Origin of the sequence: Serratia sp. CY27727 (genome assembly GCF_052169275.1) — a bacterium.
Classification (GTDB): Bacteria; Pseudomonadota; Gammaproteobacteria; order Enterobacterales; family Enterobacteriaceae; genus Serratia; species Serratia sarumanii.
Genome location: NZ_JBJNLB010000008.1, coordinates 1 through 55,133, shown reverse-complemented (window position 1 = coordinate 55,133; position 55,133 = coordinate 1). Strand labels below are relative to the sequence as shown.

The window sequence follows — 55,133 nt, the reverse complement described above, 5'->3', positions numbered from 1 at the left end:
CGCGCTGGCGGATCTGTTCGCCACGCTGCCGAGCGCCGAGCACCCGGTAGTGCAGGACGGCGAGACCACGCTCCTGCACTTCAATGCGCCGGCGGAACGTTTTCTGCTGGTGACCCGCCCCGCCGTGGCCGAACAGCTGATCGGCAAACTGCATGACCAGGCGGAACTGAACGACAGCAGCCAGTGGCTGGCGCTGGAGATCGAGGCCGGTTATCCGGTTATCGACGCCGCCAACAGCGCGCAGCTGATCCCGCAGGCCACCAACCTGCAGGCGCTGGAAGGCATCAGCTTCAGTAAAGGCTGCTATACCGGTCAGGAGATGGTGGCGCGCGCCAAATTCCGCGGCGCCAACAAGCGTGCGCTCTACTGGCTGGAAGGTAAGGCGGCCCGCGCCCCGCAGGCGGCGGAAGATTTGGAGCTGCAGTTGGGTGAAAACTGGCGCCGCACCGGCACCGTGCTGGCGTCGAGCCAACTGGCCGACGGCAGGCTGTGGGTGCAGGTGGTGATGAACAACGATTTGGACGCCGACAGCAAGCTGCGGGTGCGCGAGGATGCCGCCAGCCAGCTGGCGATCAAACCGCTACCGTATTCGCTGGCCGAAGAGAAATAATCCGTCGGCCGTAGGCGCCCAGCCTGCGGCCGTCTTCGTTACTCGTCCAACTCCCCGTCGCGCTGCACCAGATAAATCAGCACCAGAATGATGGTGACGAAGAAGCGAAACGCATCGGGCACGCCGTTCCACTGTTTCGACATCCACATGCCAAACCACTCGCCCCCAATCGACATAAAGCCGACCTGCCAGGTGAGGAAGCCCAGCGTCAGCCCCACTACCGCCAGCTTTTTCCTGCCGTTGAAAGCTTTAGCGGGCAGTTTCAGGCCGCACAGCAAGCGCAGGCCGCCGATCCAGCACAGCAGCGCGGTCAGGCTCTCCAGCGCAATGATGAAGATATAGCCGGCGTGATGCAGCCACGGCGTTTGTATCGAACGGTAGCCGATGGTGGCGTCGGGGAAAATGGTGTCCATCATAAAGACGTGGCGCACGAAGGCGAAGTTGGAGCCGTAATCGGTGATATTGCCGAAGGCCACCAGCGAAGCGAACAAAGCGATAGCGCAGACCAGCAGCGCTTTGGATAAGCGAACGATCATCGTGATGAGTCCTGAACAAAGTTTAGAGAAAGAGTATGCGGGCTCAGAAATGAAAGAACGGGCTTGCTGGATACCCGAAAGAAGCAAGCGCCTCTTTTTTAAAACAAAAGAGGCGCCCGTTCAATACGCATTCAGACGTAGCGATAACGTTTAGACGTAGAGGTAGATCGCCATGAAATGGCAGGCGCTGCCGCCGAGCACGAAGGCGTGCCAGATGGCGTGGCCAAAGCGAATGCGCTTGGAGGCGTAGAAAATCACGCCGAGGGTATAGACCACCCCGCCAATCGCCAGCAGCGTGACGCCGCCGGCCTCCAGCCGAGTAACCAGCTGATAAATCACGATCAGCGACAGCCAGCCCATCGTCAGGTAGGTTACCAGCGACAGGGCTTCAAAACGGTGAGCGAAGGCCAGCTTGAACAGCACCCCCAGCAGCGCCAATCCCCAGATTACCGCCATCAGGCCCTTCGCCAGTGGCGAATCCAGCCCCACCAGCAGAAACGGGGTGTAAGTCCCGGCAATCAGGAGATAAATGGCGCAGTGGTCAAATTTTTTCAGCCAATGCTTGGCCTTCTGATGCGGGATCGCATGGTACAGCGTGGAAGCGAGAAACAGCAGGATCATGCTGCCGCCGTACAGGCTGTAACTGGTGATGGCCGTCGCATCGGCGCCGGTATTCACCGCCTGCACCAGCAGCAACACCAGGCCGACGATACCGAACACCAGCCCGATGCCGTGGCTGATGCTGTTGGCGATCTCTTCCGCCCACGGATAAGCCGCAGCGACAATCTTATTGCTCCCGGCTTTCACTACGTCCGTTTTCCCCATAACGCGCAACCCCTCAAAATGCCCTGCTTTGTGCGAAATTAACGCAAAGCAGCTTAACTGAGAATAATTCCAGTGTACACGTGTACGCTAAAATAAAAATGTGAACGCGTGTAACCATCGAAATCGCCCGCCCGGTGGTCTACAATCGTCAGGCTTCAACCCACCCACCTTGAGGTTTACACCATGTCATCCGCTGTACCCGCGTTAGATTTCGGCACAATGACCCAGGTCATCCAGTTCCTGATGGAAATCGATAAGTTGAAAGGCGTGCAACGCCGCACCAAAGTGCTGGGCACCCAGCGCCAGGAAAACTCCGCCGAACACAGTTGGCACTTCGCCATCGCCGCCATGAGCCTGGCGCCCTACGCCGGTGCTGACGTAGACATTCAGCGCGTGATCCAGATGGCACTGCTGCATGACATTGTGGAAATCGACGCCGGCGACGTGCTGGTCTACGATCTGGCGGCCCGCGCGGCGATCCACGATCAGGAAGTGGCGGCGGCGCGCCGCCTGTTCGGCATGTTGCCGGAGGCTCAGCGCGAGTATTTCACCGCTTTATGGCAAGAATATGAAGATGGCGAAAGCGCCGATGCACGCTTCGCCTTGCTGCTGGATCGCACCATGCCGATGCTGATGAACCTGCACAATGAAGGCCAGAGCTGGGTGGAAAACGGCATCAGCCTGGAGCAGGTGCTGGCGCGCAATGCATCGATCGCCGACGTGCACCCCGAGCTGTGGCACCACATGGAGCAACACCTGCGGGATGCGCAGCGCAAAGGCTGGTTGAAGTAAGTGAACCGGGCTGCCGCCTCTTCGCCGCAGCCCGTCAACGTCAAGCGAACGCCCGCTGGCGTTCCAACGCCTCCTCATAGCTCGGCATCGATCCCGCCGCCCCGGCGCGCTCCACGCAGACCGCCGCGTAAGCGGCGGCGAAGCGCACCGCATCGGCTAACGGCACCTGATTCGCCAGCTGCGCCGCCAGGGCGCCGTTAAACGCATCGCCCGCGCCGGTGGTGTCTTTCGGCTGCGCCGGAAACGCCGGGATCAGCTCGCTGTTTTCCCCGTCCGAGAACAACGCCCCCTGCGTGCCCAAGGTCACGATCAGTAAGCGAATGCCTTTGGCATGCAGCACCTGCGCCGCCTGGCGCGCCGAAGCCACATCCCGCACCGGCACGCCGGTCAGCAACGTACACTCGGTGGCGTTGGGCGTCAGCATATCGACCTGTGCCAGCAGGCTGTCCGGCACCGGCTGAAACGGCGCCGGGTTGAGAATGATGAACGTCTGCGCCTCGCGGGCGATGGCGATCACCTGCTCAATCGCCGGCAGATTGTTCTCCAGCTGGGTCAACAGAATATCCGCCGCCGCGATCGCCGGCCGGCACTGGCGCACCTCATCTTCGCTGACCGTCAGGTTGGCGCCAGGATCGACGGCGATCATGTTCTCCGCCTCCTCGCCGGCAACATAGATAAGCGCATTGCCGGTCGGGCAATCGCCGGTCGAGAACAGCGTCACCGCATCGAAACCGGCGGCGGCGAGATGGCGCCGGGCGAAGGTGCCGAAGTCGTCGCGCCCCACCTTGCCGATATAATGCACCCGCGCCCCGGCGCGCAGCGCGGCGGTGGCCTGGTTGGCCCCCTTACCGCCCGCCCCCATCATGCTGTTGCGGGCGATCAGCGATTCGCCGGGCTGCGGAAAGCGCGCCATGCCGGCGACGATATCCAGGTTGAACGAACCGAACACGCAGACTTTGCCTTTCATTGCGGGTACTCCCTGCTCAATTGGAGGTAGCGCCGGGCGGCCAGGCAGGCGCCTTTGCTGCCGGTTTCATCGGTCAGGCGGCTGACGGAGATCGCCAGCCCCTGCGCCGGCTGCGGCCCGCGCAGATGGCGGCGGATCTCGTGCTCCAGCTGCGCCAACGGGAAACCGCTCATGGCGATCACGCCGCCGCCCAGCATCAGTCGCTCTGGATCGAGCACGTTCATTTCGATGGCGATGGTCTGCGCCAATCGTTCGACGAAGCGCCGCAGATCCGGATGATCGCCGTGGCGTTCGAACAGCCGTTCGAACGGCGTTTGCGCCGCGTTGGCGCGCGCCCAGCCGGTCAGCCAGTGGCCGGAGGTCAGGCTCTCGACGCAGCCCCGTTTACCGCACGGGCACTCGCCCTGATGGCCCGGCCAGGGAATGTGCCCCAGCTCGCCGGCGGCGCCGTGCGCCCCGTGGTAAAAATCGCCGTTCAGCCACAGGCTGTTGCCCATGCCGGTGCCCAAATACAGCCCCACCGCCACCTGCGGCAGCGCCGGCAGCTGCTGCAAGTCCCACCACAGCAGGTGATTGACGTCTTTATCCATCCGCACCGGCAGCGCCAGCAAATCGGCCAACAGCGCCGCCACCGGCTGGGCATCCAGCGCCGGAATGAACGGCAGCGACAGCACCCGCGAGCGATCGCGGCTGAGGATCCCCGGCAGCCCAAGCATCACCTGCGCCACCTGCCGATCCTGGCAATGCCCGGCGATCAGGCGGCCCAACGCCACCAGCGGATCGGCCTGCCGTGCCCAATCGGCGGTCGCTATCTTGCGGTACCCGCTGAACTCGCCGTCATCATCCATCAACAGCAGGCGGGTGTTGGTGCCGCCGACGTCTACGCCAAGAAAATGCCGCATCATGTCCCCCGCCTCAGGCCGCCTGCCGCATCTGATCCAGCATTTTTTCCCATGCCGTCTCCAGATCCGGATCGAGGTTGAACAGCCCGGAGCTGCCGACGATCAACACTTCCGCGCCGGCGCCCATCAGATCGCGGTAGGTGCGCTGATTGCAGGATCCGTCGATCTCGATCAGATAGCTCAGGTTTTGCTGGCGTTTCAGATCGCGCAACTGGCGGATCTTTTCCAGCATTTCGGGAATGAACGGCTGCCCGGCATAGCCCGGATCGACGGTCATCACCGTAACCTTGTCCAGCAGATGAAGGTAGTGGCGGATAAACTCCACCGGCGTAGCCGGGTTCAGCACCACCCCCACTTTTTTGCCCAGCGCGCGGATCTGGTTGATCACCCGGAACGCGTCGCGGTTGATGGTTTCGGCGTGCGGGCAGATAAAGTCCGCGCCGGCGCGGGCGATCGGGTCGATAAAATCGGTCGGGTTCTCCACCATCAGATGCACGTCCAGCAGCAACGAGGTGTGCGGGCGGATCTGTTCGATAAAGAACGGCGACAGCGTGATGTTTTTAACGTAGTGCCCGTCCATGATGTCGATATGCAGCATATCGGCGCGGCGGTTCAGCACCGCCAATTGCTGCCGGATATCCATCAGGTTCATGCACATCAGTGAAGGTGAAATCTGGTATTTCATTAGCGTTATCCTGCGCAAAAGGGAAAAAGGATCAGTGGCCCGCCGCGGCTCTGGCCTGGGCCGCGCTGCGGCGCATCGCCCGCCGCTGCCGATAGCGATGGCGGAAAAATTTCAGCGCCAGCACCGCAATCAGCACCGCGCCCCACATCGCGAGACTGAAGTGCGGGCTGACGTTCATCAGGTTCAAACCGGTGGCGATCACCTGCAGCACGATCAGCGCCAGCACCACGCCGCTGACCCGACCAAAACCGCCGAACGGATCGGTGCCGCCCAGAATGATCGCCAGCACCGTCAGCAGCAGATAAGAGTCGCCGTAGCCCATGCGCGCCGAGTTGAAGCGCGCCATCATCACCAGCCCGGCAATGACGCACAGCAGGCTGGAGAGGGTGTAAATGGCGATCAGCACCCGATGGGTATTCACGCCGCTGAAGTGGGTGGCGTTGATGTTGCTGCCGCTCATGTAGATGCATTTGCCGAGCCGGGTTTTCTGCAAGAACAGCGCCAGCAGCACGGCGACCGCCAGAAAGATCCACAGCGGCACCGGCACGCCCAGCACGCGCTCGGCGCCGATAAACCGCACGATCTCCGGCATGCCGCTCAGGGCCGCGCCGCGCGTCAGGTAGATGCCGATGCCGTTGACCGTAGTCATGGTCGCCAGCGTCACCAGAATCGGATGGGCGCCGACGTAGGCTACCAGCGCGCCGGTCGCCGCGCCGATCGTCACGGCCAGCAGCATCGCCGCCGCCAGCGCCAACACCAGCCACAGCGCCTGCAATCCCAATCCGGCGTCCGGCGGCAGATAGCTGATGAACAGCCAGGCCATCAGCAGGCTGGTCAGGTTGGCGCTGGCGATAATGCACAGGTTCAGGCCGCCGCTGAGGATCGGGATGAACATCGCCAGGGTCAGCAGGCCCAGCTCCGGCAGCTGGAACGCCACGCTGGTGAAGGTGGCGCCGCTGAAGAAGCGCCCCGGCATCAGCAGGCTGAAGGCCAGCACCACCGCCAGCAGCAGCGCCAACAGGCCGACGGCGGTGCCGTCCGGACGAAATTTCAGGTAGTTGCCCATCAGGCGCTCCTCAGGCGAAACCGACGTCGGTTTCTTTGCGTTTCTTGTAGTGAGTGACGGTGATCGCCGCGACGATCACCAGGCCGATCACCACGTTCATGAAGTAGCTGGACACGCCGATCAGGTTGAGGCCGTTTTTCAGCACGCCGATCAGGAATACGCCCATCAGCGTGCCGATCACGCTGCCCTTGCCGCCGTTCAAACTGGCGCCGCCCAGCACCGCCGCCGCCAGTACGTCGAGCTCACCGCCCACCAGCGCATTGGGCACCACTTCGCCCATGCGGTACACCTGCACCAGGCCGCCGATCGCCGCCATCACGCCCAGATAGCCATAGGCGAACAGGTGCAGCAGGCCGACGCGGATGCCGATGCGCCGCGCCGATTCCGCATCGCCGCCGACGGCAAACAGCTGGCGCCCGAGGTGCGTCTTGTTCAGCAGCAGCCAGGTCAGCAGCGCCACCGCCAGCATCACCAGCGTCGGCAAACCGAGCTGATAGCTCTGTTCACCCAACTGGAACGGCAGCACGCTGCGCGGCAGCGTCCACCAGTCCGGCAGCGCGTACAGACTGCGGCCGTTGGTCAGCCACATCAGCATGCCGAACAGCAACGCCTGCATGCTGATGGTGACGATGATCGAGACGATGCGCAGGCAGTAGATCAGCAGCGCGTTGACCATGCCCAGCGCGGCGCCGATCGCCAACGCCAGCAGAATGCTGCCCATCGGGCTGGCCAGGCCGTAATGGGTCGCCAGCGTGGCGATCAGGTACTGCACCACCGAGGCCACCGCAGCGAAGGAGATATCGATGCCGCCGGTCACCAGCACCACGAACAGACCGAGGGCGAAGATGCCGCTCACCGCATAGCTTTCGCAGAGATCGAGCAGGTTTTGCACCGTTAAAAACTGCTCGCTGAGCAGCGAAAAGACGATGACCGTCAGCAGCAGTACCCAGGCCAGGTAGCCTTCGTTGCCGCGCGGTTTCAGGCTGAATCTACGCATTGACCGCCTCCGCCAGCTGTTGCTGACTCACCTGCCCCGGCAGGTACTCACCGATCACGCTGCCGCCGCTGAAGTGCAGCACCCGATCGCAGTTGTAATACACCTCCGGCACTTCGTCGGAGATCAGCAAAATGGCGATCCCCTCCTGCGCCAGCAGATGGATCAGTTGGTAGATGCTGGCCTTGGCGCCGACGTCGACGCCGACGGTCGGCGAGTCGAGGATCAGGATCCGCGGTTGGGTCAGTACCCACTTGGCCAACACGATCTTTTGCTGATTGCCGCCGGACAGCGTCGAAACCGCCTGCTCCGGATCCGCCACCCGCACGCCGAGTTTGGCGATCCACTCCGTGACGATGCGATTCTTGCGGTAGTCGTCAATCAGGCGAAAACGCCCGCGCAGCTTATCGAGAATGGTCAGCACCGCGTTGTCCGCCACCGACTGTTGCTGCACCAGGCCGAGCGTCAGGCGATCCTCCGAGACGTAGCCGATGCCGGCCTTGATCGCGTCCTCATGGCCGCGAAAGCGCACCGGTTTGCTGTCGAGGTAGAGCTTGCCGCTGTCCGGCCGAGTCATGCCGAACAGGCTCAGCGCCAGCTCGGTGCGCCCGGAGCCGAGCAGCCCGCATAGACCGAGCACCTCGCCCTGATGCAGCCGGAAGCTCACGTCCTGGTATTGCCCGGCGCGGCTGAGGCGATCCGCCTCCAGCAGCACCCGATCCTTATTCATGCTGGGTGACTTCAGGCGATAGTCCAGCTTCAGACCGGTCATCAGCTCGGTCAGACGATCGCCGGTGATCTCCGCCGCCGGCCAGGTGCCGATCTTGTTGCCGTCGCGGATCACCGTGACGCGATCCGAAATCTCCAGCACCTCGTCCAGCCGGTGGCTGACGAACACCACGCAGATGCCTTTCGCTTTCAGGTAATCCACCGTGCGCAGCAGCTGATTGACCTCGGTGCGGGTCAGCGAGGCGGTCGGTTCATCCATGATCACCAGCCGCGCCTCCGCCACCAGCGCGCGGCAGATCGCCACCTGCTGGCGCTGGGCGATCGGCAGCTCCGCCACCCGTTTGTCGAGATCCAGATGGAAACTCAGCTCCTGTAGCAGGCGCTCGGCGGTGCGCCGCAGCCGTGCCGGGCGGTACCATCCCAGCAACCCATGCAGGTTGTGCTCGAAGGCGATGTTTTCCGCCACCGTCAGGTTGGGAAACAGCGACAGATCCTGGTAGATCACCTGAATGCCGAAGGCGTGCGCCTGATCCGGCGACAACCGACCGAAGGTTTGCCCGTCGATGGTGATGCGGCTGCCGTCGTCCGGTTGATACACGCCGACGATCGCCTTGATCAACGTACTCTTGCCGCAGCCGTTGGTGCCGGCCAGGCAGTGCACTTCCCCCGGCATCAGCGCCAGCGAGATAGCGTTCAGCGCACGCTGCCCGCCAAAGGTCATCGACAGCTGTTGCAGCGCGATCAGCGGCGCGCCCTGGGTTGCCGTATTGCCGGAAATCGCCATGATTACAGCCCCATCTTCACCAGCTTCGGCAGGTTTTGCTTATCCAGGCTTTCGCTGGCGTTGCCGAGAATGGTGTGCTGCTGTGCATCCACCTGCACCTTGCCCATGCCTTCGATGGTCATGCCGTCGGTGATCTTTTCTCCCTTGTGCATCATGTCGGCGATGCGCACGAACACTTCGCCCGCCACCATCGGGTTCCAGATGTAACCGCCCTTGATGGCGCCGCGATTGACCAGCGAAGCGCCCTGGCCCGGGCTGAACGGCCCGATGACGCAGATATCGTTGCTTTTGCCGCGGTTGAGCACCGCGCGCCCGGCGCCGATCGGCCCCTGCGATCCGAACGCCAGCACGCCTTTCAGATCGGGATATTTGGCCATCAAATCGTTGGTGGTGCGCACGCTGTCATCCAGCGATTCCCCCACGCCGAACTTGTCGCCCACCAGCTGCATGTTCGGGTAGTGCTGCTTCTGGTAGTTGATGGCCGAGTCCGACCAGGTGATATGCAGCGGCACCGTCAGGCTGCCGACGTACACCGCGTACTTGCCCTGCTCTTTCATGCAGGTGGCCAACGCTTTCATGTGGTTGACCCCGTGCTGCGAGGCGTCCACCAGCTCAAAGTCCCAGTCGGCGTACTTCTGGCCGGGGGATTCGTGCACGATCACCTTGATGCCCGCCTCCTGCGCGCGCTTGAGCACCGGCTCCAGCACCCGGGCGTCGTTCGGCACCACGCCGATGATGGCCACCTTCTGCGCGATCAGATCTTCGATGGCGCGCACCTGCAGCGCCGGATCCGCCGCCGTCGGCCCGACCATCCAGGCGTCGATGCCGCGTTTGGCGCCTTCGCTTTTGATGCCGGCCTCCATGGCGTTGAACCACGGAATGCCGCCGATCTTCACCACCACGCCCATTTTCAGCTTGTCCGCCGCCTGCGCGGATAGCGACAGCAGCAGCGAGGCAAACAGACCGACCAGTACGGATTTTTTCATTGTTCTCTCTCCACAAGTGTTGGCTGTAAATAAGGGGGTTTCGTTGTTGTTATCGCGCCGCCCTTTTCGCGGCGGGTGAAACTTCAATCACGTCGACGTTGTTCCAGGCCAGTTCCTGACGAAATTCGTCGTCACTGAGCCGATCGGTGATTAAGGTATCTATCTCCCGGTAGTGGCAGATGCGCGCGAACGAGCGGCGGCCGAACTTGTTGCTGTCCACCAGCAGGAACTTGCGTTCCGACGCCAGCAGCATCTGCTGCTTCAGCCGCGCATGGTGCTCGTTACTTTCGCGGATGCCGCCGTCCTGGCAGATGCCGTGACAGGAGAAAAACAGCTTGTTGATCACGAACTCTTTCAGCATCTGCTCCGCCAGCACGCCGATAAAATCCTCATACTTGGCGGAATACTCGCCCCCCAGTCCGATGGTGCGCACGTTGGCCTTGCAGGCCAGCGTCTGGATGATGTGCAGCGAGTTGGTCAACACCACCAGCGAGATATCCGGCAGTTGGCGCGCCAAAAACCAGCTGGTGGAGCTGCTGTCCAGCAGCAGGCAATCCCCCGGCGCGATAAACTCCAGCGCGCGTTTGGCGATGCGCGTTTTCTGCTCCGGCGCCTCGTTGCTGCGCTGGCGGAAAGATTCCCCCTGGTCTATCTCGGCGGGCACATAGGTTTTCTCCACCGCCGGCGGCTCGACGAAGACCGCGCCGCCGTGGCTGCGCAGCAGCAGGCCGCGCCGTTCCAGCAAGGCCAGATCACGCCGCGCCGTCTCGATAGAGATGTGGCACAGCTGCGCCACCTCCTGCACCATCACGCGGCCGCGCTGGCTCAAGACTTCGGTGATAAAGCGATGACGTTCTACAGGCAGCATGTTTCTTTTCTCCTCCAGGACGATGATTACGATATCGATTTGCCGCGCCGCGTTTTGCGCGCAGACGCAAAGCGCATCGCCCCGCGATCGGTCAACGATAGCGGTGTGATAGTTGTCAAAAAAATCGGGAGGAAAATGAAATGAATAATTATGAAAGTGTGGAGTAACAGGCAGTTATGATGCGCGTGCGTCTTAGGCAGACAGGAGAGAAACGGTAAACGGTCACAATTCCACGTTCCGCAATATGACCATTAATGACCGTTTTTGTGGTTTTGACCGAACGCCGGGCCTAAAGTAGCCCGGCATTCTATTTACAGCGGCTTATGCGCCGTTTCCCGCGCCGCCCATACCGCCCAAAGCGTGATAAGCAGAGCCAACGCGACATAGGCGGAAATCGCCAGCGTGCTGTCGTAAGATTTAAACAACGAAGTGATGATCAGCGGGGCAAAGCCGCCACCGATAATCCCCGCCAAGGTATAGGCTAACGACGATCCGGCATAACGCACCCGTGTCGGGAACTGTTCCGTGATGAATGCCGCCTGTGGCCCATACATCGCCGCATGGATCAACAGCCCGATCACCACTGCCATGCAGATCAACACCGGTTGACTGCTGTCGAGCAGGACAAAGAATGCAAACGCCCACGCGATCGCCGCCAATGCACCGCCGATATACACCGGACGACGGCCGAAGCGATCCGACAATGCGCCAAACAGCGGTACCGCGACGGCGTTACCTATCGCCCCCAGCATGGTGGCGCCCAGCGCCAGCGGGCGCGGCAGATTCAGCACGGTGGTGACGTAGGTCAACGTGAACACGACCACCAACGCATAGAGCACGTCAGAGCCGATACGCGATCCGCCGGCGATCAGCAGTGGGCGCATGTGCTGCGTGAAGACTTCGCGGATCGGCGACTGCGTAACATCTTTCGATGCCTCCAGTTGCAAAAATGCCGGCGTCTCACCCACTCCCCGACGCAGCCACAAACCGAAGATGACCAGCACCAGGCTCAGCAGGAACGGGATCCGCCAGCCCCATTGCTGGAAATCGTCCGCCGACATCGCCAACGTCACCAGCGTAATCAGGCCGGTGCCGATCAGCGAACCGCAGGACGGCCCTACCTGAGCAAAGGACGCGTTGCGCCCGCGCTGATGCGGCTTACCGTGTTCCATCGACAACAGCACCGCCCCCGCCCATTCTCCGCCCAGCGCAATGCCCTGAATAAAGCGCAGCGTCACCAGCAGCAACGGGCTCCAAATCCCCCAGCTGGCATAGCCGGGCAACAATCCCATCAGCGCCGTGGTCACGCCCATGATCACCAGCGTGGTGACCAGTACAAAGCGCCGCCCCAACACATCGCCAAGGTGGCCGAACACGATGCCACCGATCGGCCGGGAAACATAACCCACCGCGTAAGTGGAGAACGCCAGAATCGTGCCCACCAGCGGATCGAACGATGGGAAGAATACATGGTTGAAAATCAACGCGGCCATGATGTTGTAGACGGTGAAATCGTACCATTCCAACGCCGTGCCGATCGAGCTGGCCGCCGCCAGCTTGCCGGTATTGGGCGGTGCGGCGGCACTTTCCGCGGCCGGCGCGGCAGCCTGTGCCGTTTCAGTGGTGTATGCGTTCATGATGTCAGCTCCTGTGCGGTCAGTTGCCAGCCAAGGGCATAGTGCCAGGCATCGGCGGCGGGCATGTTCAGCGCTTCAGCGGTCTGCTCGCTTAAACGCAGGCCGGCTTCGGCGTCGCTGCTTTCGATCAATAGCATCGGCAGCATTCGGCGGTTTTCTCGCGATTCTTTCGGCAGCGGGGAACTGAGTTCGGCATCCGGCGTTAACAGGCTGCTGCGCACAAAGCCAGGCTGTTCAGCCAGCCGCGCGCCCAGTTGCAAGATGCGGGCATGCAGCGCTTCCGATGCCGCCGACGGCAGCACGAAGATACAGAGATGACTGCCGCACCCTTGGCCGGTGACCGCCTCCACCGCACACACCCGGCGCATTGGATCACGCATTTTCTCCAGGCTGGCCACCGACCAAGGCGTTTGGTGTTGAAACGCGGCGCGATAGGCTTCGGAGGTAAAACTGGCCAACGATTCGGTTTTATACAGCCCCAAATATTGACGCCCGCCCTGCAATGCCCGATAGCGTGTGCCGGATAAAAAGCCGGGCACCCGCACCCGCTCCTCCACGTGTTCGCGGTCATACCAGCGATTGAAATCCGCATCATCCTGCGTGGCGACATCCGTCGCGACAAACAGCATTCCGTTCGGGGAATCGTTCATGGATATTCTCCTGGTCATCTCAAAAGGCAGGCCTGCGCCCACCGGAAAATCACGCCTCGGCAAGACGGCGTTCGATCGCCAGCGCCCATCCCAGCAGCGCCTCATCACACATCGGCAAGCCCGCCAGCATCAGGCCGATCGGCGCGGCGCCCGGCCGCTGGCAGGGCAAGGACAGCGCACAGCCGTCGAGGAAATTGACGATCGCGGGATTGCGCAGCATCAGTCCGTTGCAACGGAAGTAGGCATCATCCGCCGCCAGCTCGCCGATAGTTGGCGCAATCATCGGCACGGTCGGCATCAGCAGAGCGTCAAACCTCTGCAGCTCCGCCGTAATCCGCCGCTGCCAGTCGGCGCGTTGCCGCTGCAACAGCTGCAGATCGGCGTCGCCCAAGGATGCACCGCGGCGAATGCGCGACAGCACCCGCGGGTCATAGCCCTCGGCCCGTTCAGCGATCAACACTTGATGCCAGCGCCAGGACTCCAGGGCGGTGAAACCACCGTTGGCATTGAACGCGGCCAGTTCGGCGAACGCCGTAGCGGGAATGAATTCAATCTGCGCCCCCGCCTGAGACAGGCATTGCAGGCTGCGCTGGAATGCCTCGGCAACCGCCGGCTGCAGTTCATCCAGCACCACCGTTTGCGGCACGGCAAAATGCGCCTGCGCCAAGCTTTTTTGCGGCACCCGCAGCGGGCTGTCGGCAATCAGTGCGTCCAGCGCAATACAGCTGCCGACGTCATGAGCGATCACGCCGATCGAATCCAGCGAAGGCGACAGCGGCAATAAGCCAGCGTCATTGATGCGCCGTGCAGTGGGTTTATACCCGGTCAACCCGCACAGCGCGGCGGGAATGCGTACCGACCCGCCGGTATCGCTGCCAATCGCGCCCAGGCACATGCCGTCGGCCACCGCCACCGCCGCACCGGAAGAGGAGCCGCCGGGAATGCGTGCCGCCTGGCGCTCCCAGGGGTTGGCCGGCGTCCCGTAATGCGGGTTGATGCCCAGCCCGGAATAGGCGAATTCCGTCATCGTCGTTTTGCCCACCACCACCGCGCCGGCTTGCAACAGCCGTTCCACTACCGCAGCGTGCTTTTCCGCGGGCGGCGCGTCGGCTAACACGCGCGAGCCCGCCGTGGTCACCTCACCGGCCACATCAAACAGATCCTTGATTGAGACAGGCACGCCATCCAGCGCCGACAGCGGCGAGCCGGCGGCGCGCCGCCGATCGGAGGCCTGCGCTTGCCGTTGCGCCCACTCGGCGTAGGTTCGCGTAAACGCGCGCGCGCCCTCCCCCCGCTCATCGGCGATCTGCGCCAAAGCGGCGGCGGTCAGCTGCGCTGCGGTGAACTCCCCGCTAGCCAGGCCGGCGCTGGCCTGCATCAACGTCAGCTTTTTCATCACGCCACCACCGGCAGTTCAATGCTGCGATAACCGTGACTGATGGTGCGCCCAAGCACATCGTCCACCAGTTCCATGCGAAACTCGCCGGCCGGTCGAATGCCGCCGATCGCCGCCACCGTGCCGCAAGTCATCGCCAACCCGTTGGGCGTTTGCGGTTGCGCCAGCCCGCACTCCGGCGGCTGCATACCGGTGAAGTAACGCTCCAGCAAATCACCGGGCGTACGCAGTGCGGCAAGGCTGCCCTGTTGATACAATCGCCATTCGCCCTCTTCCTTGATCCACGAACGCAAGATCAAACTGTCCCAATGTTCCAGCACCTCCTGCAGCGGCCAGGCGGCTCGCGCCACCGGTTTAACGCAAATCTGTTTCGACAGCGCCACGCTGTGCGCTTCGAGTTGACGATCGGTGTGATCGGACGCCAATGACACGAACAGTTCGCCGCGATGGGCAAAAATCAGCGGCTCCGCTTCGCCGGACGTCGCGTTGCCAATGACTTCAATGGTCTCTTGCTGGCTCAACTGATTGGCGGCAACGCGGTAAAACAGGGGGATTGCACTGGGCTGGGGCACGCCCAGCTCGGCCAATTCACGAATATGGTGCAAGATCGCTTCGCGATCGCGCCCGGTCCAACCGGCGATCACCAGATGATCAATCTCAACATTCAACGTCGCCGCGCCGCGGGATTCAGGTAAAGTGAAGGTCAGTCTCATGGCAGTTTCGTCCCTCTTGTTAAAACACTGTGAAATTTCACTATATCTTTAGTTACCAAATAAGCGATTTTCATGCCATGTTTTTGTGTACTATGTCTAAAAACTTTCTTCTTGCAGGAGCAAAACGTGAAGACTGTTGACGCAGAAAGCCCGCAGCGCCCGATGACGGAAGAAGCCGGCGTCTCACTGAACGAGCTGGCCTACCGGCGCTTCAAACAGGCGCTGGTCACACTCAGCTACAAGCCGGGCGAATATCTCAATACCGCGCAGGTGATGAACGATCTGGATATGGGCAGAACGCCGATAAATCAGGCAATCCACCGCTTGGCCAACGAGGGGTTACTGCAGGTCATCCCGCGCAAAGGCGTGATGGTTTCACCGTTGTCGATGGACGATGCGTTGGAATTGATCGAAGTAAGGCTGGCTAACGAGATGCTGTGCATGCAGCTGGCGAGCCAGAGGATTACCGAGAGGCAAATCGCGACGCTGACCGAACTCAATCGGCAAATCGAAGCCGCGAGCCAGGAGCGAGATAGAGTGCGAATGATGACACTCGATCATGAGTTTCACCAGGAGCTGGCGCAGATCGCCGGCAATAACATGCTGGCGGATATCCTGAGTGTGCTGCACGCCAGGGCGCAGCGTTTTTGGGCCAGCACCCTGTCGCGGGAAGGGCATATGCGCGAAGTGATCGACGAACACCGGGCAATTATCGCCGCGCTGGCCGCACAAGACAGCGCCGCCGCCGCCGAGGCCGCGCAGGCGCATATCCTGTCATTCCGCAGCGCGCTGCTGCACGACGGGTAACCCCGTGGCGCAGGATATTACCGGGAATAGTTATGATGACCCTGTTCTGCCGATGAGCAGGAGATAAACGGTAAACGGTCACATTTCACGCTCCGCGGAATGACCGTTTTATAGTTTTGACCGAGCTCCGTCGAGAGGTGGCCGACGTTGGTAGGCGTTGCCTTAAAAAACAGCAAAAAAAATCCGGTGAGAATCTCACCGGACCGTTAGCCACCTGACACAAATTATTCCTCGTGCTCATGCTCTTTCAACATCGCCTCACGCAGCACAGCGTTCAGGCGTTTCTGATAGCCCTTGCCTGGCCGCTGAAGCCAGGCCAACACATCCGCATCGATTCGGATGGTTTTCGATACTTTCATCGGTTTATAAAAACGCCCCTGAACCGCAGCCTGCCACTTCTCCTCACCCAGGGCCGGGGCATCGGTATAATCGATATCCTCATCCGGCAGCGCGCTCAGTGAAGCAATTTGCGCTTTCTGCTCCTCCGTCAACGGAGGGAGTACGCTATGCGCCAGATTTTTGGCTGAATTTTTGCGCTTCATATCTTCCCCTCTCTTTGGCATCGGCCTTGCGTGCTGAAATGATACGCACGATCTCTACTGTATCGCCTTCGACATCCGTTTCGATCGTCGTATGCGCCACCAGCAGCAACAAACAGGAGCCGACCATACCGAGCGTTTGCCAGCGTTCTTCTCCGCCCTCGATCCTCTCCAGCACGGCCAAATGGTTGGGATCCAGAAAAACCCGTTGCGCAATCTCAAAACTGACGCGGTGTTTACGCTGGTTGCTGTGATTTTTATCCTGATTCCATTCAAAATAAACATACATTTTTGTAACTACATTTTGATTGTTATTTAATCAAAATACACTCCGCACGACGGGATGTCAAAACCCCCTCATGCATTCAACGCCCGCCTGCTGCCTCGATAAAAGTGCCGGTCACGTAAGACGCAGCGTCAGACAGCAGCCAAGCGATCGCCTCCGCCACTTCCTGCGGCTGCCCGCCGCGCTGCATCGGTAAACTGTCCTTCACGCGATCCACCCGGCCGGGCTCGCCGCCGCTGGCGTGCATCTCGGTATAGATGAATCCGGGCCGTACGCCGTTGACGCGGATGCCCTGCGCCGCCACCTCGCGCGATAACCCGATGGTCAGGGTATCGACGGCGCCTTTCGAGGCGGCGTAATCGACGTATTCCCCCGCGGCCCCCAACCGGGACGCCGCGGAGGAAACGTTGACGATAGCGCCGCCCTGCCCGCCATGGCGCAGCGCCATGCGCTTCACCGCCTCGCGGCAACACAGGAAGTAACCGGTCACGTTGGTGCCGAGCACCTGATTGATGCGCTCGGCGGTCAACTGTTCAATGTTCGCCTGCTGGAACAGAATCCCGGCATTGTTGACCAGCGCGCTGAGCGTGCCCAGCCCGGCGTCCAGCGTAGCGAACATCGCCATCACCTGCGCCTCGTCGGCCACGTCGGCCTGCAACGCCAGCGCCTTGCCGCCCTGCGCCTCAATCTCCGCCACCACCTGCCGCGCCGCGCTTTCGTCGCGCAGGTAATTCACACCCACCGCATAGCCCTGCCGGGCCAGCAGCAAAGCGGTCGCGCGACCAATTCCCCGGCTCGCGCCTGTGACCAATGCCACTGTCGTCATATTGTTTTTCTCTGGTTGGCGATATCAACACAGCGGCCTGCGCGCAGGCGCCCCGTTTGCCCGTCAGAGTATAGAGCCGCGCTCTAAAAAACGCTTTAAAGCTGAGCCAGGCGCCGCAGCTGCTTTTTAATGCGCGCTTTGACGCAGCCGTAGGCGTCCGGCGTCGTCACCTGATGCATCCGTTGCAAGCCGGCAGCATGCAGGCCGCTATGGCCATGGCTCTGTGTGTCGCCGCGAAAAGACAGCATCAACAGAACGAGCACGGCCGCCACGCCTGCATATATCAGCCGCCGCGAGGTGCCCGCGGGCGGGGAACCGTCAGTCAGCATGTTTCGCTCCTTCTGTTGTGGTATCGAATGGCAGCAAAATAACTGAAATTCCCTCTTGCTCCCTTAACGCGAGATTAAAGCCAGATTAAGGTTTGCTTAAGAACGTGCAGGCAGTGCAGGTTTCCCCGTTGTCTTCCCGTCAACGTTATAGTTAGATAAGCGCGACTCAAAGATCTCAGCGGAAAAAACGTGAACATACTGTTGGTGGAAGACGACCTGCAATTAGGCAAGGCGCTGTGCCGCGCATTGGAGCTGGCCGGCTTTAATTTATGCTGGGTGCGCCTGCTCGCCGACGCGGAAAATAAACTTTCATCCGGCGGGTTCGATTTGATGCTGTTGGATCTCACGCTGCCGGACGGCGACGGTTTGCAGAAGCTGATCGCCTGGCGGGCCGCCGGGCAAAATATCCCGATCATCATCCTGACCGCTCGCGACCGCATCGAAAGCCTGGTGAACAGCCTGGACTCCGGCGCGGACGACTTTCTGGCCAAACCCTTTGCGCTACTCGAACTCATCTCGCGCGTCAAGGCGGTCAACCGGCGTATGGCCGGCTTTGCTTCGCAAACCTGGAGCCTCGGCACGCTGTATCTCGATCCGGTCAACCATCAGGTGACGCTGGATAACGAGCTGCTGATGCTGTCGAAAAAAGAGTATCACCTGTTGCACGAACTGATGCGCTGCGCCGGCACCGTGGTGCGCAAAGCGGTGTTGGAGCAGCGGCTGTTCGGCCACGGCGACAGTGTGGAAAGCAACTCGCTGGAAGTGCACATGCATAATTTACGGCGCAAGATCGGTAAAGAAAGGATTATTACCGTACGCGGCATTGGTTATTTGCTGAAGAAAGAGTAGCGGCATGATCGGTTTTAAATCCTTCTTTATGCGCACCATTATTTTCCAGGTGCTGGCCATTTTATTATTGTGGGGGCTCCTCGTCGCCTGGGTGAAATATTGGTATTACCCCGACATGGAGAAATATTTCGATAATCAGCAACGTATCGTCGCCGCAGGCATCGCCAATATTCTCGATGAAACCGGCACTGACAATATCGATTATCTCGGCATCATCAAGACCATTGAAGGCATGTACATTGATTCCATCAATAATGGCATGCAGGATCAAATCGACTATCACCCGCTGTTCGTGGTTTACGATCGGGACAACCGGATGCTTTACAGTTCGCTGACGCAGGGAGAACCGCTGCGCCTGCCGCCTTCGGTGCTGTCCGGCTCCGTTAAATACGCCGGCGCCAACTGGCATCTCGCCGGCAGTTGGAGCGAAAAGCGTCAGTATCGGGTCATCGTCGGCGAATCGTTCAACGATCGCACCACGCAGTTCGGCAATCCGGCGGAAAGCACCGCCGTACCGCTGCTGGGCATTCTGGCAGCCATCATCGTCACCTTGTTATTTACCGCCTATTTCAGCCTGCGGCCGCTGCGCCAGATCGCCCGCACCATCTCCGATCGCCAGCCGGGCAACCTATCGCCGATCAATGTCAGCGAGCAGTATCAGGAAATCCGGCCGGTGGTGGTGGAGGTCAACAAACTGATGGCACGCATCGACGCCGCCAATCAGCGCGAGAAACGCTTTATGGCCGATGCGGCGCACGAACTGCGCACGCCGATCGCCGCCGTGCTGGCGCAGCTGCATCTGCTGACCCAGGTCAGCGAGCAGCAGGAGCGCCGGGAGATCATCGGCGACATGCAGCAGGGGCTGGATCGCGCGGCGTCGCTGTCGCGCCAGCTGATCAACCTGGCCAAGCTGGAGGCGGAAGATTTTCCGCTGAAAATCGAGGCGGTGGACATCTACGCAGAGATCGGAAAATGCATCGCGCAGCACGTCCCCTATGCGCTGGAAAAGGATGTGGAACTCTCGCTCGACGGCAGCGAGGACGTGGTGGTAACCACCGATCGCCATGCGCTGATCGCCATCTTCACCAACCTGCTGGACAACGCACTCAAGTACGCGCCGCCCGGCAGCCGCATCGAAGCCCATATCCGTTCGCTGGCACCGCTCGGCTGCTATATTACGTTGCGCGACAACGGCCCCGGAGTGAGCGAAGAGCACCTTCCGCGCCTGTTTGAACGCTTTTACCGCGTGCCCGGCACGCAGCAGACCGGCAGCGGACTGGGATTGGCCATCGCCCGGAACCTGGCCGACAAGATCGGCGCGCAGCTGCGCGTCACCGAAGGCCTCGACGATCGCGGCATCGGTTTTATTATCGATTTGCCGGAAAGTTACCGGCCACAGACTGAGAGTGAACAACGATCATGAGCGCCCCTGTTCTGTTGCAACGGCAGCAACTCGACCGACTATGGGATATTGACCGCAGCGAAATCATCGACACCCTGTATCGCCTGCAGGACGGTAAACTGCAAGCCTACCCGGACTACTACGACGTGCGCGGTTGGGATCCGCACGACCGGGAAACCTATACGCCGATCCACGAAGCCTGCTTCGATCGCGGCGGCGCGTTTTTCGCGCGGTTCGAAGGCGAGGAGATCGTGGCGGCGGCGGCGCTGGACACCGAGCCGCGCGGCCCGCAGCGGGATCTGCGCCAGCTGCTGTTCTTTTATGTCAGCGCGCACCAACGCGGCCAGGGGTTAGGCAAGCAGCTGTTCCAGCTCTGCCTGCGTCAGGCGGCGCAAGAAGGCGCCGCCGGGCTGTACGTCTCCTCCATCCCCAACAAAAGCACCGTAGACTTCTATCTGGCGCAAGGGTGCCGGCTCATCGAGCGCCCGGATGCCGAGCTGTTCGCCCGCGAGCCGGAGGATATTCACCTGGTCTGCCCTTGCCGCTAGCGGCAGGAACTTAGCGGGCGATGCGTATCACCGAACGCACGTCGCTTTTCTTGTTCAGATCCCATACCTCGGCGATCTCCGCCAGCGCGTGCTCCTGCGTCTCGATAGTGAGCGCGCCCGTCGCCGCCAGCGCCAGAATTTCGGTCGCATAGCGCTGCATCTCAGGGATCGGCGGGAAGTTGCCGGTGCCGCTGCCGAGGATCTGCAGCTGATTGCTGCGCAGCACCGCCGCCGGCAGCCGGATGTCCGGCGCGGCCATCGAGCCGACGTTGACCAGGCGAATGCCGCGCCCGCCGGCGTAAGACGAGAGATCGTGATTATTGAGCGTCGCGAGCAGCGCTTCGGTCGCCGGGCCCCAGATATAATCGACGATCACCTGATAACCGCCCGGCCCCGCCGCCGCCGCGAAGGCCTGCGTCAGCGCCTCGCCCTGCAGGCTCAGATCCACCGTGGCATCCACGCCCAACGCTTCCAGCACGCTCAGCCGACGGCCGGCGGCAACGATGCGCCCGGCTCCCGCCTGACGCGCCGCGGCGACCGCCAGTTTGCCCGAGGTGCCGGTAGCGCCGATGATCAGCACCGTTTCACCGGGCTGCAGATCCGCCCGCCAGCGCAGCGGCAGCCAGGCGGCGAAGGCCGGATTGATCAGCGCCGCCGCCGTGGCGTCGTCCACCGCCTCCGGCACCGGCACCGTCCATGACGCGACGCTGCGCTCAGCCATCGCGCCGTAAGGGCGGCGGAAGGAGGCGAAATACACCCGTTGCCCGTCGGCCGTCCGGCCCACGCCGTCGGTGCCGGGTACGATCGGCAACTGCTTCGGGCTGGAGTAATGGGTGCCGGCGACGGTGGCGCGATCCAGCTGTTTGATACCGGCCGCCAGAACGTCGATCGGCACTTCATTCGCCTGTGCCTGAGGCTCCTCAAAGGTGCCGAAAACCGGGGCTTGCCCCAGCGCTGTTACGATTGCCGCTTGCATGGTGACTCCTCAAATCGTGGGAACGTACGGGAAAGAATAGGCCGCAATAAAATAAAAAGGGACACCGCATGATGCGGTGTCCCCCGAACACAAACTTTGCCGAACGTGTTATTCGTAGTCGCTCATCGGCACGCAAGAGCAGAACAGGTTACGGTCGCCGTACACGTCATCCAGACGCTTAACGCTCGGCCAGTACTTGTTCTCGCGCACGCCGACCACCGGGAACACCGCCAGCTCACGGCTGTACGGATGCTGCCAGTCGTTAACCAGCTCAGCCTGCACGTGCGGCGCATTCACCAGCGGGTTGTCTTCCAGCGGCCATTCGCCTTTGGCGACGCGGTCGATCTCACTGCGGATCGCCAGCATCGCATCGATAAAGCGATCCAGCTCCACTTTGCTTTCCGACTCGGTCGGCTCGACCATCAGCGTGCCCGCCACCGGGAACGACATGGTCGGCGCGTGGAAGCCGAAGTCGATCAGGCGCTTGGCGATGTCCATTTCGCTGATGCCGGTCTCTTCCTTCAGCGGACGAATATCGAGGATACATTCGTGTGCCACGCGGTGATCGCGGCCGGTATACAGAATCGGATAGGCGTCTTTCAGGCGGGTAGCGATGTAGTTGGCATTCAGGATCGCCATCTGGCTGGCCTGCTTCAGGCCTTCCGCGCCCATCATGCGGATGTACATCCAGCTGATAGGCAGGATGGAGGCGCTGCCGAACGGCGCCGCGGAGACCGCGCCCTGCTGGGTGGTTACGCCGTCGATCTGCACGACGCTGTGGCCCGGCACAAACGGCGCCAGGTGCGCTTTCACGCCGATCGGGCCCATGCCCGGGCCGCCGCCGCCGTGCGGGATGCAGAAGGTTTTATGCAGGTTGAGGTGCGAAACGTCCGCGCCGATGTAGCCTGGCGTGGTGATGCCCACCTGGGCGTTCATGTTGGCGCCGTCCAGATACACCTGGCCGCCGAACTGATGCACGATCTGGCACACTTCGCGGATGGTTTCTTCATACACGCCGTGGGTCGACGGGTAGGTCACCATGATGCAAGAGAGCTCTTCGCCCGCCTGCTCCGCCTTGACGCGCAGATCGTGCAGATCGATGTTGCCGTTCTTGTCGCAGGCGACCACCACCACGCTCATGCCCGCCATCTGGGCGGATGCCGGGTTGGTGCCGTGCGCGGAGCTCGGGATCAGGCAGACGTGGCGGCCCGCTTCGTTGCGGCTTTCGTGGTAGCGGCGGATCGCCAGCAGGCCGGCGTATTCGCCCTGCGCGCCGGAGTTCGGCTGCATGCACACCGCGTCATAGCCGGTCAGTTGCACCAGCCACTGAGACAGTTGGCCGATCATCTGCTGGTAGCCGGCAGCCTGCTCCGGCGGGCAGAACGGGTGCAGCTCGGAGAATTCAGGCCAAGTGATCGGGATCATTTCCGCCGCGGCGTTCAATTTCATGGTGCAAGAGCCCAGCGGGATCATCGCCTGGTTCAGCGCCAGATCTTTGCGCTCCAGGCGATGCATGTAGCGCATCATCTCGGTTTCGCTGTGATAGCGGTTGAATACCGGGTGGGTCAGGATCGGATCCTGACGCAGCATGGCGGCCGGGATCGACTGACTGTTCTTGCTCACCGCCGCGTCCAGCGCGTCGATGTCCAGGCCGTGGTTGTCGCCGGCCAGCAGTGCGAACAGCGTTTGCACGTCTTCGCGCGAGGTGGCTTCGTCCAGCGTGATGCCTACGGCGCCGTGGATATCGGTACGCAGGTTGATGCCGAAGCTCAGCGCGCGTTCCAGCACCGCCGCTTTGTCTTTCACTTCAACGGTCAGGGTGTCGAACCAGGTGTTGTGGCGCAGCGTCAGGCCGGCCTTCTGCAGCCCGGCGGCCAGAATGTCGGTCAGGCGATGGATACGCCCGGCGATGCGCTGCAGCCCCTGTGGGCCATGGTACACCGCGTACAGGCTGGCGATGTTGGCCAGCAGCACCTGCGAGGTACAGATATTCGAGTTGGCCTTTTCGCGGCGGATATGCTGCTCGCGGGTCTGCATCGCCATGCGCAGCGCGGTGTTGCCGGCGGCATCGCGGGAAACGCCGATGATGCGGCCCGGCATCGAGCGCTTGAACTCGTCGCGGCAGGCGAAGAAGGCGGCGTGCGGGCCGCCGTAGCCCATCGGCACGCCGAAGCGCTGCGCGGAGCCGAACACCACGTCGGCGCCCTGCTTGCCCGGCGCGGTCAGCAGCACCAGGGCCATGATGTCGGCGGCCACGCTGGTGATGATTTTGCGCGATTTCAGTTCGGCCAGCAGCGCGCTGTAGTCGTGCAGCTCGCCGGTGGTGCCCACCTGTTGCAGCAGCACGCCGAACACGCCGTCCAGCTCCAGCACTTTTTCCGCTTTATCGACGATGACGTCGAAGCCGAAGGTTTCGGCGCGGGTGCGCACCACGTCCAGCGTCTGCGGATGCACGTCGTCAGCCACGAAGAAGCGGTTGGCGTCTTTCAGCTTGCTGGCGCGTTTGGCCAAGGCCATCGCTTCGGCGGCGGCGGTAGCTTCATCCAGCAGCGAAGCGGAAGCCAGATCCAGGCCGGTCAGATCGAGGGTCACGGTCTGGAAGTTCAGCAGCGCTTCCAGACGGCCCTGCGACACTTCCGGCTGATAAGGGGTGTAAGCGGTGTACCAGCCCGGATTTTCCAGCATGTTGCGCAGGATCACCGGCGGCGTCAGCACGGCGCTGTAGCCCATGCCGATATAGGATTTGTAGCGCTGATTCTGCGAGGCGATCGCCTTCAGCTCAGCCAGCGCCTGGTGTTCGGTCGCCGCGTCGCCGACCGGCGGCGGCCCCGGCAGCTGAATGTCCGCCGGCACGATCTGTTGGATCAGCGCGCTGAGCGAGCGAGCGCCCACCGCTGCCAGCAACTCCTGGCGTTGTTCCGCAGAAGAGCCGATGTGGCGTTCGATGAACGCTTCGCTGTGTTCGAGTTGGCTGAGTGTCTGGGTCATTGCTACAAATTCCTGAATGCTTGCGTGATACGGGATATAGCTTGAACGGTAACTAAAACGCCCCGGCCGAAAGGCCTGGGGCGTGGTCACGATTACTCGTCGATCGAGGCCTGATAAGCCGCGGCGTCCAGCAGGTTCGCCAGCTCGCCTTCGTCGGTGGCTTTAATCTGGAACAGGAAGCCGTCACCGTAAGGTTCGCTGTTGACCAGCTCCGGGGAGCTTTCCAGCTCGCCGTTCACCGCCACGATTTCGCCGCTGATTGGCGCGTAAATGTCCGACGCCGCCTTGACGGACTCCGCCACAGCGCAATCTTCACCGGCGGCGACGCGGCGGCCCACTTCCGGCAGATCGACAAACACCATATCGCCCAGCAGTTCCTGCGCGTGTTCGGTGATGCCTACGGTGTAAACGCCGTTACCTTCTGCACGAACCCACTCGTGGGAGGATGCGTATTTCAATTCTGTTGGCACATTGCTCATCGCCGGTTACTCCTTCGAAGAAATAAAAGAATCAATCAATAAAAAATCAATTTGTCAGCGGCTTGCCGGCGCGGACGAAACCGGGCTTGGTCACTTTGACCGGCATTTCACGGTTGCGGATCTGCACGATGGCCTGCTCGCCGATGCCCGCCGGCACGCGCGCCAGCGCGATGCTGAAGCCCAGCGTCGGAGAGAACGAACCGCTGGTGATCACGCCTTCGTGGGTTTGCCCCGCCGCGTCGGTGAAACGCACCGGCAGCTCATTACGTAATACGCCTTTTTCCGTCATGATCAAGCCGACCAGTTGCTCGGTACCCTGCTCGCGCTGTTGTTCCAGCGCTTCGCGGCCGATGAAACGGCGATCTTCCGGCTGCCAGGCGATGGTCCAGCCCATGTTGGCGGCCAGCGGTGAAACGCCTTCGTCCATCTCTTGCCCGTAGAGGTTCATGCCCGCTTCCAGACGCAGCGTGTCGCGCGCGCCCAGACCGGCCGGCTTGACGCCCGCGGCCAGCAATTTTTGCCAGAAATCCGCCGCCTGATCTTTCGGCAGCGCGATCTCATAGCCGGCCTCGCCGGTGTAACCGGTGGTGGCGATGAACAGCTCGCCGGCCTGTACGCCGAAGAATGGCTTCATGCCTTCAACCGCGCTTTTTTGTTCCGGGGTGAACAGCGTGCCGGCGCGCACTTTGGCTTGCGGGCCCTGCACCGCGATCAGCGCCAGATCGTCGCGCACCGTCAGCGCGACGCCATACGGCGCAGCGTGCTCTTCGATCCAGGCCAGGTCTTTGTCGCGGGTGGCGGAGTTCACCACCAGGCGGAAATAGTCTTCAGTGAGGAAATAAACGATCAGGTCGTCGATCACGCCGCCGGAGGCATTCAGCATGCCGGTGTACAGCGCTTTGCCGGGTTGGGTCAGTTTGGCGACGTCGTTCGCCAGCAGGTAGCGCAGGAACTCGCGGGTGCGGGCGCCGTGCAGATCCACGATGGTCATGTGGGACACGTCGAACATGCCGGCATCCTGACGCACCGCGTGGTGCTCATCAAGCTGCGAGCCGTAGTGCAGCGGCATCATCCAGCCGTGAAAGTCTACCATGCGCGCACCGCACGCCACGTGCTGGTCGTACAGTGGGGTTTGCTTTGCCATCTTTTCCCTCTTTCCACTCGTCGCTAGAAGTTAGGGTGCTGCCACGCAATGCGGCGGAGCCTGGCTCGCGGCCCGATCGCCATGGCGCACTGACTGCTCAACACAAATGCTGCGCCAGGACGGGCGAAAACTGCGTGCAACCGCCGTGACGCAAACGATACCTTTCCCTCGAACTTATCACCGAACGACCACATTAACCATAAGTTAAAATAGGCTCATCGCCGTTCCGGGGCGGTAAAATGCCGGGTTAGTGTGCAGAGTTTTTCACTGGAAAAATGCGCTTTAAGGCACAAAATTAACAATTAAAGCGGCAAAACTCCGAAGTTATATAACAAACCGACGGCCGCACATGAGATTCCGACTTTTGATAACCGAACATGGAATTAGAAAAAGTAATGATAAAAAGCGGCTGAAATTAGATTATTTCAAATGAAGGGTTATATAAGGAAAGACGATGGCATAAGGCGAGAAGCGCGAGCCCGCGGAGGGCTCGCAGAAGGCAGGATGTCAGGCAAGCCACTCGGGCAGATCGTTCAGGCCCATCGCCTGACGCACCAGCTTCGGCTTGACGCCCGGCAGGCTATCCGCCAGCCGCAGGCCCACGTCGCGCAGCAGCTTTTTGGCCGGGTGGTTGCCGTCGAACAGTTCGCGGAACCCCTGCATGCTGGCCAGCATTACCGCCGCGCCATGTTTGCGGCGGCGCTCATAGCGGCGCAGATAGAGGTGCTGGCCGATATCCTTGCCCTGCCGCTGCAGGCGGCGCAGTTCGGAAATCAGCTCGGCGGCGTCCATAAAGCCCAGATTCACGCCCTGCCCGGCCAACGGATGCACGGTATGCGCCGCATCGCCCACCAGCGCCAGGCGGTGCGCGGCGAAACTGCGCGCATAGCGGCCGGTCAACGGGAACGCCAGCCGTTCGCTTTCCAGGCTGCAAGCCCCCAGGCGCATGTCGAAGGCCATCGCCAGTTCGCGGTTGAACTGCGCCGGTTCCAGCTGCTTGAGCCGCTCGGCGTCTTCCGGCGTCACCGACCAGACGATGGAGCTCAAATGCGGATCGCTGAACGGCAGGAACGCCAGAATGCCGTCGCCGTGGAAAATTTGCCGCGCCGTCGCCTGATGCGGCTCTTCGGTGCGAATGGTAGCGACCAGCGCATGGTGGCGGTAATCCCAGAAGGTAAGCGGAATGTCGGCGTGCTGGCGCAGCCACGACTGGGCGCCGTCGGCGCCGATCATTAGGCGGGCGGTCAGCATGCGGCCATCCTCCAGCGTGACGAAAGCGTCGTTCTCGCCCCACGCCACCTGCTTGAGCGCGGCCGGGGTAATCAGCGTGATGTCCGACAGGCTTTCGGCGCGTTTCCACAGCGCCTGCTGGATCACCGAGTTTTCGATGATGTGGCCAAGATGGCTGAAGCCGCTCTCGTCGCCGCGGAAGGCTATTTTGCCAAAGCTGTCGCGATCCCACACTTCCATCGCGTTGTAGGCGCTGGCGCGCAGCTGGAGAATGTCGTCCCACACGCCGATGTGCTGCAGCAAACGCTCGCTGGCGGCATTGATGGCGGAGACCCGCAGCGCAGGCTGCTCCGACGGCGGCGCCATGTCCGGCTGGCGCTGCTCCAGCACCGCCACGCGCAGCCCGCTGCCCTGCAGGCCGCAGGCCAACGCCAGCCCCACCATACCGCCACCGGCGATAATCACGTCAAATGATTGCATGCTGCTCGATTTCCTTAAATAATGCGCGACGCCTTGTCGCGCCGCGTTTTGGGCGCGCCACAGGGCGCCCGATTCTGTGTCTAACGTTCCACCCAGCCCAGCGTGCGCTTGGCGAAGGCGTCGCGCACCGCCGGCAAACGCTCCATCGCCATCAGCCCCAGGTTGCGGCCGACCACCAGCGGGGCATAACGGTTGGCGAACAGGCGGATCAATCCGTCGGTCACGCCGATCGTCGCCTGCTGATCGTTTTGCCGCCGCTGCTGATAGCGGCTCAGCAGCGCATAACCACCGGCGTCTTCGCCGCTGTCCATCGCTTCTGCCAGCGTTTCCGCCAGCGACATCACGTCGCGCAGACCGAGGTTGAACCCCTGCCCGGCGATCGGATGCAGCGTCTGCGCCGCGTTGCCCACCAGCGCCAGACGATGGCTGACATGTCGATCGGCGGTCAGCAGGCTGAGCGGATAGCTGTGCCGTTTACCGGCCTTGAGGATGCGCCCCAGCCGCCAGCCGAAGGCCTGTTGCAGCTCGGCGATAAATCGCTCGTCGTCCCAGGCGTCCACCCGGGCGCGATCTTCGCGCGCATGGCACCACACCAAAGAACTGCGCCCCTGCGACATCGGCAGCAGCGCCAGCGGCCCGTAGCGGGTAAAACGCTCGAAGGCGCGCCCCTGCGGATCTTCCGCCGTGGTGACGTTGGCGATGGTGGCGAACTGCGGATAGTCCTCCTGCCGCCACTGCACGTTGCAGGCCTGCGCCAGCGCCGAACGCGAACCGTCGGCCGCTACCAGCAGTTGCCCGCACAGGCGCAGACCGGTATCCAGTTGTACTTCCGCCCGCTCGGCGGTGCGAATCACGTCCACCACCCGCGCGGGGCAGTGCAGCGTAACGCCCGGCGCCTTCGCCAGCAGCGCGAACAGCCGCTGCCCGGCGTCATGCAGTTCGATCACCTGGCCGAGCGCATCGACCTGATAATCCTGCGCCTGCAGATTCACGAAACCGGCGTGGCCGCGATCGCTGACGTGCACCTGAGCGATCGGCGTAGCACAATCGCGCAGCGCCGGCCAAACGCCGATGCGCGCCAGCTGTTGGCAAGTGCCCTGCGCCAGTGCGATGGCGCGGGCGTCAAAGCCCGGATGGCTGCGGTCATCCGGCCGAGTCGCCTCGACCAGATCCACCGCCATTCTTCCCTGAGTAAGCGACGAGATAGCCAGCGCCAGCGTCGCGCCCGCCATACCGCCACCAACGATAATTACGCTCATTTTATGACCTTGCCGCCGCCATCAACGCTTCGATGGCATCGGCGTCTTTCACCACGGTAGCGGTCAGATTTTCATTGCCGTCGGCGGTGATCACGATGTCGTCCTCGATGCGGATACCGATGCCGCGGTATTCCGCCGGCACGTCCGCATCCGGCGCAATGTACAGCCCCGGTTCCACGGTCAGCACCATGCCCGGCTCCAGCAGCCGATCGCGGCTCGGCGTGCCGTAGTGGCCGACGTCGTGCACGTCGAGGCCCAGCCAGTGGCTCAGCCCGTGCATGAAGAACTGCCGGTGCGCCTGCTCGGCGATCAACTGATCGACTTCACCTTTCAATACGCCCAGTTCCACCAGCCCGACCACCATGATGCGCACCACTTCGTCGTTGACTTCGCGGATGCTGGTGCCGGGTTTAAACAGTTCCAAAGCGCGCTGCAGCGACGCCAGCACGATGTCGTACACCGCGCGCTGCGGCTTGCTGAACTTGCCGTTGACCGGGAAGGTGCGGGTGATGTCGCCGGCATACCCCTGGTACTCACAACCGGCGTCGATCAGCACCAGATCGCCGTCGCGCATCTGGCTCTCGTTCTCGGTGTAGTGCAGGATACAGCCGTTTTCGCCGCTGCCGACGATGGTGTTGTAAGACGGGTAGCGGGCGCCGAGGCGGGTGAATTCATGGTGAATTTCCGCTTCCAGCTGGTATTCGAACATGCCCGGGCGGCATTTTTCCATCGCGCGGGTGTGCGCCAGCGCGCTGATCTCACCGGCGCGACGCATCACCGCCAGCTCTTCCGGCGATTTGAACAGGCGCATGTCATGCAGCCACGGCCGCCAGTCGGTCACGGTGGCCGGCGCCTGCAGATTCTGGCGGAACCCCTTGCGCAGCTTGTCCAACGCGCCGAACAGGATCTGATCGGCATAGGCGTATTCGCCCTGCGCGTGGTAGACCACGTCCAGGCCGTTGAGCAGCAGGTGCAGCTGGTCATTGATTTCATCGAACGGCAGCGCGCGATCCACGCCCAGCTTCGCCGGCGCGGCGTCTTGCCCCAGGCGGCGGCCAAACCAGATTTCCGCCGTCAGATCGCGCACCCGGTTGAACAGCACGCTGTGGTTGTGCGTTTCGTCGCTTTTGATCAGCACCAGCACCGCTTCCGGCTCATTGAAGCCGGTCAGGTACCAAAAGTCGCTGTTCTGCCGATAGGGATAGTCTGAATCTGCACTGCGCGTCGTTTCCGGCGCAGAGAAAATAACCGCCGCGCTGGCCGGCGCCATTTTCGCCAACAGCGCCTGACGGCGGTTGTTGAATTCCTGCTGAGTCATTACCTTCTCCTGAAATCATGCCATCCGCATCGCCGGCGGAGGGCCGATAGGACGTTTAGTGCAACGTCGGTTTGATGTTTTCCGGCGCCGTTGGCTTGTGACGGGTGAATTCGCCGTAGCACATGATGGCGGCAACCCGCACATACTCCGCCACTTCTTCCAGCGACTGCTCCAATTCTTCCTGATCTTCGTCTTCGTCGTAGCCCAGCTGCGCGATGTTGCGCAGATCGTCGATCGCTTCACCGACTTCGTCTTTCACCTGGGCCAGTTTGGGCTGCATCATGCCCAGCCCGAGCAGGAAGTGGTTGACCCAACCGGCCAACGCGTCGGCGCGATCGAACACGCTGACGGCTTCCCCTTCCGGCAACATCAGTTGGAACAGGAATTCGTCGTCTTCCAGCGTTTCGCGCGTCACTTCATACAGCTGTTGCAGCGGTTGGCTGAGCGCCTGCGGGAAGGCGACGCCTTCGTTGGTCAGATCGTGCACCAGCGCCTGCCAGCCGGCATCACGGCTGCCGCCGCACAGCAGGCCGCTGATCAGGCCGTGCATTTCTGCCGCGGTCAGCGCCACCGACTGCTGGTTGAGGGCCACGGTCAAAGATTGGTAACTTGGAAATGTATTCTGTATAGACATGCGCATTCGTCATCGTTGGCAGGATAAGTTCGTGTTATGCTACCACCAAGGTCCGTCGCTATACCAGATAAGCGCGACACCTCAGTGGCTAGTTATAATCGCGATGTGGCAGGTTTCACACTGCGCCGTCGGGTGGCGAAAGTGCGGTAAATACGCATTTTGAAACCCTTTTTTGACTGGCAATGTGCGCCACAGTAGATTACAACCAGGTACTGAAAAAGGGGTTGTATCTTGGTACCGAGGTATATATAGTGGCGCCCGCTTTGACGGCCCGGCCAGGGCGGACAAGGCTGGCGCGAAATTTAGGCAGGAAGGTGGCATGTCTGCACAACCGGTAGATATTCAAATTTTTGGCCGCTCGTTAAGAGTCAATTGCCCGCCAGAACAACAAGATGCGTTGAATATGGCGGCGGACGATCTTAACCAACGGTTGCAAGATCTTAAAGTTCGCACTAGAGTCTCCAATACTGAGCAACTGGTTTTCATCGCGGCATTGAACGTCTGTCACGAACTTGCTCAAGAACGGTTGAAAACCCGTGACTATGCGTCCAATATGGAACAACGCATACGGATGCTGCAGCAGACCATTGAACAAGCGTTGCTTGAACAAGGTCGCATCTCTGAACGTCAGGATGCACAATTCGAATAACTTAATTTGTTGAAATCACAGTTTCGGCAACGAGTACAAAATTTCTCTGAGATGTTCGCCAGCGGGCCAGTCCCCTGAGCCGATATTTAGTACAAACAGAATGTGTTGCTCCGCGATCGGTGAGCACGCTCGGTGCGCCGAGAAGCCTTAAGATTGCGACGGCACGTTCACCTTGAACCATGGGTTCAAGGGTTACAGCCTGCGACGGCATCTCGGAGATTCCCCTTCTCAGCGGTTTATGTGTGCCGAACGCCACACTGAGCAAGCCTGATACGATGCCTTTTCAACCCCAATTTGCGCAGCAGCGCCAAGCCATTCGTCAACTCATACGCCAACGTCGGCGCGAGCTTACGCCGGGCCAGCAACGCTTTGCCGCAGACAAGATAGCCGAGCGCCTCGTCGCGCATACGCACATTAAGGCGGCGCACAGCATCGCGGTATTCCTGTCGTTTGACGGTGAACTCGACACCGGGCCGCTGATCGAGCAACTGTGGACGCTCGGCAAACGGGTTTACCTGCCGGTGCTGCACCCGTTCAGCCTGGGCCACCTGCTGTTCCTACGCTATGCGCCGGAAACGCCGCTGGTGCGCAATCGCTTCAATATTCTCGAACCGTGCCTCGATGTGCGCCAGGTGCTGCCGCTGGGCGAGTTGGACGTCGTGCTGACGCCGCTGGTGGCGTTCGATCATACCGGGCAGCGTCTGGGCATGGGCGGCGGCTTTTACGATCGCACCCTGCAAAACTGGCGCAGCGGCGGCCCCTATCCTATCGGCCTGGCCCATGATTGCCAGCAGGTGGAGCGCCTGCCGATCGAGCACTGGGATATCCCGCTGCCGGAAATCCTCACCCCGCTCTGCAGCTGGGCGTGGCACGAGCCCAAATAGCAAAAGGCCGGATCGCTCCGGCCTTTTTTGTTGCGGCGAGCCGCCGAATCAGAACAGCAGACGGGCGCGAATGGTGCCGTCGATGGCCTTCATGCGCTGCAGCGCGGCGTCGGCGCGTGCGGTTTCCGCTTCGATGTCGATCACCACGTAGCCGATTTCCGGCCCGGTTTGCAGATACTGTGCGGCGATGTTAACCCCCTCTTCGGCGAAGATCTGGTTAATCTGCGTCAGCACGCCCGGGCGGTTTTCGTGGATGTGCAGCAGGCGGCTGGCGTTCGGGCCATGCGCCGGCAGCGACACTTCCGGGAAGTTGACGGCAGACAGAGTCGATCCGTTGTCGGAGTATTTCGCCAGCTTGCCGGCCACTTCGTCGCCGATATTCTCCTGCGCTTCCTGGGTGGAGCCGCCGATGTGCGGCGTCAGCAGCACGTTGTCGAACTCACACAGCGGCGAGTTGAACGGATCGCTGTTGGTCGCCGGTTCTTCCGGGAAGACGTCGATCGCCGCGCCCGCCAGGTGATTGCTGGCCAGCGCGTCGCACAGCGCGGGAATATCCACCACGGTGCCGCGCGAAGCGTTGATCAGAATGGCGCCCGGCTTCATCAGCGCCAGCTCTTCCGCCCCCATCATGTTCTTGGTGGCCAGCGTTTCCGGCACGTGCAGCGTCACCACGTCGCTCATATTGAGCAGATCGGACAGATGGCGCACCTGCTGCGCGTTACCTAACGGCAGCTTGTTCTCGATGTCGTAGAAGAACACCTTCATGCCCAGCCCTTCGGCCAGAATGCCCAGCTGGGTGCCGATGTGGCCGTAGCCGATGATGCCCAGCTTTTTGCCGCGCGCCTCGTAGGAGCCCACGGCCAGTTTGTGCCACACGCCGCGGTGCGCCTTGGCGTTGGCGGCCGGAATGCCGCGCAGCATCAGCAGCAGCTCGCCCAGCACCATTTCGGCCACGGATCGGGTATTGGAGAACGGGGCGTTAAAGACCGGAATACCGCGCTTGGTCGCCGCTTTCAGATCAACCTGGTTGGTGCCGATGCAGAAGCAGCCCACCGCCACCAGTTTTTCTGCGGCGGCGAACACCTCTTCGGTCAGATGCGTACGCGATCGGATGCCGACGAAGTGCGCATCGCGGATGGATGCCTTCAGCGATTCGGTGTCTAACGCACCCTTATGGTATTCGATGTTGGTATAACCGGCGGCACGTAAATTATCGACCGTGCTCTGATGAACCCCTTCCACCAACAGGAATTTAATCCTGTCTTTCTCCAATGATACTTTTGCCATTTACCCGACCCTATGTTCAGACTTCAGAAGCGGCTGTGACGACACAGCTCCCATCCAACATAACAAAAATAACGCGGGCGGCAATACAAACGATTGCCTGCCCGGCAGGACAAGGCGCAGCGTTGATGGCGGTTTACGGCAGAAAATGCCATAGGGAAAGTTTTCGGCAGAAGCTTTGGGGAGTCAGTTTTCACAATGTGACATAAGTCACCAAATTTGCCGTTTTTCAGAAAAGATATTTTAACCGAAGAATTATGCGGCCCGGCACTACCGGGCCACAAACGGCGGAGGTTTATTTGACCACTTTCACGCCTTCCGGGGTGCCGACCAGCGCCACGTCCGCGCCGCGGTTGGCGAACAGCCCCACGGTCACCACGCCGGCGATGCCGTTGATCTTGTTCTCCAGCGCGATGGCGTCGGTGATGCTCAAGTTATGCACATCGAGGATCACGTTGCCGTTGTCGGTCACCACGTTTTGGCGATACTCCGGCAGGCCGCCGAGTTTCACCAGCTCACGCGCCACGTAAGAGCGAGCCATCGGGATCACTTCCACCGGCAGCGGGAACTTGCCCAGCACGTCCACTTGCTTGCTGGCGTCGACGATGCAGATAAATTTCTTGGCGATGGCGGCGATGATCTTCTCGCGCGTCAGCGCCGCGCCACCGCCTTTGATCATCTGCATATGGCCGTTGATTTCGTCCGCGCCGTCCACATAAATATCGAGCGAGTCCACTTCATTGCTGTCGAACACATGGATGCCGAGGCTTTTCAGCTTGGCGGTGGAGGCGTCGGAGCTCGATACCGCGCCTTCGATCTGGTGCTTGATGGAGCCCAGCGCGTCAATAAAGTGGGCGGCGGTAGAACCGGTGCCGACCCCGACGATGGTGCCCGGCGTCACGTATTCCAGCGCTGCCCAGCCCACCGCTTTTTTCAGTTCATCCTGCGTCATAATATGTCCCTTGCCTCTGTACGAAAACGTGTGCGTATTATAGGGTAAAACGCTGTTTTTCACGCCGGCAGGATCACACTTATTTGCCGCAGCCCGCATTTTTAGCCGCTTAGCGGCGAGACGGGGGCGTGATTTTTCCACCTGCGCCGCGCGCAAAATGTGGCATAGTGCCGGTATCATTCTAATTTAAGGGATATCTTTCCGATGAAACGCCCAGACTATCGTACGCTGCAAGCGCTGGACGCGGTGATCCGTGAGCGCGGCTTCGAGCGCGCCGCTCAAAAACTCTGCATCACGCAATCGGCGGTATCCCAACGCATCAAACAGCTGGAAAACCTGTTCGGCCAACCGCTGCTGGTCCGTACCGTGCCGCCGCGCCCGACCGAACAAGGGCAAAAGCTGCTGGCGCTGCTGCATCAGGTGGAATTGCTGGAAGAAGAGTGGCTGGGCAACGACACCGGCGTCGATACGCCGCTGCTGCTGTCGCTGGCGGTCAACGCCGACAGTCTGGCAACCTGGCTGCTGCCGGCGCTGAAGCCGGTGCTGGCGGATTCCCCCATTCGCCTGAATCTGCAGGTGGAAGATGAAACCCGCACCCAGGAGCGGCTGCGCCGCGGTGAGGTGGTGGGCGCGGTAAGTATTCAGCCGCAGCCGCTGCCGAGCTGCCTGGTGGATCGGCTGGGGGCGCTGGATTACCTGTTCGTGGCCTCCAGCGCCTTCGCCGAGCGCTATTTCCCGAGCGGCGTCACCCGCTCCGCGCTGCTGAAAGCGCCGGCGGTGGCCTTCGACCATCTCGACGACATGCACCAGGCATTCCTGCAGCAGAACTTCGATCTGTCGCCGGGCAGCGTGCCCTGCCATATCGTGAACTCGTCGGAAGCCTTCGTGCAGCTGGCGCGTCAGGGCACCACCTGCTGTATGATCCCGCATCTGCAGATCGAAAAGGAGCTGGCATCCGGTGAGCTGATCGATCTGACGCCGGGCCTGTATCAGCGCCGCATGCTGTACTGGCACCGCTTCGCGCCGGAAAGCCGCATGATGCGCAAAGTGACCGACGCGCTGCTGGAACACGGCCACCAGGTGCTGCGCCAGGATTAAAACGAAAAAAGGTTCGCCGCGGCGAACCTTTTCTTCAACACGAACACCTTACTGCGCGGCGTTGCGCTGCAGCTCGAACACCACATCCACCTGATCGTCGAAGTGAATGCTTTGCTGCTCATAGGTTTGCGCCGCGTCGCTTTCCGCCGCCGCACCCGCCGCCTTATACATCCGCGCCACCGGCATCGGTTGGTAGTTGGCGACCCGGTAGCGAATGCTGTACACCGGCCCCAGCTTGGCGTGGAAGCCTTTGGCCAGGGATTCGGCCTGCTGAGTCGCGTTCTCGATCGCTTTTTGCCGCGCCTGCTCGCGATACACGTCCGGCTTGGCGACGCCCAGCTCCACCGCGCGGATCTCGTTCAGGCCGGATTTCAGCGCGCCGTCCAGCAGCTCGTTCAGCTTGTCCAACTGACGCAGGGTTACCTGCACCTGACGCACCGCCCGGTAGCCCTTCAGCACCGACTCGCCGGTTTTCAGGTAGTCGTACTCCGGCTGGGTGCGCAGGTTGGCGGCGCTGATGTCTTTCTTCTCGATGTTGTTTTTCTGCAGGAAATCAAAGTACTGCGCTACGCGCTCGTCCACCTGCTTCTTCGCCTGGGCGGCGTCTTTGGAGGAAACGCTCACTTCGATAGCCAGGGTGGCGATATCCGGCGTGGCGTCCACGCTGGCGGTGCCGGAGGTGACGACGTGCGGCCCTTCAGGCACTTCGGCCGCCTGCAGCGCCATCGGTAACGTCCCTAATCCGACCATTGCGGCCATAGCCAATGCTTTTAGCTTCACAGTGTCTCCTTAATGACAGGCTGTCTCTGATCGCCGGCTTTTCCCTGTGAGAACCGCCGGATTCCTGGCATCAAACGTAGCATATCGCGCGGCGTTTTGAATTCGGATTAGTGACAAATTCTTATAAATTTGCCCCCTGCCAGGCCAGCTGCAGCGCGATGCCCCACATCACCAGCCCGACCAGCGCGTTGATAATGCGCTGCGCCCGCTGGGTGTTCAGCCACGGCGCCAGCCAGGAAGCCAGCAGCGCCAGCCCGAAGAACCACACCGCCGACGCGCTGACCGCGCCGAGCGCGAACCAGGAGCGCACGTCCGCCGTCAGTTGCCCGCCCAAACTGCCGAGCACCACAAAGGTATCCAGATAAACGTGCGGGTTCAGCCAGGTGACCGCCAGCATGGTGACCACGATGCGCCAGCGGCTCTGCGCCAGCTCCTGCGCAGCGGCCTGCGCCGGTTGCGGGCTGAAGGCGGAACGGAACGCGCCCCAGCCATACCACAGCAGAAACGCCACCCCGCCCCAGGTGACCAGCGCCAGCAGCAGCGGCGAGCGGGTCAGCAAGGCGCTGCCGCCGAAAATCCCGGCGCAGATCAGCACGATATCGCTCAACGCGCACAGCGAGGCGATCATCAAATGATACTGGCGGCGAATGCCCTGATTCATCACGAATACGTTCTGCGGGCCCAGCGGCAAGATCATGGCGGCGCTCAGGGCAAAACCCTGCAGGAAGACGGCTAACATGGGAGATTCCTCGGATGATAAAAGGCGCCGGACGAGGGCGCGTGTCGGTCAACACGCGCATCATACGAGGAAGCGATCATTAGGTGAAATTGATGTTTCTAATCCAGTATCAGAGATGCTAATGCTTAAATGAGGGCGCCGCCAGATTCGCCCATCGGCGAAAAATTCGCTATCATCCGCACCCACCTTCCAGCTGGCCGCCCAATGTCTACCGTCACCGATACCTTTATCGCCCCGCCATGCCATGACCAAATAGAGATCCTCTATCAGGACGATCATCTGGCGCTGATCAATAAGCCGTCCGGGCTGCTCAGCCTGTCGGGCAAGAATCCGCAGAATCTCGATTCGGTACACCATCGGCTGGTACAGATCTTCCCCGGCTGCACCCTGGTGCACCGCCTGGATTTCGGCACGTCCGGCTTGATGGTGGTGGCCCGCAACAAGGCCGCCAACGCCGCGCTCTGCCGGCAGTTCAGCGAGCGCACCGTCGGCAAAGTGTACAGCGCGCTGCTGTGCGGCCATCTGGCGGATAACGAAGGGGTAATAGACGCGGCGATCGCCAAAGATCCGGCGCTGTTCCCGCTGATGTCGATTTGCGCCCTCCACGGCAAGCCCGCCCGCTCCCGCTATCGGGTCGTCGAGCGTTTTTATCGTGAAGCGGAGGGCGGGATCTCGCTGCCGCTGACGCGGGTGCAGCTCATCCCGGAGACCGGGCGCACCCACCAGCTGCGTATTCACAGCCGGCAGTTGGGCCACCCTATTTTAGGCTGCGATCTGTATGGCGGGCGACTGCTGCCGGGTACCGAACAGACGCCGCGGCTGATGCTGCACGCCAGCGAGCTGGACTTTGTGCACCCCATTAGCGGGGAGCGGATCGCCGCTCGTCACGCCGCGCCGTTCTGAACGCGGCTTACCACATCAAATCGTCGGGCACTTTAAAGTCGGCGTACGGATCGTCTTCATCCTGTTCTTCCTGACTCAGCGCGCTGTGCAGCACAATGCTGGCCGCATCGCGCTGCGCGATTTTATCGGCGACGCTCGCGGGGATAATCGCGTATTCACACTCTTCCCGGTTCTCGACCACCAGGCGGGCAATGGCGAGGCGGCCATTGATCAGCTGGGTTTGCGTCGCCTTATCCACCAGGATTTTCTTGATCAGGTTACCGTCGGTGAAGTTGAAACCGATATCGCCTTTCGCCAGAACGATGCGGTTCATTTCGATCAGCTGTTTCACCTGCGCCTTGTATTCTTTGGACAGCGCGGCCTGCTTTTGCTGCTCGTTCAGCTGCTTATCGCGCTCAAGCTGCGCCTTTTTATTCTCTTCCACCGCCTCTCTGGCCTCGCGGGCCTGAACGCGTGATTTTTTAGCCGTTCTTTGGACTTTGGCCATTTTCTTGCTGGTTACCAAGCCCGCTTTGAGCATCTGCTCTTGTAAGGTGAGTTTTGTCATGTTCGTGTCTGAAGCCGTGGGATCATGGGGGGATTATACCCGTAATTTTTCAGGCTGCACCAGGTTGCCGGCCCGGTACGTTGGCGGTTTGCGCCGCAGGGCGACGGCGGCCACGCCAGATCATGAATAGCGCTCATGTGGTAATGAAATTAAGTCTCTTTCACTCCCACCGGGACTCTGGCAAAAATAGACCTCATTAACGACAGACAATATGAAATCGGCTGAATAAAAAAAGAGAAAAACAACCCATTGAAAGAAATGGATAAATCCAGCCTTCATATCATATAACAGGATGCTATAAGACGATGAATAGAGACTTTGCCTTTACGATTAAGAGCAGTTCTTTCGATGAAGATTATAACCCTTCTGAAAGTACGCGTATCACCACCAACTTCGCCAATTTGGCCAGAGGGGAAAACCGCCGGGAGAACCTGCGCAACACGCTGGTGATGATTAACAATCGCTTCAATTCGTTGGCGCATTGGGATAACCCCAAGGCCGACCGCTATTCGGTTGAGCTTGACATCATTTCGGTGGAGATGCGCGTTGAAGATCAGGGCGCCAGCTTCCCGGTGATCGAAATATTGAAAACCAACATCATCGATAAAAAAACGCAAAAGCGAATTGAGGGCATCGTCGGGAACAATTTCTCGTCTTACGTGCGCGATTATGACTTTAGCGTCTTGCTGCCGGCGCACAATAAAAACACGGCGGAATTCACTATCCCGAATGATTTCGGCGACTTGCACGGCAATATCTTTAAGCACTTCGTCAATTCAAACGAATACCATGAGAATTTCAGCAAACCGCCGGTGATCTGCCTCAGCGTGTCCAGCAAAGACACCTATCATCGGACGGGCAATCAACATCCGGTGTTGGGCGACGAGTATCGGCAAGACGGCGCTTCGCTGACCGACCGGTATTTTAAAAAAATGGGCCTGCAGGTGCGCTATTTCATGCCGAAAAATAGCGTCGCGCCCCTGGCGTTTTATTTCCCCGGGGATTTGCTGAGCGATTACACCGATCTGGAGCTGATCGGCACCATCAGCACGATGGAGACCTTCCAAAAAATCTATCGGCCTGAAATTTACAATGCCAACTCGGCGGCGGGGCAATGCTATCAGCCAAGCCTCAATAACCAGGACTATTCATTAACCAAGATTGTTTACGATCGCGAAGAGCGTAGCCAGTTAGCGATTGAGCAGGGGAAATTTACGGAAGAGCAATTTATCAAACCCTACAAGCCCATTCTTGAGCAATGGTCTGCTCACTACGCGCTTTGATTCACTTAAATACAGGTCATCTATTATGAAAATATTGCTCCCTACCTCGACCGCCGGCAGCTTGCCCAAACCTTCCTGGCTGGCCCAACCGGAAACCCTGTGGTCGCCCTGGAAATTGCAAAATGAAGAATTAATCGAAGGGAAACAGGATGCCCTGCGTTTGTCGCTGGCTGAACAACAACAGGCCGGCATCGATATCGTCAGCGATGGCGAGCAAACGCGCCAGCACTTCGTCACGACGTTTATCGAGCACCTCAGCGGCGTCGATTTCGAGAAACGCGAAGTGGTTAAAATCCGCAATCGCTATGAGGCGAGCGTGCCAACCGTCGTGGGTGCCGTGGCGCGCCAAAAGCCCGTTTTCGTTGAAGACGCCAAATTTTTACGCCAGCTGACCAAGCAGCCGATTAAATGGGCCCTGCCGGGGCCGATGACCATGATCGACACGCTTTATGACAACCACTATAAAAGCCGCGAGAAATTGGCCTGGGAGTTCGCCAAGATCCTCAATCAGGAAGCCAAAGAGCTCGAGGCCGCCGGCGTCGACATTATTCAGTTTGATGAGCCCGCATTTAACGTGTTCTTTGACGAGGTGAATGACTGGGGCATCGCCGCCCTGGAAAGGGCCGTTGAAGGGCTTAAGTGTGAAACGGCGGTGCATATCTGCTATGGATACGGCATTAAAGCCAATACCGACTGGAAAAAGACGCTGGGCTCAGAGTGGCGGCAATATGAAGAGGCGTTCCCCAAGCTGCAAACGTCTACCATCGATATTATCTCGCTGGAGTGCCATAACTCGCACGTCCCAATGGATCTGCTGGAACTGATTCGCGGCAAAAAAGTGATGGTCGGCGCCATTGATGTAGCGAATCATACCGTTGAGACGCCGGAGGAAGTGGCCGCTACGCTGCGCAAAGCGCTGCAGTTTGTCGATGCCGACAAGCTCTATCCGTCGACCAACTGCGGCATGGCTCCCCTGCCTCGCCAGGTCGCCAGCGGCAAGCTGAATGCCTTGAGTGCAGGCGCCGAGATCGTGCGCCGAGAACTGTTAGCCAAATAACCTTGCCAAGCGCCCGTCACAGGTACCTCCTGCGGCGGGCGATGATCATCGACTCCCCCTCCCCGCAACGCCCCCGCTCTGGTGTATACTCGGGTTTCTACGCGATGCCAGCCACAGCGGCCTGAACGGCCCCTCAGCCAGCCCACACCAGCTTAATAACAGTGGAACCCTCATGAGCCCAGATACCGCTCGCATCAGCGAAATTATCGATCGCGCCAGGATCTCGCCTTATCAAATCCTCATCCTTACCCTGTGTTTCCTGATCGCCCTGCTGGACGGCTTCGATACCGCCATCATCGGCTATATCGCCCCGGCGCTGCGCGAAGAGTGGGGCCTGCAGCCCTCGCAACTCTCCCCCGCCTTCGGCGCGGGGTTGTTCGGCCTGCTGATCGGCAGCCTGCTGTTCGGGCCGATCGCCGACGCCATCGGCCGCAAACGCGTGCTGCTCGTCGCGGTGCTGGTATTTGGCAGCTGCACCCTAGCTTCGGCCTATACGCATTCAATCGAATCCCTGACCCTGTTGCGCTTCATCACCGGCATTGGCCTCGGGGGCGCGATACCGACCTGCATCACCCTCAGCTCGGAGTACTCACCGGCGCGCCGCCGCATGCTGATGGTCACCCTGAGCTGGAGCGGCTTTACCGCCGGCTTGGCCCTGGGCGGCCTGCTGGCCGGGCAGATCATTCCTGCATTTGGCTGGCGCGGCGTGCTGCTGGTCGGCGGCATCGCGCCGTTGGCGCTGCTGCCGCTGCTGGCCTGGCAAATGCCCGAATCGGTGCGCTTTATGGCCGCCAGCGCCAGGCATGCCGATCGGCTGCGCCGGGTGGTCGAGCGTATCACCGGCCAACGTTGGACGGGGATAACCATTGTCGATGACGAGCGCCCGGCACAGGCCAAGTCGCCGATCTCGCACCTGTTTATCGAAGGGCGCGCCGTGCGCACACTGCTGCTGTGGGCGGCGTTCTTCTGCTCGCTGTTCGTGTTCTACCTGCTCACCAGCTGGCTGCCGACGATACTTAAAGACGCCGGTTACGATATCGTCCACGCCTCGCGCATCGGGGCGATGGTGCCGCTCGGCGGCACCCTGGGCGCCATCCTGATGGCGCTGCTGATGGACCGGATCGGGCCCTACCGCGTGCTGGCCGTTTCCTACCTGGGCGCCGCGCTGGTGATCGGCGCGACCGGGTATCTGATGGGCGACGTCTACACGCTGGCCGCCGTCGTGTTCCTGATAGGCTTCGGCGTGGCCGGCGCGCAGAACGGCCTGAATCTGGTTTCCGCCACCCTTTATCCGACCGCGGCCCGCGTCACCGGCGTCAGCTGGGCCATGGCCAATGGCCGCTTCGGCTCGATCGTCGGCTCAATGCTCGGCGCCTGGATGATGACCGCCGCCGGCTCGGCGGAAGTGTTCTTCCTCTGGCTGGCGCTGCCTGCGCTGCTGGGCGCGGGCGCCATCTTCCTGCTCTATCGCCTCAGCCTGCGCCGCCGCGCGCCGCTCGCCAAGCCGGTCGTCGGCGCCTGAGCTCGCGGAAAAGAAAAGGCCGAGACGCCCTTGGAGACGTCTCGGCCTGTAATCAAAAAGGGGGCCAAGGCCCCCTTCTCTGTTATTCCGCCTTGGCGGAAGCGTCTTCGGTGCGATACAGGTGCACGTCCATCTGCGGGAACGGAATGCCGATGTTGTGGGCATCCAGCGCGCGCTTGAAGTTTTCCATCAGATCGAAGTACACGTTCCAGTATTCCGCGTTGGTGGTCCAGGAACGGGTGACAAAGTTCAGGGAAGACGGCGCCATCTCGTTCAGACGCACGGTCACGCCTTTGGCGTGCATGATGCGCTTGTCGGCGGCGATCACATCGCCCAGCACCTTCTTCACCACGTCGATATCGGCGTTGTAGGCCACGCCTACCACGATATCCACGCGGCGGTTCGGCTCGCGGGAGTAGTTGATGATGTTGCCGGCGATGATTTTACCGTTCGGCACCACGATGGTTTTGTTGTCTGCGGTACGCAGGGTGGTGGAAAAAATCTGCACCTGATCGACGGTACCGGCCACGCCGCCCAGATCGACATATTCCCCCACGCGCAGCGGACGGAAGATCACCAGCAGCACGCCGGCGGCGAAGTTGGACAGCGAGCCTTGCAGCGCCAGGCCGACGGCCAAACCGGCGGCGCCCAGCACGGCGATCACCGAGGTGGTCTGCACGCCGACACGCCCCAGCACGGCGATGAAGGTGAACGCCAGCACACCGTAGCGCACGATCGCCGCCAGGAAGTCTGCCACCGTGGCGTCGATGCCGCGCAGCTTCATCACGCGGTTCAGCGCATTACCGACCACGCGGGCCACGATCGAACCGATGATCAGGATAACGATGGCGGCGACGATATTTACCGCGTACTGGATCAACAGATCCTGGTTCTTCACCAACCAGTTGCCGGCACCGTTGATGCCGTCTACTACATTCAAATCTTTCATTCGTGTCGTCCTAACTCAGTCCCTAACGGGAGAAACTCGCAAAAATACACTGGCCTCGGCAGCCAGTCGGAAACCACCGCCTAAGGGTAACCAACATTAAAGGCTCATGCCAACCGTCAGCGTTAAAAATAGCCGAAACCGCCCGCCGCTTCTTCTATGCTGAAAACAGCGCGTTGGCCATTTCACGACAAGGGATCCGTTCTTCATGCACATTCGCTCTTCGCTCAAACACTATTGGCAAGTGCGGCCCAGGCTGCTGTTTTCCGTCGGCGCCGGGCTGTTGTGCTTTCTGCTGCTGCCCGCCCAGCTCTCGTTGCTGCAGCGCTTGATGATCGGCTGGAATACGCTGGCCTGGCTCTATCTGCTGTTTCTCTGGCGGCTGATGCTGGTCAGCACGCCGCAGCACATTCGCCAGATCGCCCGGCGACAGGATGAAAGCGCCAGCACGGTGTTGGCGCTGGTCAGTTTCGGTTGTCTGGTGAGCATTCTGGCGATCCTGTTCGAATTGAGCAGCGCCAAACAGGCCAGCGACTCGCTGAAAACCCTGCATCTGGCGTTAACCGGCGGAACGCTGGCGGTCTCCTGGCTGCTGCTGCCGACCGCCTTCACCATGCACTACGCCCATCAATTTTATCGCCAGGGTGCGCAGCAGGAGCCTTTGCCGCTGCTGTTCCCCGGCAATCTCACCGAGCCGACCTATCTGGACTTCGCCTACTTCTCTTTCACCATCGCGGTCGCCTCGCAAACCGCCGACGTGGCGGTCGGCGCCGCGGAGGTGCGTAAAATCGCGCTCGTACAGTCGGTTATTTCGTTCGTGTTCAACATGCTGATCCTGGGCCTGTCTATCAACGTCGGCGCCGGCCTGCTGGGCTGAAAACGAAAAAGGCTCCCCGCAGGGAGCCTTTTGCATCGTGCAACAGGTGCCGAAGATTACAGAACGTCTACCGCGTTCAGATCTTTGAAAGCCTGCTCCAGACGCGTCACCATGCTGGTCTGCGCTGCGCGCAGCCATACGCGTGGATCGTAGTATTTCTTGTTCGGCTGATCGGCGCCTTTCGGGTTGCCCAGCTGGCCCTGCAGGTAAGCTTCGTTCGCTTTGTAGTACTGCAGGATGCCGTCCCAGGTCGCCCATTGGGTGTCGGTGTCGATGTTCATCTTGATCACGCCGTAACCCACAGACTCTTTGATCTCTGCGTCGGTAGAACCGGAACCGCCGTGGAACACGAAGTTCAGGCTGTTGTGCGGCAGGTTGAATTTCTTGGACACGTAGTCCTGAGAATCACGCAGGATGGTCGGGGTCAGCTTGACGTTGCCTGGCTTGTACACGCCGTGCACGTTACCGAAGGAGGCAGCGATGGTGAAGCGCGGGCTGATGGCGTTCAGTTTTTCATACGCGTAAGCCACGTCTTCCGGCTGGGTGTACAGTGCGGAAGCGTCCATATGGCTGTTGTCCACGCCATCTTCTTCACCGCCGGTGCAGCCCAGTTCGATTTCCAGCGTCATGCCGATTTTGGCCATGCGCTTCAGGTAGGCGCTGCAGATCTCGATGTTTTCTTCCAGAGACTCTTCAGACAGATCGATCATGTGAGAAGAGAACAGCGGTTTGCCGGTAGCGGCGAAGTGCTTCTCGCCGGCGTCCAGCAGGCCGTCCAGCCATGGCAGCAGTTTCTTCGCGCAGTGGTCGGTGTGCAGGATCACCGGCACGCCGTAGTGTTCAGCCATCTGGTGAACGTGGTGTGCGCCGGAGATGGCACCCAGAATCGCTGCGCCCTGAGGCACATCGGTCTTCACGCCTTTGCCGGCGATGAACGCGGCGCCGCCGTTGGAGAACTGAACGATGACCGGCGCGCGCACTTTAGCCGCGGCTTCCAGCACTGCGTTAATGGAGTCGGTACCCACGCAGTTCACCGCTGGCAGCGCAAAGTTGTTCTCTTTAGCAACTGCGAAGACTTTCTGAACGTCATCACCCGTGATGACACCCGGTTTTACGAAATCAAAAATTTTAGACATGTTACTTTGTCCTGTTTCGTCGGCCGTAGATGGATGTAAATCGATGTTTTCACGCCGCGCAGCGTGAGCCGCGCGGTATAAAACAAACGGGCGGCTTTCGCCTCCCGTTGTCTGAATTACTGCTTAGCGCGCTCTTCCAGCATCACGACTGCAGGCAGCGGTTTCCCTTCAACGAATTCCAGGAATGCGCCACCGCCGGTGGAGATGTAGGAAATTTTGTCAGCGATACCGAACAGATCGATGGCTGCCAGAGTGTCGCCGCCGCCAGCGATAGAGAAAGCGTCGCTATCGGCGATCGCGCGGGCGACAATTTCGGTGCCCTTACGGAAGTTAGGGAACTCGAATACGCCAACCGGGCCATTCCACAGAATGGTCTTGGCGTTCTTCAGGATAACGGCCAGACGCTCGGCAGAGACGTCGCCCATATCCAGAATTTGCTCGTTGTCCTGGATCTCGTTGGCCTGCTTCACGGTCGCGGTCGCGGTTTCGGAGAACTCGGTCGCTACGCGCACGTCGGTCGGAACCGGGATGTCGCAGGTTTCCAGCAGTTTCTGCGCGTTCGGGATCAGGTCAGGTTCGTACAGGGACTGGCCCACGTTGTTGCCCTGCGCCGCCACGAAGGTGTTGGCGATGCCGCCGCCGACGATCAGCTGATCGGCGATTTTGGACAGGGAATCCAGCACGGTCAGTTTGGTGGAGACTTTAGAACCGCCCACGATGGCAACCATCGGACGGGCCGGGTTGCCCAGGGCCTTGCCCAGCGCTTCCAGCTCGGCGGACAGCAGCGGGCCGGCACAGGCGACAGGCGCGAACTTGCCCACGCCGTGGGTGGAAGCCTGCGCGCGGTGCGCGGTGCCGAACGCGTCCATTACGTACACGTCGCACAGCGCCGCGTATTTCTTGGACAGGGTTTCGTCGTCTTTCTTCTCGCCCTTGTTGAAACGGACGTTTTCCAGCACCACCAGTTCGCCTTCGGCGACGTCGACGCCATCCAGATAATCCTTCGCCAGACGCACTGGGGATTTCAGGTGATCTTTCAGGTAGTTTACAACAGGCAACAGGGAGAATTCTTCGTTGTACTCGCCTTCGGTAGGACGACCCAGGTGGGAGGTTACCATCACGCGGGCGCCTTGCTTCAGCGCAGCTTCGATAGTCGGCAGGGAAGCGCGGATACGCGCGTCGGAAGTCACTTTACCGTCTTTTACCGGCACGTTCAGATCGGAGCGGATCAGTACGCGTTTACCCGCCAGATCCAGATCGGTCATCTTAATTACAGACATGGTGAACCCTCTTTATTGAATCTCTATAAAATTGCCTGAGCAGCGCGCCAATCACGCCGGCGCCGCCGTACTAGAAACCGCTGGCGGCCATTGCCCGTGTTGTATCCAACATCCGATTGGCAAAGCCCCATTCATTGTCGCACCAGACCAAGGTCTTTATCAGGTGCTGCCCGCTGACCCGGGTCTGCGTACCGTCGACGATAGCGCTGTGCGGGTCATGGTTAAAATCGATCGAGACCAATGGTAATTCCGTGTAGTCAACTATACCACGAAATGATTCCCGTGCGGCCTTTTGCAACAGCTGGTTGACCTCCGCCACCTTCACCGCGGCGCTCACGCTGACGCTGAGATCGATAGCCGTCACGTTGATGGTCGGCACGCGCACCGAGATCGCCTCGAAGCGATCGCAAAACTGCGGGAAGATACGGGTGATGCCCGCGGCCAGCTTGGTGTCGACCGGAATGATCGACTGGCTCGCCGCGCGGGTGCGCCGCAAATCCGCGTGATACGCGTCGATCACCGGCTGATCGTTCATCGCCGAGTGAATGGTGGTCACGGTGCCGGATTCGATGCTGTAGGCGTCGTCCAGCAGCTTGATCACCGGAATAATGCAGTTGGTGGTGCACGAGGCGTTGGACACGATGCGATGTTCCGCCAACAGCGTCTGATGGTTGACGCCGAACACGATGGTGGCGTCCAGATCGTTGCCGCCCGGATGGGCGAACAGCACTTTCTTCGCCCCCGCCGCCAGATGGGCTTCGCCATCCGCCCGGCTGCCGTACACGCCGCTGCAGTCCAGCACCACGTCGACGCCCAGCTCGCCCCAGGGCAACTGCTCCACCGCCGGCTGATGCAACAGGCGAATCGCGTCGTCCCCGACGCTCAGCGTGTCGCACTCTTGCCGCACATCCCAGGCGAAGCGGCCGTGGCTGGAATCGTACTTCAGCAGATGAGCCATGCCCTCGGCGTTCGCCAGCTCGTTGATCGCCACCACGGAGATTTCCGCCCGTCGTCCCGATTCGTACAGTGCGCGCAATACGCTGCGGCCGATGCGGCCAAAGCCGTTTATCGCTATGCGGATGGTCATGCTGCTCCTGAAAAAGGGCCGTCCCGCCGGGCTGACTCACCGGCGCCGGGCCGGCGCTGACTGGTTGTCTCACTAACCCGCATAGAGTAGTGGATCGCACCGCCCGCTGTGAATCGCCGCGTTTGCATTATTCCCGCGCTTCAGCGGCTTTTCGCCGCCGTCACATCGGCATTTCTGTCGAAGAGTGCTTCAACTGAAACGCTTCAGCTGAGCATAAACCAAAGTTTTGGCAAAAGGAACAGGTGCAACAGTTCCACAAGTAACGGAGGGGAGTTTTACGAGCATAAGATGATCTGGCGCACATTTTTGGCCTCAAGGCCGCGGCGGATTTTCACTCGCTGGCCCCGTTTCGCCGTAGTGCTCGCGGAAATAGTCGCGCAAAAATTCGACCGTCACCCGCACTTTCGCCGACGTTGCCAGCCGGGAAACGTACACCGCCCGGAAAAGATCGCCGCTAGCGGTTTAACTCTGTAAACGGAACGCCCGCGCCTGCGGGCGTCCTGATTAGGCTTTCGGGAATATCCACAGATGCTCGGCCGGCAGGGAGAGCCGGCACAGCGCCCGATCGCGCGCTTCGTGGCCATAGGCGCGCACCACGAAATCCTCGGCCACGGTGCGGAACAGGTACTCCCAGCGATCGCCGAGATACATGCTGGTCAACAGCGGCAGCTCAAGCTGGTTGCCCTGCGGATCTTCGCCCAACCGCACGCGCTCCACGCGGATCACCGCCGAGCCCTCCTGGCCGACCTGCACGCCTGCGCCCGCTTTGCCCCACAGTGCCCAATCCTTGCCTTCGATGCGCGCCCGGTCGCCTTCCAGCGCGACAACCTTGCCCGGCAAGCGGTTGTTGCTGCCCATGAACTCGGCGGTGAACAGCGTGGTGGGCGAACCGTACATCTCCTGTGGCGTGCCCTGCTGCTCGATTTTGCCGTTATTGAGCAGCAGGATGCGATCGGAAATGGCCATCGCCTCGTTCTGATCGTGAGTCACCATCAGCGCCGACAGGCCAAGCTTGATGATCAATTCGCGCAGGAATACCCGCGCCTCTTCGCGCAGCTTGGCGTCAAGGTTGGACAGCGGCTCGTCCAGCAGGATCACCGGCGGGTTGTAGACCAGCGCCCGCCCGATCGCCACGCGCTGCTGCTGGCCGCCGGAAAGCTGGTGCGGATGGCGCTTGGCCAGATGCCCCAACCCGAGCTGATCCAGCACCGCCTGCACCCGCTGGGTGACTTCCGCCGAGGCGATCTTACGCAGCTTCAGCGGGTAAGCGACGTTCTCAAACACCGTTTTATGCGGCCACAGCGCGTAGGACTGAAACACCAGACCCAGGTTGCGTTCTTCGGCGGGAATTTCGCTGCGTGCGCTGCCGTTGTACACCGCGTTATTGCCGATGACGATCCGCCCCTGGCTCGGTTTCTCCAGCCCGGCCACCGCCCGCAGCAGCGTGGTTTTGCCGCTGCCCGACGGGCCCAGCAGCGAGACCACTTCGCCCCGTTTCAGATCCATCGACACCCCTTTCAGCACCGGGTTGTCGCCATAGGTCAAATGCAGATTCTCTACCGAAAGTTCAATCATGTAATTTCACTCCAAAGCGCAAGGCAATCCCTAACCCCAGCACCACCAGCAGGATATTGATGAACGACAGCGCGGCGACGATATCGATAGCGCCCGCGGCCCACAGGGAAACCAGCATCGAACCGATGGTTTCCGTGCCCGGAGACAGCAGATACACCCCGGTGGAATATTCGCGTTCAAAAATCAGGAACATCAGCAGCCAGGAGCCAATCAGGCCGTAGCGCGACAGCGGAATGGTGACGTGGCGAGTGATCTGGCCGCGGCTGGCGCCGGCGCTGCGCGCCGCCTCCTCCAGTTCCGGCCCCACCTGCAGCAGCGTAGAAGAGATCAGCCGCAGGCCGTAAGCCATCCACACCACGGTGTACGCCAGCCAGACGCTGAAGATGGTGCTGCGCAGCGAACGCAGCCAGACAATCCAGTTAGCACGCAGCCACTCGGCCATCGGCAGCGCCGACAGCCAGCCCTCCTTGAGCGATTTGTCCAGCCACATCGGCAGGAACAGAAACACCCACAGGAATGCCAGACCGGCCAGCAGCCCCGGCACCGCGCGCGGCACCAGCACGCTGTAGTCGAGGAAGCGCGTGGCGCCATCCGGCTTGCGGTGCATGGCGATGCCGATGAACAGGTAGCACGCCACCGCCAGCGCCCCGCCAATCACCCCAATCGCCATTGAGTTGACGATGGCGCGCAGCAGGTTGGGCTGCGCCCAGATGGTGCGGAAGGTGTTGATCGACAGCTCGTCCCAGACTGACACGCCCACGCCCCAGTTGGAGATAAAGGCGCGCAGCACTACGCCGATCAGCGGCACGCCGATGGTCACGGTCAGCCAGAACACCACCACCGCGCCGGCCACCCAGCGCCATTTGCCCAGCGGCAGCGCGCGGGCCTGCGAGGCTTTGCCCTTGACGGTAACGAAGCGGTTGGCGGTGCGCATCAGCCGACGCTGCAGCATCACCAGCGGAATGGTGATGCAGATCAGCACCACCGCCACCGCCGCCATCAGGTGGTAAGACGGCGTGCCCAGCTTGTTGGTCAACTGGTAAAGGTAGGTCGCCAGCACCAGATTGCCCTCCGGATCCCCCAGCACCAGCATCAGGCCGAACACTTCCAGCCCGAGGAAAAACAGCAGCACCCCGGCGTACAAGATAGACGGCCGCACCATCGGCAGGCTGACGGCGGTCATCACCTGCAGCGGCGTGGCGCCGGCGGTGCGCGCCGCTTCTTCAACGTCGGAGCCCACGCTGCGCAGCGCCGAGGAGATATACAGATACGCGTGGGGCACGTGCGTCAATCCGGCTATCACCACGATGCTGGCCATCGAATAGATGTTCCACGGCACGAAGCCCAGCAGCGCCTGCGCCCACAGCGAGAAGAAGCCCACCGGCCCCGCCGCCACCACGTAACCGAAACCCAGCACCATCGGCGATACGAAGATCGGCACCAGAATTAGCGGTTCGATGATCCGCCGCCCCGGCAGATCGGTGCGCACCATCAGGAAAGCCAAAATGCCGCCGAGGGGGATGGCGATGATCACCAGGCCGAATGCCAAAATAAAGCCGCTCTTCAGCGCTTTGTAGAAATCCGGATCGGTAAAGATGAACTCGAAAGCCTCCAGGCTGAAGACCTTGGAGGGAGAGAAAAACGGTGCCGAGAGGAAGCTTTGAATGATGATAAACGACAGGGGGACATAGATAACCAGCGCGGTTATCAACACCACCAGGCCGCGCGGCAGGCTCTGCCACTTTCTGCGCCATGCTTGCATAAATGCTCCCTATGGTTGTAAACAACGACCAAAGGGCGCGCGCCTCTAAGGCAGGCGCGCGTCCGAATGCAGTCCCTGTTATTTCGCCGCGGCGGCGCGCCACTGTTTGATGTAGTCGAGGCGTTTGACCGGCTGCAGATATTCCAGCAGGCTGTCGTCAACCGGGATCGGCTTGAGCGCGTTACCCAATAGCTTGGTCATGCCATCGATGTCGTTCTTGCCTTCGATGTCGTTGCGGATCGAGGGGATATCCGCCTGATTGGCGAGAATACTTTGCCCTTTCTCCGACAGCACGTAGTCGAACCACAGCTTGGCGGCGTTAGGGTTGCCGGCCTCTTTGCTGATGAAGCTCACGCGCGACAGCACCAGGGTATAGTCTTTCGGATAGACGATGCCGAGCGACGGGTCGCTTTTGGCGCGGGCCTCGGCGTACGAACCGAGGATATTGAAGCCGATCAGGTTTTCACCGGAGGAGACGCGCTCCATCATGGTGCCGGTGGAGGATTGCACCGCCAACCCGCCCTTGGCCACGTCGGCCAGCGTTTTGAAGTAGTTGGGATCGGCCTTGAAGTCCTGCACCGACAGCATGAAGCCGACGCCGGATTTTTCGATGTCGTACGTGGTGACTTTCTTCTTGAATTTGTCCGTCTGGCCGGCGATCAGCTTGGCCAGCGCCGCGTGAGAATCCGGCACATCGCCTTGCGGGATCAGGCGTTTGTTATAGATAAACACCACCGGCTCATAGGTGGTGCCATACACTTTATCTTGCCATACCGCCCATTTCGGCAGCTGGGCCTGCTCAGGGGAGGCATACTCCTGCGCGTAATCGCCCGCCAGTTTCAAAATGGTGTCCATCGACGAGCTCCACACCACGTCGCCGCTGGTGCCGCCGGCCGCCTGCTCGCTGATGAAGCGGTTGTAGAGTTCGGTGCTGTTCATGTCGTTGTATTCCACCTTGATGCCCGGATACAACGCCTCGAACCCCTGGATCAGCGGCGCCGCCGCCTTGGTGTCGGTGGTCGAGTAAATCACCACCTTGCCTTCTTTCTTCGCGCCGTCGACCCATTTCTGATAGTCGGCGGGGTAGCCCGCCGGGAAGGCCGCATAGGCGGAAACGGAGCCCAGTAAGGTGATTGCAGCTACGGTCGCGCTGATTTTTTTCATCATCATCCATCCCATGATCACATTTAATAAACCAAAAATTAACATATAGTTAATAACTACAACGAGGCAACGGCGTTGCTTTGTTATCTTTCGATTTTGTGAGGCTGGGCGTTTTTTAGCCAACAAAAAAGCCCGGCAGCGCGGGCTTTACGGCACTTTCTGTTGCAGACTATTCGGCCAGGCGAGAGCGCCGCAGCAGGCGAATTCGCTGTACGATGGCGATCTTGGAAACTTCAGGACAAACGCCGGCATTCAACCCGCGATATGCCGATCTTTTTCACCCGCAAACCGGTCGAAGACGGCCATGTCTCTTTCGCCTATGACTCTTTCAAACCGCATCTCGAAATCCCGCTGTCGATAGACAGGGTGGCACACGCGAGCTAACGCGCAGCCGGGCCAGCCGCCATGATCCCTTTGTACGGCCGGTTCACACCAGGATAAACAGCGCTGTATTAATCAGGTTTTTGTCGCCGAATTATTATATCCTGCCGGACGAAAATTTTGCGGGCGCTCGCGGCCCCCTGCGCCTGCCCTCTGCGGTTCTCCATCCGCAACCAGGCCGTTTATTTCATGAATACAGGCAGTGCCATACCGTTATGACCAAGAATTTATCCCCGAAAGACATTATCGCCCTGGGCTTTATGACCTTCGCTCTGTTTGTCGGCGCCGGCAACATCATTTTCCCGCCGCTGGTGGGGCTGCAATCCGGCGAACATCTGTGGCCGGCCGCCCTCGGGTTTATGGTGACCGCCGTCGCCTTGCCGGTGATCGCCGTGATCGCGCTGGCGCGCGTCGGCGGGAGCATCAGCCTGCTGACCGGCCCCATCGGCCGCACCGCCGGCCTGCTGTTGGCGACCGTCTGCTATCTGGCGCTCGGCCCGCTGTTCGCCACGCCGCGAACCGCCAATGTCTCTTTCGCCCTCGGCATCGCGCCCTTCACCGGCGACGGCGCCCTGCCGCAGTTCATCTACAGCCTGCTGTTCTTTACCCTGGCGATGATCGTCTCGCTGTATCCCGGCCGCTTGCTCGATAACGTCGGCCATATTCTGGCGCCGCTAAAAATTCTGGCGCTGGCCGCGCTCGGCATCGCCGCCCTGGTTTGGCCCGCCGGTGAACCGGTCTCCGCCGTCGGCAGCTATCAGGCCGCGGCGTTTTCCACCGGCTTCGTGCAGGGTTATCAAACCATGGACACGCTGTCGGCGCTGATGTTCGGCTCGATTATCGTCACCGCCGCCCGCTCGCGCGGCGTCAGCGACAGCGGCCTGCTGCTGCGCTACACCCTGTGGGCCAGCCTGATCGCCGGCGTCGGCCTGACGCTGGTCTATATCTGCATGTTCAAGCTCGGCGCCGGCAGCGGCGGCCTGGTCGAGAGTGGCGCTCAGGATGGCGCGGCGATCCTGCACGCCTATGTGCAACACACCTTTGGCGATCTGGGCAGCGTCTTTATGGCGGTACTGATGTTCATCGCCTGCCTGGTGACGGCGGTCGGCATGACCTGCGCCTGTGCGGACTTTTTCTCCCGCTACCTGCCGCTCTCTTACCGCACGCTGGTGGTTATCCTCGCCCTCTTCGCCATGTTGGTCTCCAACATGGGGCTGGCCAATCTGATCCGCGTCTCGCTGCCGGTGCTGACGGCGATCTACCCGCCCTGCATCGCGCTGGTGTTACTCAGCTTCAGCCAGAACCGCTGGCGCAGCGCCAAGCGCGTCTTCGCGCCGGTGATCGCCACCAGCCTGGTGTTTGGCCTCGCCGACGGCCTGAAGGCCTCCAGCTTCAGCGGCCTGCTGCCCGCCTGGTTCGATAAGCTGCCGCTGGCCGAACAGGGTCTGGTCTGGCTGCAGCCTACGCTGCTGGTGCTGTTGCTGGCGGCGGCTTACGACCGGTTGCGCAGCGTCGAAAGCGCCAACGCCGCGTCGTAACCGCAGGTTCCGCCCATAAAAAAAGCCGGTCACGATGACCGGCTTTCTTATTGGCTGGCGCCAGGCCGCTTACTTCAGCAGCGCCTGCGCCTTGGCCACCACGTTGTCCACGGTGAAGCCGAACTCGGCGAACAGCTGCTCCGCCGGCGCCGACTCACCGAAGGTGGTCATGCCCACGATAGCGCCGTTCAGCCCCACGTACTTGTACCAGTAGTCCGCGATACCCGCTTCCACCGCCACGCGCGCCGTCACCGCCGCCGGCAGCACCGACTCGCGGTACGCCGCATCCTGCTTGTCGAACGCGTCCGTCGACGGCATCGACACCACGCGCACCTTGCGGCCCGCCGCGGTCAGCTTGTCCGCCGCTTCCACCGTGATGCCCACTTCGGAGCCGGTGGCAATCAGGATGACGTCCGGCGTGCCCGCGCAGTCTTTCAGCACGTAGCCGCCGCGGT

The 55,133-nt window shown here is 61.0% G+C and carries 54 protein-coding genes, 1 other RNA gene and 1 pseudogene (1 of these 56 running past the window's edge); 16 read left to right on the top strand and 40 right to left on the bottom strand.

What is annotated here, in order from left to right; all coding sequences use genetic code 11:
• Positions 1–610: the 3' portion of a tRNA-modifying protein YgfZ gene (gene ygfZ / locus ACJ8HB_RS18355; RefSeq protein ID WP_047570651.1), read on the top strand. 383 nt of this gene lie to the left of the window's left edge; 610 of the gene's 993 nt are visible here — the last part of the coding sequence; the start codon falls outside the window, past its left edge; it ends in the stop codon at positions 608–610.
• Between the two features lie 38 nt (positions 611–648).
• On the opposite strand, the gene ACJ8HB_RS18350 is transcribed toward ygfZ, so the two are convergent.
• Both ACJ8HB_RS18350 and trhA read right to left on the bottom strand, forming a co-directional pair.
• Positions 649–1,146 carry a DUF2165 family protein gene (locus ACJ8HB_RS18350; RefSeq protein ID WP_033649451.1) on the bottom strand — a complete coding sequence of 166 codons (498 nt, stop codon included), beginning with the start codon at positions 1,144–1,146 and terminating at the stop codon, positions 649–651.
• Between the two features lie 150 nt (positions 1,147–1,296).
• Positions 1,297–1,971: a PAQR family membrane homeostasis protein TrhA gene (gene trhA, locus ACJ8HB_RS18345; protein ID WP_033639467.1), complete on the bottom strand. Its 675-nt coding sequence runs from the start codon at positions 1,969–1,971 to the stop codon at positions 1,297–1,299.
• A 183-nt stretch (positions 1,972–2,154) separates the two neighbouring features.
• Here trhA and ACJ8HB_RS18340 point away from each other — a divergent pair, with 183 nt between their 5' ends.
• On the top strand, positions 2,155–2,763 hold the full coding sequence (locus ACJ8HB_RS18340; RefSeq protein ID WP_047570649.1) for an HD domain-containing protein: 609 nt from the start codon (positions 2,155–2,157) through the stop codon (positions 2,761–2,763).
• A gap of 40 nt (positions 2,764–2,803) precedes the next feature.
• Here ACJ8HB_RS18340 and rbsK read toward each other — a convergent pair whose 3' ends face one another.
• The 12 genes from rbsK to ACJ8HB_RS18280 all read right to left on the bottom strand — a co-directional run bounded on the left by rbsK (position 2,804) and on the right by ACJ8HB_RS18280 (position 15,140).
• Entirely contained in the window at positions 2,804–3,730 is a 927-nt protein-coding gene (rbsK, locus tag ACJ8HB_RS18335) for a ribokinase (RefSeq protein ID WP_038871218.1), read from the bottom strand.
• The gene (alsK, locus tag ACJ8HB_RS18330) at positions 3,727–4,635 is read right to left on the bottom strand and encodes an allose kinase (RefSeq protein WP_047570647.1); all 909 of its coding nucleotides are present in this window, start codon (positions 4,633–4,635) and stop codon (positions 3,727–3,729) included. Before alsK ends, rbsK begins: the two co-directional genes overlap by 4 nt.
• A gap of 10 nt (positions 4,636–4,645) precedes the next feature.
• Positions 4,646–5,317 (bottom strand): D-allulose 6-phosphate 3-epimerase, encoded by a 672-nt coding sequence (gene alsE, locus ACJ8HB_RS18325; protein WP_033654065.1) that lies wholly within the window; start codon positions 5,315–5,317, stop codon positions 4,646–4,648.
• 31 nt (positions 5,318–5,348) lie between these two features.
• Positions 5,349–6,383 carry an ABC transporter permease gene (locus tag ACJ8HB_RS18320; RefSeq protein ID WP_047570645.1) on the bottom strand — a complete coding sequence of 345 codons (1,035 nt, stop codon included), beginning with the start codon at positions 6,381–6,383 and terminating at the stop codon, positions 5,349–5,351.
• Between the two features lie 10 nt (positions 6,384–6,393).
• Positions 6,394–7,380, bottom strand: a complete 987-nt coding sequence (locus tag ACJ8HB_RS18315) for an ABC transporter permease (RefSeq protein WP_047570643.1) — start codon at positions 7,378–7,380, stop codon at positions 6,394–6,396.
• Positions 7,373–8,890 (bottom strand): sugar ABC transporter ATP-binding protein, encoded by a 1,518-nt coding sequence (locus tag ACJ8HB_RS18310; protein ID WP_047570641.1) that lies wholly within the window; start codon positions 8,888–8,890, stop codon positions 7,373–7,375. Before ACJ8HB_RS18310 ends, ACJ8HB_RS18315 begins: the two co-directional genes overlap by 8 nt.
• A gap of 2 nt (positions 8,891–8,892) precedes the next feature.
• Positions 8,893–9,876, bottom strand: coding sequence for a substrate-binding domain-containing protein (locus tag ACJ8HB_RS18305; protein ID WP_047570639.1), 984 nt, complete (start codon positions 9,874–9,876; stop codon positions 8,893–8,895).
• Between the two features lie 49 nt (positions 9,877–9,925).
• Positions 9,926–10,744, bottom strand: a complete 819-nt coding sequence (locus ACJ8HB_RS18300; protein WP_004931653.1) for a DeoR/GlpR family DNA-binding transcription regulator — start codon at positions 10,742–10,744, stop codon at positions 9,926–9,928.
• A gap of 311 nt (positions 10,745–11,055) precedes the next feature.
• On the bottom strand, positions 11,056–12,381 hold the full coding sequence (locus ACJ8HB_RS18295; protein ID WP_033654062.1) for an MFS transporter: 1,326 nt from the start codon (positions 12,379–12,381) through the stop codon (positions 11,056–11,058).
• Positions 12,378–13,031 carry a DUF4286 family protein gene (locus tag ACJ8HB_RS18290; RefSeq protein WP_047570637.1) on the bottom strand — a complete coding sequence of 218 codons (654 nt, stop codon included), beginning with the start codon at positions 13,029–13,031 and terminating at the stop codon, positions 12,378–12,380. The genes ACJ8HB_RS18295 and ACJ8HB_RS18290 overlap by 4 nt, the downstream gene beginning before the upstream one ends.
• Before the next feature lie 49 nt (positions 13,032–13,080).
• A complete protein-coding gene (locus ACJ8HB_RS18285) occupies positions 13,081–14,427 on the bottom strand; it encodes an amidase (protein WP_047570635.1) in 1,347 nt (448 codons plus the stop codon).
• Positions 14,427–15,140, bottom strand: a complete 714-nt coding sequence (locus ACJ8HB_RS18280) for a DUF2848 domain-containing protein (protein WP_039567279.1) — start codon at positions 15,138–15,140, stop codon at positions 14,427–14,429. The genes ACJ8HB_RS18285 and ACJ8HB_RS18280 overlap by 1 nt, the downstream gene beginning before the upstream one ends.
• A 162-nt stretch (positions 15,141–15,302) precedes the next feature.
• On the opposite strand from ACJ8HB_RS18280, the gene ACJ8HB_RS18275 reads away from it, so the two are divergent.
• Positions 15,303–15,947, top strand: a complete 645-nt coding sequence (locus ACJ8HB_RS18275; RefSeq protein WP_170929847.1) for a GntR family transcriptional regulator — start codon at positions 15,303–15,305, stop codon at positions 15,945–15,947.
• 224 nt (positions 15,948–16,171) lie between these two features.
• Here ACJ8HB_RS18275 and ACJ8HB_RS18270 read toward each other — a convergent pair whose 3' ends face one another.
• The 4 genes from ACJ8HB_RS18270 to ACJ8HB_RS18255 all read right to left on the bottom strand — a co-directional run bounded on the left by ACJ8HB_RS18270 (position 16,172) and on the right by ACJ8HB_RS18255 (position 17,927).
• Positions 16,172–16,489: a BrnA antitoxin family protein gene (locus ACJ8HB_RS18270; RefSeq protein ID WP_033635847.1), complete on the bottom strand. Its 318-nt coding sequence runs from the start codon at positions 16,487–16,489 to the stop codon at positions 16,172–16,174.
• Positions 16,452–16,775: a BrnT family toxin gene (locus tag ACJ8HB_RS18265; protein WP_047570632.1), complete on the bottom strand. Its 324-nt coding sequence runs from the start codon at positions 16,773–16,775 to the stop codon at positions 16,452–16,454. The genes ACJ8HB_RS18270 and ACJ8HB_RS18265 overlap by 38 nt, the downstream gene beginning before the upstream one ends.
• Positions 16,776–16,851: 76 nt before the next feature.
• The gene (locus ACJ8HB_RS18260; protein ID WP_047570630.1) at positions 16,852–17,598 is read right to left on the bottom strand and encodes an SDR family oxidoreductase; all 747 of its coding nucleotides are present in this window, start codon (positions 17,596–17,598) and stop codon (positions 16,852–16,854) included.
• A gap of 95 nt (positions 17,599–17,693) precedes the next feature.
• Positions 17,694–17,927 carry a hypothetical protein gene (locus ACJ8HB_RS18255; RefSeq protein WP_047570628.1) on the bottom strand — a complete coding sequence of 78 codons (234 nt, stop codon included), beginning with the start codon at positions 17,925–17,927 and terminating at the stop codon, positions 17,694–17,696.
• Between the two features lie 189 nt (positions 17,928–18,116).
• Here ACJ8HB_RS18255 and ACJ8HB_RS18250 point away from each other — a divergent pair, with 189 nt between their 5' ends.
• Genes ACJ8HB_RS18250 through ACJ8HB_RS18240 form a run of 3 tightly spaced genes read left to right on the top strand, consistent with a single transcriptional unit; the run spans position 18,117 to position 20,726 of the window.
• Positions 18,117–18,776, top strand: coding sequence for a response regulator (locus ACJ8HB_RS18250; protein ID WP_033654056.1), 660 nt, complete (start codon positions 18,117–18,119; stop codon positions 18,774–18,776).
• A 4-nt stretch (positions 18,777–18,780) separates the two neighbouring features.
• Positions 18,781–20,199 (top strand): ATP-binding protein, encoded by a 1,419-nt coding sequence (locus ACJ8HB_RS18245; RefSeq protein WP_033635852.1) that lies wholly within the window; start codon positions 18,781–18,783, stop codon positions 20,197–20,199.
• Positions 20,196–20,726 (top strand): GNAT family N-acetyltransferase, encoded by a 531-nt coding sequence (locus tag ACJ8HB_RS18240; RefSeq protein WP_033649436.1) that lies wholly within the window; start codon positions 20,196–20,198, stop codon positions 20,724–20,726. The genes ACJ8HB_RS18245 and ACJ8HB_RS18240 overlap by 4 nt, the downstream gene beginning before the upstream one ends.
• Before the next feature lie 10 nt (positions 20,727–20,736).
• Here the strand turns inward: ACJ8HB_RS18240 and ACJ8HB_RS18235 are convergent, their stop codons facing one another.
• The 8 genes from ACJ8HB_RS18235 to ACJ8HB_RS18200 all read right to left on the bottom strand — a co-directional run bounded on the left by ACJ8HB_RS18235 (position 20,737) and on the right by ACJ8HB_RS18200 (position 31,234).
• Positions 20,737–21,702 (bottom strand): quinone oxidoreductase family protein, encoded by a 966-nt coding sequence (locus ACJ8HB_RS18235; protein ID WP_047570626.1) that lies wholly within the window; start codon positions 21,700–21,702, stop codon positions 20,737–20,739.
• A gap of 108 nt (positions 21,703–21,810) precedes the next feature.
• Entirely contained in the window at positions 21,811–24,690 is a 2,880-nt protein-coding gene (gene gcvP, locus ACJ8HB_RS18230) for an aminomethyl-transferring glycine dehydrogenase (RefSeq protein WP_047570624.1), read from the bottom strand.
• 92 nt (positions 24,691–24,782) lie between these two features.
• Positions 24,783–25,169 (bottom strand): glycine cleavage system protein GcvH, encoded by a 387-nt coding sequence (gcvH, locus tag ACJ8HB_RS18225; RefSeq protein WP_047570623.1) that lies wholly within the window; start codon positions 25,167–25,169, stop codon positions 24,783–24,785.
• A 46-nt stretch (positions 25,170–25,215) separates the two neighbouring features.
• On the bottom strand, positions 25,216–26,313 hold the full coding sequence (gene gcvT / locus ACJ8HB_RS18220; protein ID WP_047570621.1) for a glycine cleavage system aminomethyltransferase GcvT: 1,098 nt from the start codon (positions 26,311–26,313) through the stop codon (positions 25,216–25,218).
• 507 nt (positions 26,314–26,820) lie between these two features.
• Positions 26,821–28,023, bottom strand: a complete 1,203-nt coding sequence (ubiI, locus tag ACJ8HB_RS18215) for an FAD-dependent 2-octaprenylphenol hydroxylase (protein ID WP_047570619.1) — start codon at positions 28,021–28,023, stop codon at positions 26,821–26,823.
• Positions 28,024–28,103: 80 nt separating this feature from the next.
• The gene (gene ubiH, locus ACJ8HB_RS18210) at positions 28,104–29,282 is read right to left on the bottom strand and encodes a 2-octaprenyl-6-methoxyphenyl hydroxylase (protein WP_047570616.1); all 1,179 of its coding nucleotides are present in this window, start codon (positions 29,280–29,282) and stop codon (positions 28,104–28,106) included.
• Position 29,283: 1 nt separating this feature from the next.
• The gene (gene pepP / locus ACJ8HB_RS18205; protein WP_041036580.1) at positions 29,284–30,600 is read right to left on the bottom strand and encodes a Xaa-Pro aminopeptidase; all 1,317 of its coding nucleotides are present in this window, start codon (positions 30,598–30,600) and stop codon (positions 29,284–29,286) included.
• 55 nt (positions 30,601–30,655) lie between these two features.
• Positions 30,656–31,234, bottom strand: a complete 579-nt coding sequence (locus tag ACJ8HB_RS18200; RefSeq protein WP_033635861.1) for a YecA/YgfB family protein — start codon at positions 31,232–31,234, stop codon at positions 30,656–30,658.
• A gap of 319 nt (positions 31,235–31,553) precedes the next feature.
• Between ACJ8HB_RS18200 and zapA the strand changes: the two genes are divergently transcribed.
• From zapA to ACJ8HB_RS18185, 3 genes are all read left to right on the top strand, one after another.
• On the top strand, positions 31,554–31,883 hold the full coding sequence (gene zapA, locus ACJ8HB_RS18195) for a cell division protein ZapA (protein WP_004931621.1): 330 nt from the start codon (positions 31,554–31,556) through the stop codon (positions 31,881–31,883).
• A 40-nt stretch (positions 31,884–31,923) separates the two neighbouring features.
• Positions 31,924–32,106: non-coding RNA, 6S RNA (ssrS, locus tag ACJ8HB_RS18190), on the top strand.
• Positions 32,107–32,158: 52 nt separating this feature from the next.
• On the top strand, positions 32,159–32,767 hold the full coding sequence (locus ACJ8HB_RS18185) for a 5-formyltetrahydrofolate cyclo-ligase (RefSeq protein WP_047570613.1): 609 nt from the start codon (positions 32,159–32,161) through the stop codon (positions 32,765–32,767).
• Between the two features lie 48 nt (positions 32,768–32,815).
• Here the strand turns inward: ACJ8HB_RS18185 and serA are convergent, their stop codons facing one another.
• Positions 32,816–34,054, bottom strand: a complete 1,239-nt coding sequence (gene serA / locus ACJ8HB_RS18180; protein WP_025304156.1) for a phosphoglycerate dehydrogenase — start codon at positions 34,052–34,054, stop codon at positions 32,816–32,818.
• A gap of 292 nt (positions 34,055–34,346) precedes the next feature.
• Complete coding sequence (gene rpiA, locus ACJ8HB_RS18175; RefSeq protein WP_025304157.1) at positions 34,347–35,003, bottom strand: ribose-5-phosphate isomerase RpiA; 657 nt, start codon at positions 35,001–35,003, stop codon at positions 34,347–34,349.
• Positions 35,004–35,207: 204 nt separating this feature from the next.
• On the opposite strand from rpiA, the gene ACJ8HB_RS18170 reads away from it, so the two are divergent.
• The gene (locus tag ACJ8HB_RS18170) at positions 35,208–36,101 is read left to right on the top strand and encodes a LysR family transcriptional regulator ArgP (RefSeq protein WP_033635863.1); all 894 of its coding nucleotides are present in this window, start codon (positions 35,208–35,210) and stop codon (positions 36,099–36,101) included.
• Positions 36,102–36,149: 48 nt separating this feature from the next.
• On the opposite strand, the gene ACJ8HB_RS18165 is transcribed toward ACJ8HB_RS18170, so the two are convergent.
• Positions 36,150–36,881: an oxidative stress defense protein gene (locus ACJ8HB_RS18165; RefSeq protein ID WP_025160209.1), complete on the bottom strand. Its 732-nt coding sequence runs from the start codon at positions 36,879–36,881 to the stop codon at positions 36,150–36,152.
• Between the two features lie 121 nt (positions 36,882–37,002).
• Positions 37,003–37,620, bottom strand: coding sequence for an arginine exporter ArgO (gene argO / locus ACJ8HB_RS18160; RefSeq protein ID WP_004931603.1), 618 nt, complete (start codon positions 37,618–37,620; stop codon positions 37,003–37,005).
• A 204-nt stretch (positions 37,621–37,824) separates the two neighbouring features.
• Here argO and ACJ8HB_RS18155 point away from each other — a divergent pair, with 204 nt between their 5' ends.
• Positions 37,825–38,523 (top strand): RluA family pseudouridine synthase, encoded by a 699-nt coding sequence (locus ACJ8HB_RS18155; RefSeq protein WP_041038103.1) that lies wholly within the window; start codon positions 37,825–37,827, stop codon positions 38,521–38,523.
• 7 nt (positions 38,524–38,530) lie between these two features.
• Here ACJ8HB_RS18155 and ACJ8HB_RS18150 read toward each other — a convergent pair whose 3' ends face one another.
• Complete coding sequence (locus tag ACJ8HB_RS18150) at positions 38,531–39,070, bottom strand: DUF2058 domain-containing protein (RefSeq protein ID WP_033635867.1); 540 nt, start codon at positions 39,068–39,070, stop codon at positions 38,531–38,533.
• Between the two features lie 305 nt (positions 39,071–39,375).
• Between ACJ8HB_RS18150 and ACJ8HB_RS18145 the strand changes: the two genes are divergently transcribed.
• The 3 genes from ACJ8HB_RS18145 to ACJ8HB_RS18135 all read left to right on the top strand — a co-directional run bounded on the left by ACJ8HB_RS18145 (position 39,376) and on the right by ACJ8HB_RS18135 (position 42,932).
• Positions 39,376–40,353, top strand: coding sequence for a DUF1852 domain-containing protein (locus ACJ8HB_RS18145; RefSeq protein ID WP_033635868.1), 978 nt, complete (start codon positions 39,376–39,378; stop codon positions 40,351–40,353).
• Positions 40,354–40,378: 25 nt separating this feature from the next.
• Entirely contained in the window at positions 40,379–41,410 is a 1,032-nt protein-coding gene (locus ACJ8HB_RS18140; protein WP_033635869.1) for a methionine synthase, read from the top strand.
• A gap of 172 nt (positions 41,411–41,582) precedes the next feature.
• Complete coding sequence (locus ACJ8HB_RS18135) at positions 41,583–42,932, top strand: MFS transporter (RefSeq protein ID WP_094860047.1); 1,350 nt, start codon at positions 41,583–41,585, stop codon at positions 42,930–42,932.
• A gap of 82 nt (positions 42,933–43,014) precedes the next feature.
• Here the strand turns inward: ACJ8HB_RS18135 and mscS are convergent, their stop codons facing one another.
• A complete protein-coding gene (mscS, locus tag ACJ8HB_RS18130) occupies positions 43,015–43,881 on the bottom strand; it encodes a small-conductance mechanosensitive channel MscS (protein WP_033635871.1) in 867 nt (288 codons plus the stop codon).
• 205 nt (positions 43,882–44,086) lie between these two features.
• Between mscS and ACJ8HB_RS18125 the strand changes: the two genes are divergently transcribed.
• On the top strand, positions 44,087–44,755 hold the full coding sequence (locus ACJ8HB_RS18125; RefSeq protein WP_033635872.1) for a DUF1345 domain-containing protein: 669 nt from the start codon (positions 44,087–44,089) through the stop codon (positions 44,753–44,755).
• Positions 44,756–44,811: 56 nt separating this feature from the next.
• Here the strand turns inward: ACJ8HB_RS18125 and fbaA are convergent, their stop codons facing one another.
• From fbaA to ACJ8HB_RS18090, 7 genes and pseudogenes are all read right to left on the bottom strand, one after another.
• Positions 44,812–45,891, bottom strand: coding sequence for a class II fructose-bisphosphate aldolase (gene fbaA, locus ACJ8HB_RS18120; protein ID WP_025304179.1), 1,080 nt, complete (start codon positions 45,889–45,891; stop codon positions 44,812–44,814).
• Between the two features lie 116 nt (positions 45,892–46,007).
• Complete coding sequence (pgk, locus tag ACJ8HB_RS18115) at positions 46,008–47,171, bottom strand: phosphoglycerate kinase (protein ID WP_025160206.1); 1,164 nt, start codon at positions 47,169–47,171, stop codon at positions 46,008–46,010.
• 70 nt (positions 47,172–47,241) lie between these two features.
• On the bottom strand, positions 47,242–48,258 hold the full coding sequence (gene epd, locus ACJ8HB_RS18110; protein WP_004931582.1) for an erythrose-4-phosphate dehydrogenase: 1,017 nt from the start codon (positions 48,256–48,258) through the stop codon (positions 47,242–47,244).
• 312 nt (positions 48,259–48,570) lie between these two features.
• Positions 48,571–48,696 (bottom strand): annotated as a pseudogene (locus tag ACJ8HB_RS18105) (LysR family transcriptional regulator); the annotation flags it as partial.
• A gap of 66 nt (positions 48,697–48,762) precedes the next feature.
• Positions 48,763–49,833, bottom strand: a complete 1,071-nt coding sequence (locus tag ACJ8HB_RS18100; RefSeq protein WP_047570608.1) for an ABC transporter ATP-binding protein — start codon at positions 49,831–49,833, stop codon at positions 48,763–48,765.
• Entirely contained in the window at positions 49,826–51,595 is a 1,770-nt protein-coding gene (locus ACJ8HB_RS18095; RefSeq protein ID WP_033635883.1) for an ABC transporter permease, read from the bottom strand. Before ACJ8HB_RS18095 ends, ACJ8HB_RS18100 begins: the two co-directional genes overlap by 8 nt.
• A gap of 78 nt (positions 51,596–51,673) precedes the next feature.
• Complete coding sequence (locus ACJ8HB_RS18090) at positions 51,674–52,762, bottom strand: ABC transporter substrate-binding protein (RefSeq protein WP_047570606.1); 1,089 nt, start codon at positions 52,760–52,762, stop codon at positions 51,674–51,676.
• Between the two features lie 593 nt (positions 52,763–53,355).
• Between ACJ8HB_RS18090 and brnQ the strand changes: the two genes are divergently transcribed.
• Positions 53,356–54,678, top strand: a complete 1,323-nt coding sequence (gene brnQ, locus ACJ8HB_RS18085; protein WP_047570604.1) for a branched-chain amino acid transport system II carrier protein — start codon at positions 53,356–53,358, stop codon at positions 54,676–54,678.
• A gap of 69 nt (positions 54,679–54,747) precedes the next feature.
• Here the strand turns inward: brnQ and ACJ8HB_RS18080 are convergent.
• Positions 54,748–55,133, bottom strand: a 386-nt coding sequence (locus tag ACJ8HB_RS18080) for a transketolase-like TK C-terminal-containing protein (protein WP_314727578.1), incomplete at its 5' end; no start/stop codon positions are given.

What these genes read in the sequence shown, in the direction of transcription:
- ACJ8HB_RS18350 (WP_033649451.1), bottom strand. Translation starts at nt 1,146, where the DNA reads ATGATCGTTCGCTTATCCAAAGCGCTGCTGGTCTGCGCTATCGCTTTG.
- trhA (WP_033639467.1), bottom strand. Translation starts at nt 1,971, where the DNA reads ATGGGGAAAACGGACGTAGTGAAAGCCGGGAGCAATAAGATTGTCGCT.
- ACJ8HB_RS18340 (WP_047570649.1), top strand. Translation starts at nt 2,155, where the DNA reads ATGTCATCCGCTGTACCCGCGTTAGATTTCGGCACAATGACCCAGGTC.
- rbsK (WP_038871218.1), bottom strand. Translation starts at nt 3,730, where the DNA reads ATGAAAGGCAAAGTCTGCGTGTTCGGTTCGTTCAACCTGGATATCGTC.
- alsK (WP_047570647.1), bottom strand. Translation starts at nt 4,635, where the DNA reads ATGATGCGGCATTTTCTTGGCGTAGACGTCGGCGGCACCAACACCCGC.
- alsE (WP_033654065.1), bottom strand. Translation starts at nt 5,317, where the DNA reads ATGAAATACCAGATTTCACCTTCACTGATGTGCATGAACCTGATGGAT.
- ACJ8HB_RS18320 (WP_047570645.1), bottom strand. Translation starts at nt 6,383, where the DNA reads ATGGGCAACTACCTGAAATTTCGTCCGGACGGCACCGCCGTCGGCCTG.
- ACJ8HB_RS18315 (WP_047570643.1), bottom strand. Translation starts at nt 7,380, where the DNA reads ATGCGTAGATTCAGCCTGAAACCGCGCGGCAACGAAGGCTACCTGGCC.
- ACJ8HB_RS18310 (WP_047570641.1), bottom strand. Translation starts at nt 8,890, where the DNA reads ATGGCGATTTCCGGCAATACGGCAACCCAGGGCGCGCCGCTGATCGCG.
- ACJ8HB_RS18305 (WP_047570639.1), bottom strand. Translation starts at nt 9,876, where the DNA reads ATGAAAAAATCCGTACTGGTCGGTCTGTTTGCCTCGCTGCTGCTGTCG.
- ACJ8HB_RS18300 (WP_004931653.1), bottom strand. Translation starts at nt 10,744, where the DNA reads ATGCTGCCTGTAGAACGTCATCGCTTTATCACCGAAGTCTTGAGCCAG.
- ACJ8HB_RS18295 (WP_033654062.1), bottom strand. Translation starts at nt 12,381, where the DNA reads ATGAACGCATACACCACTGAAACGGCACAGGCTGCCGCGCCGGCCGCG.
- ACJ8HB_RS18290 (WP_047570637.1), bottom strand. Translation starts at nt 13,031, where the DNA reads ATGAACGATTCCCCGAACGGAATGCTGTTTGTCGCGACGGATGTCGCC.
- ACJ8HB_RS18285 (WP_047570635.1), bottom strand. Translation starts at nt 14,427, where the DNA reads ATGAAAAAGCTGACGTTGATGCAGGCCAGCGCCGGCCTGGCTAGCGGG.
- ACJ8HB_RS18280 (WP_039567279.1), bottom strand. Translation starts at nt 15,140, where the DNA reads ATGAGACTGACCTTCACTTTACCTGAATCCCGCGGCGCGGCGACGTTG.
- ACJ8HB_RS18275 (WP_170929847.1), top strand. Translation starts at nt 15,303, where the DNA reads ATGACGGAAGAAGCCGGCGTCTCACTGAACGAGCTGGCCTACCGGCGC.
- ACJ8HB_RS18270 (WP_033635847.1), bottom strand. Translation starts at nt 16,489, where the DNA reads ATGAAGCGCAAAAATTCAGCCAAAAATCTGGCGCATAGCGTACTCCCT.
- ACJ8HB_RS18265 (WP_047570632.1), bottom strand. Translation starts at nt 16,775, where the DNA reads ATGTATGTTTATTTTGAATGGAATCAGGATAAAAATCACAGCAACCAG.
- ACJ8HB_RS18260 (WP_047570630.1), bottom strand. Translation starts at nt 17,598, where the DNA reads ATGACGACAGTGGCATTGGTCACAGGCGCGAGCCGGGGAATTGGTCGC.
- ACJ8HB_RS18255 (WP_047570628.1), bottom strand. Translation starts at nt 17,927, where the DNA reads ATGCTGACTGACGGTTCCCCGCCCGCGGGCACCTCGCGGCGGCTGATA.
- ACJ8HB_RS18245 (WP_033635852.1), top strand. Translation starts at nt 18,781, where the DNA reads ATGATCGGTTTTAAATCCTTCTTTATGCGCACCATTATTTTCCAGGTG.
- ACJ8HB_RS18240 (WP_033649436.1), top strand. Translation starts at nt 20,196, where the DNA reads ATGAGCGCCCCTGTTCTGTTGCAACGGCAGCAACTCGACCGACTATGG.
- ACJ8HB_RS18235 (WP_047570626.1), bottom strand. Translation starts at nt 21,702, where the DNA reads ATGCAAGCGGCAATCGTAACAGCGCTGGGGCAAGCCCCGGTTTTCGGC.
- gcvP (WP_047570624.1), bottom strand. Translation starts at nt 24,690, where the DNA reads ATGACCCAGACACTCAGCCAACTCGAACACAGCGAAGCGTTCATCGAA.
- gcvH (WP_047570623.1), bottom strand. Translation starts at nt 25,169, where the DNA reads ATGAGCAATGTGCCAACAGAATTGAAATACGCATCCTCCCACGAGTGG.
- gcvT (WP_047570621.1), bottom strand. Translation starts at nt 26,313, where the DNA reads ATGGCAAAGCAAACCCCACTGTACGACCAGCACGTGGCGTGCGGTGCG.
- ubiI (WP_047570619.1), bottom strand. Translation starts at nt 28,023, where the DNA reads ATGCAATCATTTGACGTGATTATCGCCGGTGGCGGTATGGTGGGGCTG.
- ubiH (WP_047570616.1), bottom strand. Translation starts at nt 29,282, where the DNA reads ATGAGCGTAATTATCGTTGGTGGCGGTATGGCGGGCGCGACGCTGGCG.
- pepP (WP_041036580.1), bottom strand. Translation starts at nt 30,600, where the DNA reads ATGACTCAGCAGGAATTCAACAACCGCCGTCAGGCGCTGTTGGCGAAA.
- ACJ8HB_RS18200 (WP_033635861.1), bottom strand. Translation starts at nt 31,234, where the DNA reads ATGTCTATACAGAATACATTTCCAAGTTACCAATCTTTGACCGTGGCC.
- zapA (WP_004931621.1), top strand. Translation starts at nt 31,554, where the DNA reads ATGTCTGCACAACCGGTAGATATTCAAATTTTTGGCCGCTCGTTAAGA.
- ACJ8HB_RS18185 (WP_047570613.1), top strand. Translation starts at nt 32,159, where the DNA reads ATGCCTTTTCAACCCCAATTTGCGCAGCAGCGCCAAGCCATTCGTCAA.
- serA (WP_025304156.1), bottom strand. Translation starts at nt 34,054, where the DNA reads ATGGCAAAAGTATCATTGGAGAAAGACAGGATTAAATTCCTGTTGGTG.
- rpiA (WP_025304157.1), bottom strand. Translation starts at nt 35,003, where the DNA reads ATGACGCAGGATGAACTGAAAAAAGCGGTGGGCTGGGCAGCGCTGGAA.
- ACJ8HB_RS18170 (WP_033635863.1), top strand. Translation starts at nt 35,208, where the DNA reads ATGAAACGCCCAGACTATCGTACGCTGCAAGCGCTGGACGCGGTGATC.
- argO (WP_004931603.1), bottom strand. Translation starts at nt 37,620, where the DNA reads ATGTTAGCCGTCTTCCTGCAGGGTTTTGCCCTGAGCGCCGCCATGATC.
- ACJ8HB_RS18155 (WP_041038103.1), top strand. Translation starts at nt 37,825, where the DNA reads ATGTCTACCGTCACCGATACCTTTATCGCCCCGCCATGCCATGACCAA.
- ACJ8HB_RS18150 (WP_033635867.1), bottom strand. Translation starts at nt 39,070, where the DNA reads ATGACAAAACTCACCTTACAAGAGCAGATGCTCAAAGCGGGCTTGGTA.
- ACJ8HB_RS18145 (WP_033635868.1), top strand. Translation starts at nt 39,376, where the DNA reads ATGAATAGAGACTTTGCCTTTACGATTAAGAGCAGTTCTTTCGATGAA.
- ACJ8HB_RS18140 (WP_033635869.1), top strand. Translation starts at nt 40,379, where the DNA reads ATGAAAATATTGCTCCCTACCTCGACCGCCGGCAGCTTGCCCAAACCT.
- ACJ8HB_RS18135 (WP_094860047.1), top strand. Translation starts at nt 41,583, where the DNA reads ATGAGCCCAGATACCGCTCGCATCAGCGAAATTATCGATCGCGCCAGG.
- mscS (WP_033635871.1), bottom strand. Translation starts at nt 43,881, where the DNA reads ATGAAAGATTTGAATGTAGTAGACGGCATCAACGGTGCCGGCAACTGG.
- ACJ8HB_RS18125 (WP_033635872.1), top strand. Translation starts at nt 44,087, where the DNA reads ATGCACATTCGCTCTTCGCTCAAACACTATTGGCAAGTGCGGCCCAGG.
- fbaA (WP_025304179.1), bottom strand. Translation starts at nt 45,891, where the DNA reads ATGTCTAAAATTTTTGATTTCGTAAAACCGGGTGTCATCACGGGTGAT.
- pgk (WP_025160206.1), bottom strand. Translation starts at nt 47,171, where the DNA reads ATGTCTGTAATTAAGATGACCGATCTGGATCTGGCGGGTAAACGCGTA.
- epd (WP_004931582.1), bottom strand. Translation starts at nt 48,258, where the DNA reads ATGACCATCCGCATAGCGATAAACGGCTTTGGCCGCATCGGCCGCAGC.
- ACJ8HB_RS18100 (WP_047570608.1), bottom strand. Translation starts at nt 49,833, where the DNA reads ATGATTGAACTTTCGGTAGAGAATCTGCATTTGACCTATGGCGACAAC.
- ACJ8HB_RS18095 (WP_033635883.1), bottom strand. Translation starts at nt 51,595, where the DNA reads ATGCAAGCATGGCGCAGAAAGTGGCAGAGCCTGCCGCGCGGCCTGGTG.
- ACJ8HB_RS18090 (WP_047570606.1), bottom strand. Translation starts at nt 52,762, where the DNA reads ATGATGAAAAAAATCAGCGCGACCGTAGCTGCAATCACCTTACTGGGC.
- brnQ (WP_047570604.1), top strand. Translation starts at nt 53,356, where the DNA reads ATGACCAAGAATTTATCCCCGAAAGACATTATCGCCCTGGGCTTTATG.